Source organism: Flexivirga meconopsidis, assembly GCF_026162425.1.
GTDB lineage: Bacteria > Actinomycetota > Actinomycetes > Actinomycetales > Dermatophilaceae > Flexivirga > Flexivirga meconopsidis.
This window is the reverse complement of record NZ_JAOBQJ010000003.1, coordinates 340,136-396,287: the sequence shown is the minus strand read 5'-3', so window position 1 is coordinate 396,287 and position 56,152 is coordinate 340,136. Positions and strand designations below refer to the sequence as shown.

Sequence of the window (56,152 nt, the reverse complement as noted above, 5' to 3'; positions counted from 1 at the left end):
ACTCGTATCAGGAGATCGGCGCCGTCATAGATCACACCGAGGCAAGCTGCCGGCAGCTCTTCCGGCGAGCCACCGCGCGTCTTGGCGGGGACGCGCGGTTCGACACCGATGCCGAGACCCACCGACGGTTGCTCGACGCTCTGGTCGCCGCCTCCAGGGACGGAGCGCTGGCCGACCTGGAGGCGGTGCTCGCCGACGACGCGGTGCTCTGGGCCGACGGCGGCGGCCGGGTGTCCTCGGCACTCAATCCGGTGCTCGGCGCCGACAAGATCGCCCGTTTCATGATCGGGATCTGCAGGGGCGGCGCCCGCTCGACACCTATGCAGGTCAACGGTTTTCCGGCACTGGAGTTCTACGGCGACGCCGACCGGCGGGTGATCACGCTGCGGGTGCAGGACGGTCGCATCGCCGAGATCATGTTCGTCGGCAACCCCGACAAGCTCACCCTCGTATGACGGCGCCGGTATGACGGTGCGTCAACTCTCGATAGGCCCCGCGAGCCGGGCCGAATAGATCGAGTAGCCGTCGATCCACCGGCTGACCGCGGTCGCGATCATCGTCGCGGCGATGATCGGCACCAGCACCGCCACCCCGGTGTGGGTCAGCTCCAGCATCAGCGCCACCCCGGCGAGCGGCGCCTGCATCCCGGCACCCATCATCGCCGCGGCGGTGACCAGCACATAGGCGGTGATCGCCGTGCCGCCCCACGCGTCGTTCCACAGCGTGCCGACGACGGCCCCCAGCGCGGCACCGGTGGCCAGCACCGGGGTGAAGAGCCCACCGGACGCGCCGCTGCCGAGACACATCACCGTCACCAACGGCTTCAGGATCGTCAGGGCCACGAAGAGCGAGACCGATCCGCCGCCGAGAAGTGCCAAATGCGCTGAGTCCGAACCGTTTCCGTAGAGCAGCGGATACTTCAGGCCGAGCAGGGCGAGCACCGAGAAGGCGAGCAACGGGGTGACCAGCAGCCACCGGCCACGCACCGCGTGGTGCGACACGATGCCGATCAGCCGCACGTAGGCAGCGGCGACCCCGCCGACGATCGGGCCGATCACCAACGCGAAGACGACCAGCCCGACGGTCGTGGTCACCTGCGGCACCCCGACATAGACGGCCTGATTGGGCAGGATCAACCAAGCCGTCGCGGTCGACACCGCGCAGCAGGCCAGCGCGGGCAGCACGACCGGCAGGTTGACCGCACCGACCAGCACCTCGGCGGTGAAGAGCGCCGCGCCGAGCGGCACGTTGTAGACACAGGCAAAGCCGGCGCCGGCCCCGCAGGCGACCATCAACCGCACCTGTGCGGGGGTGAAGTGCAGCCGCTCGGCGAGCAGATTGCCGGCGACCGCGCCCATCAGCTTCGGCGCCGCCTCCCGGCCGAGCGAGGCACCGAGCCCGACGACGATCTCGGACAATACCGACGTACCGGTGCTCCGGGTCAGCGAGAGCCGCCCGTGGCCGGTCCACAGGATGTCGTCGACGTCCGTCCTGCGACCGGGTGTGTAGCGCCGCAACACATACCACCCGACGCCGCCGATGACGCCCGCGAGGAGCAGCGGCCAGACCCGGCCCCAGGGTGAGGCATCCTGCACGGCGCGGGCGAAGTCGGGCAGGTCGCTCGCGCCATACGCCAGCCACGAGACGGCCCGCAACAGCAACATCAACAGGCCGCCCAGCAAGCCGGCGGCGACGCCGGTGACCACGATCGCCGCCCAGAACTGCCAGGTGAGCGCCGCCTCCCCGTCGCCGGTCACATTGGGCTGGCTCATCGCCGCGCGCCCGGACGGGAGCCGACGTTTGAGCAGTGGTGGTGGCACTCGCTCGCGTTCGCACTGCACCGGCGTACGGCGGTGACGATGTCCCACGGGTGGGCGGCTCCTTCCCCTGAAGCGGTGCGTCGACACCATGATGACGGGTCCGCCATCCGGCCCTTGTGAGTACACCTGTAGTGCCGCCGCGTAGATTGGGAAGGGAGAGCCGAGCAGGAGAGCCTACGTGAGCACCCTGAAGAACATCGACAGCGTCGTCATCCGATTCGCCGGCGACTCCGGCGACGGAATGCAGCTGACCGGAGACCGTTTCACCAGCGACAGCGCCGTGCTGGGCAACGATCTGTCCACCTTGCCCAACTTCCCCGCCGAGATCCGCGCACCGCAGGGCACCCTGCCGGGTGTCTCGAGCTTCCAGGTGCACTTCGCCGACCACAGCGTGCTGACACCGGGCGACGCCCCCGACGTGCTGGTCGCGATGAACCCGGCGGCGCTCAAGGCCAACCTGGGCGACCTGCCGCGCGGCGCGACGATCATCGTCAACACCGACGAGTTCACCAAGCGGAACCTGTCGAAGGTCGGGTATGCCGAAAGTCCCCTCGACGACGGCTCGCTCGAGTCGTGGCAGGTGCACCCGGTCCCGCTGACCTCGATCACCGTCGAGGCACTGGCCGACTTCGACCTCGGCCGCAAGGACAAGGAGCGCGCGAAGAACATGTTCGCGCTCGGGCTGTTGTCGTGGATGTACACCCGGCCGCTCGACGGCACCCGCGCGTTCCTCGCGACCAAGTTCGCCAAGCTGCCGGACATCCTCGAAGCCAACCTCGCGGCGCTGCGCGCCGGCCATGCGTATGGCGAGACGACCGAGGCGTTCTCCGTGCAGTACGCCGTGGCGCCCGCGCCGATGGACTCCGGCACCTACCGCAACATCACCGGCAACGTCGCGACCGCCTACGGGCTGACCACCGCGGCGCACCGCGCCGGGCTGCCGCTGGTGCTCGGCAGCTACCCGATCACCCCCGCCTCGGACCTGCTGCACAACCTGTCCAAGCTCAAGCACTTCGGCGTCACCACGATCCAGGCGGAGGACGAGATCGCCGCGATCGGGTCGGCGCTCGGTGCGTCCTTCGGCGGCGCGATCGGCGTCACCACGACAAGTGGCCCCGGCCTGGCCCTGAAGTCGGAGACCATCGGCCTCGCGGTGTCGCTGGAGCTGCCGCTGGTCGTCATCGACGTGCAGCGCGGCGGCCCGTCGACCGGGCTGCCGACCAAGACCGAGCAGGCCGACCTGTTGCAGGCGATGTTCGGCCGCAACGGCGAGTCGCCGGTCGCGGTCATCGCGGCGTCCTCGCCGTCCGACTGCTTCGACGCGGCGATCGAGGCGGTGCGCATCGCGACCACCTACCGCACGCCGGTGATCCTGCTCACCGACGGCTACCTCGCCAACGGCTCGCAACCGTGGCGGCTGCCGTCGCTGGACGAACTCCCTTCGGTCGACGTGGAATTCGCCACCGAGCCCAACGCGACCGACGCCAAGGGCAAGCCGGTCTTCCACCCCTACGTGCGTGACGAGCAGACGCTGGCACGAGCCTGGGCGGTGCCGGGCACACCTGGGCTGGAGCACCGGGTCGGCGGCATCGAGAAGGCCGACGGCAGCGGCGAGATCAGCTACGACCCGGCCAACCACGACACGATGGTGCGGCTGCGGCAGGCGAAGATCGACGGCATCGAGGTGCCCGACCTGGAGGTCGACGACCCGGGCGGCGACGCGAAACTCCTTGTCCTCGGCTGGGGTTCGACCTACGGCCCGATCGCCGCGGCCACCCGGCTGGCGCGGGCGACCGGAGCCAAGGTGGCCCGGGCGCACCTGCGCAACCTGGCACCGATGCCGGCCAACCTCGGGGAGGTGCTGCGCTCCTACGACCGCGTGGTGCTGCCGGAGATGAACCTCGGCCAGCTCGCGCTACTGCTGCGTGCCGAATACCTCGTCGACATACAAAGTCACACCGCGGTGCGTGGGTTGCCTTTCACCGCAGTCGAACTCGCTGCGGTGATCAACGAACACCTGGAAGTTCTCCATGAAGGGAGCCGGGCATGAGCATCGATCTCGGTATGCCGGCCAGCGGCGTCGCAGGAGTGCCACGACTGCCCGACGGCGACAAGCAGACCAAGCGCGATTTCACCTCCGACCAGGAGGTGCGCTGGTGCCCTGGCTGCGGCGACTACATCATTCTCAACGCGGTGCAGAGCTTCCTGCCCGACCTGGGGCTGCGCCGCGAGAACATCGTCTTCGTCTCGGGCATCGGCTGCTCCAGCCGGTTCCCCTACTACCTCGACACCTACGGCATGCACTCGATCCACGGCCGGGCGCCGGCGATCGCGACCGGGCTGGCGACCAGCCGGCCCGATCTGTCGGTGTGGGTGGTCACCGGTGACGGTGACGCGTTGTCGATCGGCGGCAATCACCTGATCCACGCGCTGCGCCGCAACGTCAATCTGACGATCCTGCTGTTCAACAACAAGATCTACGGCCTGACCAAGGGGCAGTACTCCCCCACCTCCGAGATCGGCGCAGTCACCAAGTCGACCCCGGCCGGTTCGGTCGACCAGCCGTTCAACCCGGTGTCGCTGGCACTCGGCGCGGAGGCGAGTTTCGTTGCGCGCACGATGGATTCGGATCGCACGCACCTGACCGAGGTGCTGCGTGCCGCCGCCGAGCACCGCGGCAGTTCGCTGGTGGAGATCTACCAGAACTGCCCGATCTTCAACGACGGCGCGTTCGACGTGCTCAAGGACTCCGAGGACGGGCAGGCGCGCATCCTGCACCTGACCGACGGCGAGCCGATCCGGGCCGGCGAGGGCGACACAGCCCGCGTCGTGGTCCGCGGCGCCGACGGCAACCTCTCCGTCGTCCCTGAAAAGGGCGCCGATCCGGCCACGGTCGTCACCCACGACGTGGCCGCTGCCGATCCGTCGCTGGCGTTTGCGATCTCCCGCCTGGACGACCCGTCGATGGCGCACGTGCCGATGGGCATCTTCCGCAATGTCGACCGGCCGACCTACGACGACGGCGTGCGCGCCCAGGTCGCCGCGGCGTCCCCCGACGGGCCAGCGACCGACGCCGAGCTGATGGAGTTGCTGCACGGCAAGGACACCTGGACCGTCGAGGGCTCGATGGAGCCGCGCGCCTGAGCCGCGACGACCCGGAGCCCGGACCTGCGTCTGAGCTCTGCGAGCCGGTGACCACCGACACGGGCTAACGCGCGCGGAGACTGTCGATGATGCGGTTCGTCGCGGCCTGCTGACGCTTGGCATCGGGTCGTAGACCCAGGGTCGCGTCGACGGGGTCGATGGAAGCAAGCATCACCATGAGCTCTTCAGCGGTGAGCGTGCTATCGATCGCGCCGCGGTCATGCAGCCGCTCGGTCATTGCGTTGAACGCCTCACGAGTGCGAGCCATGGCCGCACCGACCGCACCGTCGAACTCGTCTTCGAGCGTGTGGTTGATACGACAGGTGATCTGGCGGATCTGCAAGTAGTCCAGCACGAACGCCCGGAAACCCTCCCACGCGTCGGCCGAGCCGTCCGCCACGGTCGCGGCGCTTGCGCTCACCCCATCGAGCAGATCGACCACGACCGCAGCCAAGAGCGTCTCCTTGCGCGGCGCGCGTCGGTAGAGCGTCCCGACCCCGACACCGGCGCGCGCGGCGATCTGTGCGGCCGACGGGTCCAGATTTCCGGCCACGACGAACTCTCGCGTCGCCGCCAGCAGCGCATCGACGTTGCGCTCGGCGTCCGCGCGTGGCGGCTGCTCACCCAAGAGCAGCGTTCGCGCGGCGGAACCCGTTCTCATGACGGCAACCCTAGCAAACTGGACGATCTCCGTCCGCTTACGCTACGGTCCCAACCGGAATTGTGTCGTCCGTTTAGGAGGGACTGTGGGCGCTTCATCTCGCCAGTCGTCCGCACTCGTGCTGGCTGCGCTGGCTTCCGGATTCGTGATGGCGTCGGTCGACGCCACGGTGGTCAACGTCGCCGCTGTCGACATCGGCAAGAGCTTGCAGAGCTCGCTCAGTGAGATCACGTGGGTGGTCGACGTGTATGTGTTGACCTTCGCATCCCTACTTCTACTGGGCGGTGCGCTCGCAACGGCATACGGGAGCAGGCGTCTCTACCTGGTTGGCATGGTCGTGTTTCTAGTGGCTTCGGTTGGCTGCGCGCTCGCCCCGGACGAAGCGAGCTTGATTGCGGCACGGGCGGTCGAGGGCGCCGGCGCAGCGCTGTTTATGCCGAGCTCACTGGCACTGCTCGTCGGGATGTTCACCGAACCGGCGCAACGAGCCCGCATGCTAGGACTGTGGTCAGCCATGGTCGCCACGTCCGCGGCGGTCGGCCCGTCCATCGGCGGCATCTTGGTCGGTGCATTCGGGTGGCGCAGCATCTTCTTGATCAACATCCCCGTCGTGATCATCGGAATCCTCCTGACAACGCGTGTCATCCCTTCGACCACTGGCACGGGACGGCGAGTCTCACCGGTCGGCAATCTGCTGTTCTTTCTTGCCGTCGCCGCTGGCTCATTCGTGTTGATCCAGGGGCACACCAGTGGGTTCGACGCACCCCCGATTCGCATCGCCGTCGTGCTCCTGGTGAGCTCAGCTGTCGTGCTGGCCATCCACCAGAGGCAGGCGACGGATCCGGTCATGCCCTGGCGCCTGTTCGGACGCCGCTCGTTCAGCGGCGTCAACGTCGTTGGATTTCTTTACAGCGCAGCGCTTTACGGGTGTCTCTACCTGATGGGTCTGTTCTTTCAGAATGCCCGCCACGTCAGCGCCGTGGAGGCCGGGTTGCAACTGCTACCGATGACCGTCTGCTTCCCCCTGGGGAACCTGGTGTATACCAAGATCCACCACCGGTGGAGCAACTCCGCGATCATGGCGGTCTGCCTCGGACTCGCAGGGATCGCAACCGCGCTCCTGCTGCCGGTTGATCCGAGCACCCCCTACTGGTACCTCGCGATCGCGCTCGGCCTGGCCAATAGCGGCGCCGGGCTGGTCACCGCATCGATGACCGCCGCCATCGTGCAGGCCGCGGGCGACGAACACGCCAACCACGCGGGAGCTGTGCTGAACACCAATCGACAGCTGGGCACCCTCGTCGGTGTCGCCGTCATCGGCCTGGTCCTGCAGAGCACCGAAGACTGGTATCGAGGTCTGCACGTCGCACTCGGCCTCGTGGCGGCCGTATATCTGCTGGCGAGCCTGACGGCCGCCGCGACACACCCCCGCCGGATGGGCTCGCCGGTGGGGGCGGTCGCCGCGCAGGCACCGGCCAAGTGCCCGGACTGAGTGGGTCCGGTCCGGGGATGGACCTGCTGCGACTGCGAAGACTCAGCTCAGTTTCGCCAGCCAGTCGGTCGCGTTGAGGGCGAGCTCGGCATCGGTGCCAGCCGGGTCGTTCCAGCCGTCATACAGCGTGTTGCCGCTCTGCCCGGTGCCGTCGTCGACCGGTGACGAGTCGCCCCAGGTGACGATCCGGCCGGAGCCGAAGGTGGACGCCGCCACGAAGCAGCCGGTGGTGCCGATGTTGCTGACCGCGTTGCGGTAGAGCAGGCAGGTCGCCGAGGAGTTGGCGGCCTTGTCGATGGTGAACGTCGTGCCGCCGCGCAGGATCGACCCGGTGACCGTGCCCCACGGACCGTTGATGACCGGGTGCGACTTGGCCGCAGCCGGGATGTTGGTCTCGTCCTCGGAGCTGTAGTTCTTCACGTCGGCGGTGATGCCGAACGGGTTGGTGTTGTCGACCCCGTTGGCGCTGAACAGCTGGTTTGCGACGCCGACGCTGTCGATGCCGTCGTTGTTCCGGTCGCTGTTCGCGTGGTCGATGATCAGGAAGAGCCCGCCGCCGTTCTGCACGAACTTCATCAGCGCGGTGCGCTCGGCCGCGGTGAACGACGTGTTCGGCTCGGGGACGACCACCTCGGTGAAGTTCGCCAGGTCCTGCGGGTTGGAGCTGTCGCCATACGTCAGCGCGCGGGTGGTGGTGGCCAGTGAGGTGTATGTCGAGCGGTACTGCGCCAACGAGACACCCCACGACGACAGCGCACCGGTCCAGTCGGTCTCGCGGGTCGGGGCGGAGTCCTGGCTGAACGGGTTGGGCTGCGAGGTGGAGATGATCCAGTCGGCGTTGCCGGCGGTCTCGGCGTGGCCGTTGTCGAAGAGCACCTTGGCGGTGGTGGCTGCTTTGGCGGTCGGGGCGGTCGCGACCCCGGTGGCGGCGAGCGGCAGGGTCGCGAGAGCAGCAAGCAGTGCGTGACGAGTGCGCATGTTTCCTCACTGTGGTGTGGACGGGATTGGTGACGGGTGGTGCGTGCCCGCGGCAGCCTGCTGTGTCCCGCTGGGAGTCCGGTGGCGAGCGGGTAAGAGCCTCGTCAATTCCGCGCCAAGAGTTGGTCAACCCCACCGGGCGGCACGCCTTCGCGTCGAACCGGTCTCGCACTGTGTAGCGCGACTGCACGGTGCTGCAGTAATTGTCGCTGGTGCTTCACGGTCGGATCCGCCACAGTGGGAGGATGGCCACCGTGCAGTCCACCCCGCCGCAGACCTCGACGGCCAAGACGACCTCGAAGACCGGCAACGGTGCGCTCTACGGATTCCTGGCCTACCTGATCTGGGGTGTCTTCCCGCTCTACTTCGACGCGCTCAAGCCGGCTGGTGCGTGGGAGGTGCTGTCGCACCGGATCATCTGGACGCTGGCGGTCTGCCTGATCGCACTCGCCACCACCGGGCAGCTCGGCTTCCTCGTGCGGCTCGCCCGAAACCCGCGTCAGCTGGGCGCGACGACGATCGCCGGCCTGTTGATCGCGGTCAACTGGACGGTCTACATCCAGGCGGTGGTGAGCGGCCACACCGTCGAGGCGGCCCTCGGCTACTTCCTCAACCCGCTGGTGACGGTGGCGCTCGGCGTCGTCGTACTCGGGGAGAAGCTGCGCCTGCTGCAGTGGGTCGCCGTAGCGGTGGGCGCCATCGCCTGCGTCTACCTGGCGATCGACTACGGCCGGCCGCCATGGATCTCGATCGTGCTCGCACTGTCCTTCGCTAGCTACGGCCTGATGAAGAAGCGGATCGGCGGATCGCTGTCGGCGATCCAGAGCCTGACCGCGGAGAGCGCGGTGCTCACCCCGATCGCGGCCGTCGTGCTGCTCATCCTGGCCGCCCGCGGCGACACCACCTTCGCGTCGCACGGCGGGGTGCACACCGTGCTGCTGCTCTGCTCGGGCATCGTCACCGCAGTGCCGCTGCTGCTCTTCGCCGCTGCCGCGAGCCGGGTGCCGTTGGTGACGATCGGGCTGCTGCAGTTCATCACCCCGGTGCTCCAGCTGCTCTGCGGTGTGGTGCTGCTCGGCGAGCACATGCCGGCCGCGCGTTGGATCGGCTTCGGTATCGTCTGGATCGCGTTGCTCCTGTTGACGATCGACTCACTCGGCGCAGCCACTCGTGCCCGTCGGCTCGCCCGCGCGGCGGAGAACTGCGCGATCTGAACCATCGGTGGTCAGGCAGCGGTCTCTGCCCGGGTCAACCCCCTCGTCGACAGGCTCACTTATCGGCGAGCGGCCCACTTATTCCGGCGCTCCTGGGTCTGAATATGTGAGCCCCTGGGCGATAAGTGAGCCTCTCGGCGGGAGGGGCCGGTCGCGATCCGCTCAGCCGAGCACCCGGTCCAGATAGCCGTTGGTGAAGACCCGCCCCGGGTCGAGGCGGTCGCGCAACGCGACAAAATCGTCGAACTTCGGGTAACGAGAACGCAATTCGGCGGCGCCCAGATCGTGCATCTTGCCCCAGTGCGGCCGCGCGTCGAGTCCGGCGAGCATCGACCAGAACGCTTCGAAATATCGGCTGTGGTCGCGCCCGGCATACTGATGTATGGCGATGTAGCCCGACTCACGACCGTGCGCCGTCGACAGCCACAGGTCGTCCGCCGCCGCGAAGCGCACCTCGACGGGGAAGGCGATCACCTCGACCTTGCGGGACAGCCACGACCGCAGCTCCCGCAGCACGTCCGGCACCGCGGCGCGAGGGACGGCGAACTCCGTCTCGCGAAAGATGACGTCCCGCTCGGAGGCGAAGACCCGGTAGGACCAGTCGGTGAACTCCCGCCGGGACAGCGCCCGGGCGGATACCTGATTGATTGCTGGTATGACGCGCGGCGCTCGCGTGGTCGCCTTGTTCAGGGCACCGAACAACTTGTTCGACAACAGGTCGTCGTCGATGCGCGAGCGCCACGCCGGCAGCGGGTCGCGCTTCGACTCGTCGGTGAGCCGGGTGTTGGACTTGGTGAGCACCCGGTCGGTGTGCGGGAACCAGTAGAACTCGAAATGGTCTGTGCCGTCGACGCGTTCGTCGATCCCGTCGAGCACCTCGTCGAGGGACGCCGGTGCCTCGACGGCGTGCAGCAGGAACTTCGGGACGCACTGGATCTCCAGCGCGGTGACGATGCCGAGCGCACCGAGGCTCAGCATGACCGCGGGAAGCAGCTCGGCGTTCTCCGTCTCGGTCACCCGCAGCAGGGATCCGTCGGCCTGCACCAGCTCGACACCCGTCAATTGCCCTGCGATGCCGGTGAATCCGGCGCCCGTGCCGTGCGTGCCGGTGGACACCGCGCCGGCGATGGTCTGCCGGTCGATGTCCCCGAGGTTGGTCATGGCCAGTCCGCGCCGCTGCAACTCCGGGCCGAGCACGTGCAACGGCGTCCCCGCGTGCACCCACACCCGCCCGGTCCCCTCGTCGACGGATCGCACACCGGACAGCCGGTCCATCCGGACCAGCACATCGGTCGGTTCGGCGATCCCGGTGAACGAATGCCCGGCACCGACAGCCTTGACCCGGCGACCTTCGCGCGCCGACTCCTCACACAACAGCTGCAGGTGCGGCACGTCGTGCACCATCACCACCTCGCGCGGCCGACTCACGACCGTGCCGGACCAGTTGCGCCACTCAGCCAAAGTTCTGTCCTTCCCCTCGGTAGGTCGGCAACCGGTCGACGATCGATCCGTCTCGCACCAGGAGGATCTCGTTGAAGCGCTCGCACATCTCGCCCGCCTTGGCGTGCCGGAACCACACCGGGTCGCCGATCTCCAGGTCACGCGCGGCGGCACCGCGAAGCGGGGTCTGCACCTCACCGGCGCCCTCCTGGCCGAAGTAGCGCAAGCCCTCCGGATGCACCGGGCGCGGCACCCGCGACGGACCGCTCGCACCCGACGCGGAGTAACCGCCGCTGAAGGTGACCGCCACGTCCGGTCGTGGCTTGCGGACCACCGGTGACACGAAGTAAGCCGCCGGCTGCAGATCTGCCCCGTCATACCGGTCGAAGAGCGTGGGTACGAAAAGCCCTGAGCCCGCTGCAAATTCAGTCACCGGAGCACCGCCGACGAGGTGCAAACTGCCGGTGCCGCCGGCGTTCACCACCTCAATCGAGCTGTATGACGAGACGGCGCGAAACACCCGCTCCCGCCGAGTCGCCAGCTCCGCCACCGACCGGCGCTTGAGCAGCCGAACAGCGGGATTGGTGTCCTGCACCCCGGCGACCTGCGCGTCGTAGAACATCAGGCCAACGAGCCGCACACCGTCCAATCGCGCTGTCGCCCGGGCAAATTCGGCGGCCTCAGAGGCGCTGTGCACGCTCGAGCGATGTGCACCGAGCACCGTCTTGCCGACCTGCAGGGACGCGTCCACGTCGAGGCAGACCCGCAGCGGCGTGCCGGACGCCGCACTGTCCAGCAGCCGCACGTGCTCCGGCAGGTCGGCCATGAAGGTGACCCGAGCGGCCAGTGCCGGCTCTGCGGCCACCTGCTTGATCGTCTCCACGTCGACGGTCGGATAGGCGATCAGCACATCGTCGACACCCGACCGGGCAAGCCATGCCGCTTCCGCCGCCGAATAGGCGAGCACCCCCGCGTAACCCGGCTCGCGCAGCATGCGCTCGATGAGGCCGCGCACCCGAATCGACTTGGATGCCACCCGGATCGGCGTTCCCGACGCACGGCGTCGCATCTCGGCGACATTGTGCTCGGCGGCATCGACGTCGAGCACCGCCGCCGGCGCGCCGATCGCCTCGATCGAGCTCCACAACTGCTCAGTCATGCCGGCGGCTCAGTCGTTTCGGTCCGGCCTGCCTGATCCGGTGCCTCGATCTTCGGCATCAGGAAGTCGACGGTGCCGCCGATCATGAGGGCCACCACTTCGAGGATCCGGTTGGCCGACTCGTCGTCATCGTCGACGATCCAGGACAGACTGACCCCGTCGGTGAGCGCGACGATGCCGCGCGCGAGCAGCATCGCGTCGTCGGGCATGGCCCGGCCGTTGGCGGCCGCGTAGGTTTCGAGCGCGCCGAGCACCGCGCCATAGGCGCGCTGCATCAACTGCTGCGCGATCGGCCGAGCCTCGCTGCCGCCGCGGGACAGGTGCGCGACGAGTTCGTAGATGAGCAACTGGCGCCGTCGATCGGAGCCGACCTGGCGCCAGTACTCACGGAAGGCCGCCAGGATCGCCTGATCCGCCGGCAACCGGCCAAGATCCTCAGCACCCAGGTCGGGCTGCTCGATCGACTCCGCCACCGCCGCGATGAGGGCCGCCTTGGACCCGAAGCAGTAATGCACGGTGCCCAGCGGAACGCCCGCTTCCTTGGCGATTCGGCGTACAGTGGCAGCTTCGAGGCCTTCGGCCACCGCGATCTTGATCGTGGCGTCGATCAGCTCGGTGCGACGTTGCTCGGCTGCTACCCGGCCCATAAACCGATGCTAATCCCGTTCATGGACGAGCGTCCATGAATCGCCCGGAATGCCGATCAGGCGCTACGACCGGCGACCTGACCGGGCAACGCCCGCAACACCCGCAACGCGTCGCTGTCACCCAATGGCGCGAGCAACGAAACCGCTTGCGCTGCAACGGATTCGGTATGCCGGCGGGCCTGCTCCAACGCCGGATGCGCACGCAGCAGGGCCAGCGCCTCAGCGTGCTCGGCGTCGTCGGTCAGCGGATGCGACAACAGCTCCTGCAGCCGTGCGTCGGCCGGATCGGTCGACGCACGCGCATAGAGCGTCGGCAGCGTCGCCACGCCTTCGCGCAGATCGGTGCCGGGCGTCTTGCCCGACTCCCCCTCGGAGGCGATGTCGAGGACGTCGTCGGACAGCTGAAAGACGATCCCGACGAGTTCGCCGTACTGCCGCATGATCTCGACCGTCTGCTCGTCACAGCCGCCGAACATCGCGCCGTAGCGCGCGGCGGTCGCGATCAGTGAGCCGGTCTTGTCGGCCAGCACACCGAGGTAGTGCTCGAGCGGATCGGCGTCGGACGGCGCCTGCCGGTCGTCGCGGATCTGCCCGGCGCACAGCCGGACGAAGGTCTGCGCCTGGATGCGTGCGGCCTCGCTGCCGAGGCCGGCGACGATCTCCGAGGCCCGGCCGAACAGCAGGTCGCCGACGATGATCGCGGTGATGTTGTCGTAGGTGGCGTTGACACTGGCCTTGCCGTGCCGCCGCTCCGCGGCATCCATCACATCGTCGTGGTAGAGCGAGGCGATGTGGGTCAGCTCGACCCCGACGGCCGCGTCGACAACCTGCGCGTTGCGGCCGGTGCCGAGCTCGCTGCTCAGCAGCGTCAGCAGCGGCCGGAAGCGCTTGCCGCCGGCGAGCAGATGCTGCGACGCCCCGGCGATGAATTCGTCCTCGTGCTCGACGACCGCGGTCAGCCGCTCGTTGACCGCGGCCAGCCCGACCGCCAGGCGTTCGGCGAGTTCGGGACTGGCCTCGGGGATCATGCTGGTGGCCGGCGCGGGTGCCGGCAGTGGGTTGCTCATCGGAGGGCGATCATCGCATGAAGAGGGCGGAGTGCTGCGCCAGGTTGAGCAACGGCGCGGGTGCCACCCCGAGCACGAGCGTCATCAACGCACCCGCGGTGACCGCGATGCCGGTCAGCGGAGACGGCATCACCACCTGGGTGTCGCCGGTCGGCTCGGAGAAGTACATCAGCACGATGATCCGCACGTAGACGAACGCGGTGACCGCACTCATCAGCACCGCGACCACGACCAGCCAGGTCGCGCCGTGACCGACCGCCGAGGAGAACAGCGCGAACTTCGCGGTGAAGCCCGAGGTCAGCGGGATCCCGGCGAAACCGAGCATCAGGAAGGAGAAGGTCGCGGCCAGCACCGGGCTGGTCCTGCCGAGTCCGGCCCACTGCGACAGGTGCGTCGCCTCCGAGCCGGACGAGCGCACCAGCGCCACGATGCCGAAGGCGGCGATCGTGGTGAAGCCGTAGGCGACCAGGTAGAACATCGTGCCGGACAGGCCGGTCTTGTTGAGCGCGACGACGCCGATCAGCAGGAAGCCCGCGTGCGAGATCGAGCTGTAGGCGAGCAGCCGCTTGATGTCGGTCTGGGTGACCGCGAAGACCGACCCGACGATCATCGTCAGCACCGCGATCACCGCGAGCACCGGCTGCCAGTTCCACTGCAGCCCGTCGAGGGCGACGTAGAACAGCCGCAGCATCGCACCGAACGCGGCCACCTTGACGGTGGTCGCCATGAAACCGGTGACCGGGGTGGGAGCGCCCTGGTAGACGTCCGGGGTCCAGGACTGGAACGGCACCGCGCCGACCTTGAACAGCAGACCCACCGCGATCAGGAAGACGCCCGGGATCAGGATGTCGTCTCGGCCGTTGGTGGACGCGACGGCGTCGGCCAGGGCGCCGAACTGGATGGTCTTGGTCGCGCCGTAGACGAGCGCCGAACCGAACAGGAAGAACGCCGAGGAGAACGCGCCGAGCAGGAAGTACTTCAGCGAGGCCTCCTGCGACAGCAGGCGACGACGACGGGCCAGGCCGGTGAGGATGTAGAGCGGCAGCGACAGCACCTCGAGCGCGATGAACATGATCAGCAGATCGCCCGACGCGACGAAGAGCATCATGCCGCCGACCGAGAAGAGCGTCAGCGGGAAGACCTCGGTGGTCGTCGCGCCCAGCCGGACCGCGTTGGTCTCGGTCGGCGAGCCCGGCACCGACGCGCCGGACTGGGTGAAGGCGTCGGGGTACTTGGTGTCGAATCGCTCGGCCATCAGCAGCACCGCGAAGAACGACAGCACCAGCACGGTGCCCTGCAGCATCAGCGCGGGGGCGTCGATGACAACGGCACTGGCTGCGGTGACCCCGCGGTTGTTGCGGGCGATCAGCACCAGCGTGAGGAAACTGGCGACGAGGCCGATCAGCGTCACGCCGAGCTGCACCAGGTAACGCTGGGCGCGCGGCAGGAACGCCTCGACGAGGACACCCACCAGCGCCGCGCCGAAGATGACGAGCATCGGCACGACAGCGGCATACGAGATGTGTGCCTGCGTGAACGTGGCGGGCGAGGTCACTTGCTGCTCCCCTCAGGGTTGGCGTCGGCGTGCGGCGACGGGTCTTGGACGCCCACGTGTTGCAGGGTCTGCGACACCGCGGGGCGCAGCAGGTCGAGGGCCGGCTTCGGGAAGAACCCGAGCACGACGAGTATGGCGACGAGCACCCCCGCGACGGTCTTCTCCCGCAGGTCGAGGTCGCGGATCGACGACCCGCGCACCTTTGCCTCGGCAGGGATGTCCTCGATCTTGGTGTCCGGCTCGTCGAAGAGCGTGTCGGTCACGCCGGTGTGCGGGCGCGTGCCGTCGTCGCCCAGCGCGAGCGTGCCGTCCGGGCCGGCGGCCAGTTGCGGCTTCGGGCCGGTCAGCACGTTCTTGATCATCAGCAGCACGTAGAGCGCGGCCAGCACCACACCGACGACGGCGATGCCGCCGGCGACCTGGTAGCGCTGGAAGGTGCCGATCATCACCAGGAACTCCGACACGAACGAGTTCAGGCCGGGCAGCGCAAGGCCGGACAGGCCCGCGATCAGGAAGACGCCGCCGAGCACCGGGGTGATCCGCTGCCAGCCGCCGTAGTCGGTGATGTTCTTGCTCTTGCCGCGCACGATCAGGAAGCCGGCGAACAAGAAGAGCGCCGCGGTGGTGAAACCGTGGTTGATCATGTAGAGCTGCGAACCGATCATCGAGGTCTGGGTGACCGCGAAGATGCCCAGCACGATGAAACCGAAGTGGCTCACCGAGGTGTAGGCGATCAGGCGCATCATGTCGTTCTGGCCGATGGCCGCGATCGCGGCGTAGACGATCGAGATCAGCGCCAGGATGATGACCACGGGCGTGGCCCACTTGCTGGCCTCGGGGAACAACTGGAGGCAGAAGCGGATCATCCCGAAGGTGCCGACCTTGTCGAGCACGCCGACCAGGAGTACGGCGACCGCCGGCTTCGACTCGGAGGCGGCGTCCGGCAGCCAGGTGTGCACCGGCCACATCGGGGCCTTGATCGCAAAGGCGATGAAGAAGCCAACGAACAGCAACCGCTCGGTCGATGCGGACATGTTGAGCCCGGTCAGCGTGCTGACCAGGAAGCCCTGGTCGCCGCCGGGGCCCTGCTGGTAGAGCGCGATCACCGCAACCAGCATGATCAGCCCACCGAACAGCGAGAACAGCAGGAACTTCACCGCGGCGTACTGCCGGCGGGGTCCGCCATACAGCCCGATCAGGAAGTAGACCGGGATCAGCATCGCCTCGAAGAAGACGTAGAAGAGGAACACGTCGGTCGCGGCGAACACCCCGACCATGAACGTCTCCAGCACGAGCAGCAGCGCGAAGTAGGTCTGCTCGCGCCGGCCGCCCTCGGGCACGTCGTTCCACGCCGCGAGCAGCGAGATCGGCACGAGCACCAGGCTCATCAGGATGAGCGCCAGCGCCATACCGTCCACACCGAGCGCGTAGGAAACCCCGAATTGCGGGATCCACGAGTGGGTTTCGGTCAGCTGGAACTGCGGCTGGCCGCCACCGGTCTTGAACTGGGTGGCCGCGACGATGCCGACGACCAGGGTGATGAGGGAGAAGACGAGCGCGACCGGGCGGGCCAGCCGGGCCGACCCCTTGGGCAGCAGCGACACGACGGCGGCACCGACGAGCGGTATGACGCCGAGGGTCGTCAGGAAGGGAAAGTCCGACATCACTGCACCACCCACCAGGCGCCGAGGATCGCTACGACACCGAGCAGCATCGTCAGGGAGTAACTACGCACGTATCCGTTCTGCATCTTCTTCAGGCGGGCGGAGCTGCCGCCGATGCCGGCGGCCATGCCATTGCCACCGCCGTCGACGACCTTGTTGTCAAAGAACACCAACGACCGGGTCAGGTGCAGACCGGGACGGGCGAAGACGGCCTCGTTGAGATCGTCCTGGCCGAGGTCGCGCCGGGCGGCCTGGGTGAGCGGCGAGCCCACCGGTGGTGTGATCGGCACGTCGTCGCGCCAATACATCTTCCACGCGATCGCGACGCCGATGATCATCAGCACGACGGTGATCGCCATCAGCGGGTACTGGCCGATGACCGGGTGACCCTCCTCGTGCGCACCGACGACCGGCTCCAGCCAGTCGGTGATGATGTTCGTCGGGCCGAGGATGAGACCGAGGAAGGCCGAACCGACGGCGAGGATCATCATCGGGATCGTCATCGTGAGGGGCGACTCGTGCGGGTGCACGTCCTCGGTCCAGCGGCGCTTGCCCATGAACGTCATGAAGAACAGCCGCGACATGTAGAACGCGGTGACGCCGGCGGCGAGGAGCGCGGTCAGGCCGAACACCCAGGGTTTCCAGCCCTCCCCGATGAACGCCGACTCGATGATCTTGTCCTTGGACCAGAATCCGGAAAGACCCGGGAAACCGATGATCGCCAGGAAGCCGAGCCCGAAGGTGACCCAGGTGATCTTCATGACCGTGGACAGCCCACCGAAGCGGCGCATGTCGACCTGATCGTTCATCCCGTGCATCACCGAACCGGCACCGAGGAACATGCCGGCCTTGAAGAAGCCGTGCGTGACCAGGTGGAAGATCGCGAACGCGTAGCCCACCGGGCCGAGCCCGGCGGCCAGCACCATGTAGCCGATCTGCGACATCGTCGAGGCGGCCAGCGCCTTCTTCATGTCGTCCTTGGCACAGCCGATGATCGCTCCGGCGGCCAGCGTGATCGCGCCGACGATGCAGACCGCGAGGCGGGCGTTCTCGCTGGCGGTGAAGATCACGTTGCTGCGCACGATCAGGTAGACGCCCGCGGTCACCATCGTCGCGGCGTGGATCAGTGCGGACACCGGCGTCGGGCCGGCCATCGCGTCGCCCAGCCAGGACTGCAGCGGGAACTGCGCCGACTTACCGCAGGCGGCGACCAGCAGGCAGAGCCCGATCGCGAGCAGCGTGCCCTTGCCGGTGCCGGCAACCGCGGCGTTCACACCGGCGAAGTCGAGCTTGCCCCACGCCCAGAACATGATGAACATCGCAAGCAACATGCCCATGTCGCCGACGCGGTTGAGGAAGAACGCCTTGTTCGCGGCGGTCGCGTAGGCCGGGTTCCAGTTCCAGAAGCCGATCAGCAGGTATGACGCCAGGCCCACGCCCTCCCAGCCGACGAACAGCAGCACGTAGGAGTCGGCCAGCACCAGCAGCAGCATCGACGCCACGAACAGGTTGAGGTAGGCGAAGAAGCGGCGCTTGTCGGGGTCGTGCTCCATGTAGCCCAGCGAGTAGACCATGATCAGCGACCCGACGAACGTGATCAGCAGCACGAACGTGGTCGACAACTGGTCGATCAGCAAACCGGCGTCCAGGTTGAGCGAACCGGCCGGGATCCACGAGTAGAGGTGCAGGTGCATCGCCCGCTCCTCGGCGCCGCGGCCGCGCAACTGCAGCACGATCAGCAGGCCGATCACGAACGCGGCCCAGGACAGGAGGACCGCCAGGTAGGGGCCGGCCTTGTCCAGCGCCTTACCGCCGAGCAGCAGCACGGCAGCGCCGAGCAGCGGCAGGGCGATCATCAGCCAGCCGACCGAGGCCACACCGGTGGCGTCATGCATGGTCACGTAAACCTCTCTGCCTTTAGAGCTTCAGCAGGTTGGCGTCGTCCACCGACACCGACCTGCGCGCCCGGAAGATTGCCATGATGATCGCCAGGCCGACCACGACCTCTGCGGCGGCCACCACCATCACGAACAGTGCGATGACCTGGCCGTCGAGCTTGCCCTGCATGCGGGCGAAGGTGACGAACGCCAGGTTGGCGGCGTTGAGCATCAGCTCCACGCCCATGAAGACGATGATCGCGTTGCGGCGCAACAGCACGACGGCGGCGCCGATCGAGAAGAGGATCACCGACAGATAGATGTATGACGTGAGCGTCACCGCTGGTCACCCACTTCCTTCTTGGACATGTCCCCCGACTCGCTCTCGATCTCGGCGGCCACCTCGGCATACGTGGTCGGCTTCTCGACCTGACCGCGGGCCTTGAGCACCCGCGACACCGACAGCTCGCTGGTGCTGCCGTCGGGCAGGAGCGCCGGGGTGTCGACCGCGTTGTGCCGGGCGAAGACACCCGGTGCCGGCAGACCGGCGACGTTGACACCCTCGCGGATCCGCGAACGCGACCACTCGGCCTGCGATGCCTTCGGCAGCAGCCGCTCGCGGTGGGCGAGCAGCATCGCACCGAGCGCGGCCGTGATCAGCAGCGCCGAGGTGACCTCGAACGCCCACACGTACGGGCCGAAGATCAGGTTGGCGATGCCGGACACGTTGCCCGGGTTGGAGTTGGGACCGGCCAGGCCGACGGCCGCGCCGAAGCCGACCTTCGCAACGCTGACCAGCAGGCTGACCATGACCGCGAGGGACAGCAGCAGGCCGGCGACCCGCTGGCCCTTGATCGTCTCCACGAGCGAGTCGGACGAGTCGACGCCGACCAGCATGATCACGAAGAGGAAGAGCATCATCACCGCGCCGGAGTAGACGAAGATCTGGATGATGCCCAGGAACTCCGCCTGCTCGGCGATGTAGAACACGCCCAGCAGGACCATCGTCAGCGCCATACCCATGGCCGCGTGGACCGCCTTGCGGGCGAACAGCAGGGTGAGGGCGCCGATCACCGCGAGCGGTGCGGCGAAGAAGAAGAGTGTGGCCTCGGCTCCACCGAGCTTCATGCCGTCCGTCCTTCCGCTGCACCGGCCTGCGCGGCCTGGTCCGACGCCTCGGTGTCGTCACCGCGGTGCTCGTCGACCCATTCCCGCTGCGCGTCGGTCGCGCCGGTGACCTTGCCCTGGTAGTAGTCGCGCTCCTCCATGCCGGCGACCATCGGGTGCGGCGCGGGCAGCATGCCGGACTGCAGCGGGGCGAGCAGCTGGTCCTTGGTGAAGATCAGGCCGGCGCGGTTGTCGTCGGCCAGTTCGTACTCGTTGGTCATCGTGAGCGCGCGCGTCGGGCACGCCTCGATGCAGAGGCCGCAGAAGATGCACCGCAGGTAGTTGATCTGGTAGACGCGGCCGTAGCGCTCCCCGGGGGAGAACCGCTGGCCGGTGGCGTCATCGTTGCCGGCGCCCTCGACCAGGATCGCGTCGGCCGGGCAGGCCCAGGCGCACAGCTCGCAGCCGACGCACTTCTCCAGGCCGTCCGGGTGCCGGTTGAGCTGATGGCGGCCGTGGAAGCGCAACTGGGTGGGTCGCTTCTGCTCGGGATACTCCTCGGTCTCCACCTTGCGGAACATGGTGCCGAAGGTGACGCCGAAGCCCGCGACGGGCGCGAACAGGTCGGCGAGGAAGCCCTTCTGTTCGGACTCGGGCGCTTCGTGCTTGCCCGGGCGTGATTTGTCAGCCACGACTGTCCTCCTTGTCGGATGTCGCGTCGGGGTGCGGGGCGGCCGGGGTCAGCGCCGGCGCAGGCTCGCGCAGCGTCTGTCCCGGCAGCGGCGGCACCGGGTGGCCGCCGGCGAACGGGTCGACCTCGGTGGGCGGCGACCGGTCGATCTTCTCCTTGGCCGCGGCCTTGTAGTCGTAGATCCAGGCGGCGGCCAGCACCAGCAGGACGATGACCACGATCACGAACAGCGTCGACCGGTGCATCCGGCCGCCGAAGATCATCGTGTCCCCGAGGAAGCCGTTGTTGGCAGCGCGCAGGAACGCGACGGCGACCACCCAGAGCAGGGTGCTCGGGATGAGCACCTTCCAGCCGAGGCGCATGAACTGGTCGTAGCGCACACGCGGCAGCGAGCCGCGCAGCCAGACGAAGAAGAACATGAACGCCCACAGCTTGATGACGAACCAGAGCAGGCCCCACCAGCCGCCGTTGAACATGCCGCCGCCGATGGCCGCGATGCCGGGAGGCGCCTGCCAGCCGCCGAGGAACAGCGTGGTGGCCAGCGCGGAGACGGTGAACATGTTGACGTACTCGCCGAGGAAGAACATCGCGAACTTCAGCGAGGAGTATTCGGTGTGGAAACCACCGGTGAGCTCGCCCTCACCCTCGGCGAGGTCGAACGGCAGACGGTTGGTCTCGCCGACCATCGTGATGATGTAGACACCGAACGAGAAGAACGCCGGGATGCAGTACCAGAGGCTCTTCTGGGCCAGCACGATCTGGCTGGTCGACATCGACCCGGCATACAGAAACACCGCGACGAGGGCCAGGCCCATCGCGATCTCGTAGGAGATCACCTGCGCGCTGGAGCGCAGGCCACCGAGCAGCGGGTAGGTCGAGCCGGACGCCCATCCGGCCAGCACGATGCCGTAGACGCCGACACCGGCGACCGCGAGCACGAGCAGCGTGGCGACCGGGGTGTCAGTCAGCTGCAGCGGCGTGTAGTGGCCGAACATCCAGACGTTGCCGGACAGCGGGATGATCGCGAACGACACGAACGCCATCGCGCCGGCGATGATCGGCGCCAGGATGAACATCAGCCGGTCGGCGCGACGCGGGATCAGGTCTTCCTTGAGCGCCAGCTTCACACCGTCGGCCAGCGTCTGCAGCAGACCGAAGGGACCGGTCCGGTTGGGGCCGGGCCGCTGCTGCATCCGGCCGATCACGCGCCGCTCGAACCAGATCACGATGAGCGTGTTGAGCAGCAGGAAGACGAAGAGGAACAACGCCTTGATCAGCGACAGCCACCACGGGGTGTCGCTGAAGTCGGCGGCCGGGTTGTCGGTGGCGGCGGCGAGCGCCGGCCCGGCGGCTGCGACGACGTTCACTGCACACCCTCCTGAATGTCGTTGTCCTGCTGTATGGCGGCAGCCTGCTGCGGGTTCGTGACCTCACCCGGAGCCTTGGCGATGGCGACAACCGTGCCGGCGTCGGCTCCGAGGGTGGCACGCACCGCGCTGCCCGTCGAATTGGTCGGCACCCACACCACGTGGTCCGGCATCTCGGTGACGACCACCGGCAGGGTGAGCGTGCCGGCTTTGGTCGACACCTGCAGCAGGTCGTCGTCGGCGACGCCCGCGGCCTGCGCGGTCGCGGCCGAGACCCGGGCCACCGACGGGTGGGCGGTGCCGGCGAGGAACGGCTCGCCGTCCTGCAGCACACCCTTGTCGAGCAGGTGGCTCCAGGTCGCGAGGACGGCCTCGCCGATCAGCGGGCGCGGCACGCCGGTCGGCTTCACCCGCGGCCGGGCCGGACGCGCACCGGTCCAGGGACCGAGTTCGCCCATCTGGCCGCGGATCTCGTCGACGGTGCGGGTGCCGAGGAACTCCCCCATCTCGCCGGCGAGCAGGTCGAGCGCCCGGAAGTCGGAGATGTCGGTGCTCTCGATCGCCCGCTCGAAGGGCCGCACGCGTCCCTCGAAGTTGACGTAGGACCCGGACTTCTCCTGCTGCGCCGCGACCGGCAGCACCACATCGGCGTATGCCGGGACGGTGCCCTTGCGCTGCTCGAGCGAGACCACGAAGGTCTGCTCCAGCGCCTTGATCGCCGCGGGCTGGTCGAGCAGGTCGTGGATGTCCACGCCGCCGACCAGCAGACCGTCGAGCTCCCCGGCCGCGGCGGCGGCCAGGATCGCGTCGGTGCCGCGACCCGGCTGCGCAGGCAGGTCGGCCTCGCCCCAGACGGTGCCGACCTGGGCCCGGGCGGTGGCGTCGGTGACCGGGCGGCCACCGGGCAGCAGGTTGCCGATCGCGCCGGTCTCGAGCGCGCCGCGCTCACCGGCGCGCCGCGGCACCCACACCACGCGGGCACCCTTGGCCTGGGCCAGGGCGAGCACCGACGACAGCGCGCCGGGGACGGTCGCCATCCGCTCGCCGACCACGATGATGCTGTCCGAGCCGAGCGCCTGCCCGGCCTCGGCCAGATCGCCGCTGCCGAGAGCGATCGCGTCGAGCACCTCGGCCTCGGTGCCGGGGGCCGCCGCGAGCAGAGTGCCGCCGACCTTGGCCAGCCCGCGGGTCACGAACGGTGCGACCGCAAGCACCTTGGTCTTGTTCTTGCGGAAGCCCTTGCGCAGCCGCAGGAAGATGATCGGCGACTCCTCCTCGGGCTCGATGCCGACGAGCAGCACCGACGGTGCCTTCTCCAGGTCACCGAAGGTCACCGCGTCCGTCTCGCCGTTGCCGTCGCCGGGGCCGGTCGCGACCACGTGGTGCGCCAGGAAGTCGGCCTCCTCGGCCGACTGCGGCCGGGCCCGGAAGTCGATGTCGTTGGTGCCGAGCACCAGACGGGTGAATTTGCTGTAGGCGTAGGCGTCTTCGACGCTGATCCGGCCACCGGTGAGCACCCCGACACCGCCGCGCGCCTTGGCGGCGGCGAGGCCGGCGGCGGCCGCGGCGAGTGCCTCGGGCCAGCCGGCGACCTGCAGGGTGCCGTCCGCACCGCGCACCAGCGGCGTCTCGAGCCGGTCGACGGTGGCGTACTTGAACGCCCAGCGACCCTTGTCGCAGTTCCACTCCTCGTTGACCTCGGGGGTGTCCAGCGCCATCCGGCGCAGCACCTGACCGCGGCGGTGGTCGGTGCGCAGCGAGCAGCCGCTGGCGCAGTGCTCGCACACCGACGGCGTCGACACCAGGTCGAACGGCCGGGACCGGAAGCGGTATGCCGCGCCGGTCAGCGCACCCACCGGGCAGATCTGCACGGTGTTGCCGGAGAAGTAGGACTTGAAGGGTTGCTCCTCGTAGATGCCGACCTGCTGCAGCGCACCGCGCTCGATCAGCGCGATGAACGGGTCGCCGGCGATCTGCTCGGAGAAGCGGGTGCAGCGGGCGCACAGGACGCAGCGTTCGCGGTCCAGCAGCACCTGGCTGGAGATGTTGATCGGCTTGGGGTAGGTCCGCTTGACGTCGTCGAAGCGGGTCATCGGGCGGCCGTTGCTCATCGCCTGGTTCTGCAGCGGGCACTCACCGCCCTTGTCGCACACCGGGCAGTCCAGCGGGTGGTTGATCAGCAGCAGCTCCATGACGCCCTGCTGCGCCTTGTCGGCGACCTTCGAGGTGGCCTGGGTCTGCACCTGCATGCCCTCGGTGGCCTCGATGGTGCACGACGCCTGCGGCTTGGGCATCGGTCGCATCGAACCGTCCGGGCCGGGCGTGGCGATGTCGACCAGGCACTGGCGGCAGGCGCCGATCGGGTCGAGCAGCGGGTGGTCACAGAACCGCGGGATCTGCACGCCGACTTCTTCGGCAGCGCGGATCACCAGGGTGCCCTTGGGCACGCTCACCTGCACGCCGTCGACGGTCAGGCTGACCTGCTCGGGCGGGGGCGGCGGGGTGTCGCCGCCGGCTGAAGCCTGAGTGACTGTCGTCATACGGACGCGGTCTCCTTAGCGGTCGAAGCATCGAAGAGCACCGAACGCTCCGGCGGGAACGCCTCCCACCACGGGGTGTGCATGCCGGTCTCGAACTCTTCGCGGAAGTACTGCACGGCGGAGGTCACCGGGCTGGTCGCGCCGTCACCGAGCGCGCAGAAGCTGCGGCCCAGGATGTTGTCGCAGATGTCGACCAGCTTGTCGATGTCTTCCTGGGTGCCCTTGCCGTGCTCCAGGCGCACCATGATCTGCTTCAGCCAGAAAGTGCCCTCACGGCACGGGGTGCACTTGCCGCACGACTCGTGGGCGTAAAACTCGATCCAGCGGCTGACCGCCCGGACGACCGAGACGGTCTCGTCGAAGATCTGCAGCGCGCGCGTGCCGAGCATCGACCCGGCCGCCGCGACCGACTCGAAGTCGAGCGGCACGTCGAGGTGCTGGTCGGTGAAGATCGGCGTCGACGAGCCGCCGGGGGTCCAGAACTTCAACCGGTGACCGCCCCGGATGCCGCCCGCCATGTCGAGCAGCTCGCGCAGCGTGATGCCGAGCGGCGCTTCGTACTGGCCGGGGCGGGTGACGTGCCCGGACAGGCTGAAGATGCCGAAGCCCTTGGACTTCTCGGTGCCCATGTCGCCGAACCACTCCTGCCCGTGCAGCACGATCGGCGGCACAGAGGCGATCGACTCGACGTTGTTGACCACGGTGGGTCGGGCGTAGAGGCCCGCGACCGCCGGGAACGGCGGCTTCAGGCGCGGCTGACCGCGGCGGCCCTCAAGGCTGTCGAGCAGCGCGGTCTCCTCGCCGCAGATGTACGCGCCGGCGCCGGCGTGCACGGTGACCTCGAGGTCGAAGCCGCTGCCGTGGATGTTCTTGCCGAGATGGCCCGCGGCATACGCCTCCTCGACCGCGCGCAGCAGCCGGCGGTAGACGTGCACGGTCTCGCCGCGCAGGTAGATGAACGCGTGGTGGCAGCCGATGGCGTATGACGTGATCGCGACGCCCTCGATGAGGAAGTGCGGCGCCGCCATCATCAGCGGGATGTCCTTGCAGGTGCCCGGCTCGGACTCGTCGGCGTTGACCACCAGGTAGCGGGGGCCGCCGTCCGGCGGGGGCAGGAACGACCACTTCATGCCGGTCGGGAAGCCGGCGCCGCCACGGCCGCGCAGTCCGGAGTCCTTGGTCATCGCGACCAGGTCCTCGGGCTTCATCGCGAGCGCCTTGTCAAGCGCCTGGTAGCCCTCGTTGTCGACGTAGGTATCGATCGTCCAGGACTGCGGCGCGTCCCAGAACTTGGTGAGGATCGGGGTGAGAGTCGTTGCCATGTCGGGTTACTCGGCTTCCTTCGCGGGCGGCACGGAGCCGTCGCTGTCAGCGCTGGAAAACTCTTCTCCCGGCTGCGGATTCGCGCCCGCGCCGGATGCTTGCGCCTGGTCCTGCTCGCTGACCTCGCCGGCCGAACCGGGGGCGTGCCAGCCCTTCTCCTTGGCCAGCTTCAGCCCTTCCAGGCTCGGGCCGCCCGCACCGACGCCCTCGTCGGCAAGCCCGTCGGGGAAACCGGCAAGCGTGCGGGACACCTGCTTGAAGGTGCAGACCCGGTTCGGGCCACGGGTCGGCTTGACCTCCTTGCCGGCGCGCAGGTCGTCGACCAGCCGGATCGCCGACTCCGGCGTCTGGTTGTCGACGAACTCCCAGTTGGCCATGACCACCGGGGCGTAGTCGCAGGCGGCGTTGCACTCGACGCGCTCGAGGGTGACCTTGCCGTCCTCGGTGGTCTCGTCGTGCCCGATGCCCAGGTGCTCCGAGACCGCGTCGAAGATCAGGTCGCCGCCCATGATCGCGCAGAGCGTGTTGGTGCAGACACCGACGGTGTATTCGCCGTTGGGGTGACGCTTGTACTGGGTGTAGAAGGTCGCCACCCCGGCCACGTCGGCGTCGGTGAGGTCGAGCTTCTCGGCGCAGAAGGTGACGCCGCGGCCGGTGACGTAGCCGTCGATGCTCTGCACCAGGTGCAGCATCGGCAGCAGCGCCGAGCGCTTCACCGGGTAGCGGGCGATGATCGCGTCGGAGTCGGCGTTGAGCTGCGCGAGCTGCTGCTCGGTGTAGGGCTCGCTGCTCGGCTGCAGCGGGGTCAGCTCGTGGAACGCCGGGTCGAGGTCGCGCTCGACGTGGTCCTCCGGGCCGGTCGGCTCCATCGCGCCGCGCACGTCGGCGTCGGTGAGCGCGTCGGTGCGGTGATAATTGGTGTCCGTCATCTGTCGACGCCTCCCATCACGGGGTCGATGCTGGCCACGGCGACGATCACGTCGGCGACCGAGCCGCCCTCGGCGGTCGCGGCCACGGCCTGCAGGTTGTTGAAGGACGGGTCGCGGAAGTGCACCCGGTAGGGGCGGGTGCCGCCGTCGGAGACGACGTGGCAGCCCATCTCGCCCTTGGGGCTTTCCACCGCGGCGTAGGCCTGGCCCGGCGGGACCCGGAAGCCCTCGGTGACCAGCTTGAAGTGGTGGATGAGCGACTCCATCGACTCGCCCATGATCTCGCGGATGTGGTCGAGGCTGTTGCCCTGACCATCGGAGCCGACGGCCAGCTGCGCCGGCCAGGCGATCTTCTTGTCCGCGACCATCACCGGGCCCGGGCCCGCGTCCAGCCGGTCGACCGCCTGCTCGACGATCTTCAGCGACTCGTGCATCTCGTCGATGCGCACCCGCAGTCGGCCGTAGGCGTCGCAGGTGTCGCGGGTCGGGATGTCGAAGTCGTAGGTCTCGTAGCCGCAGTAGGGCTCGGCCTTGCGCAGGTCGTGCGGGAGCCCGGCCGCGCGCAGCATCGGTCCGGTGATGCCCAGCGCCATACAGCCGGAAAGGTCGAGGTAGCCGACGTCGACGGTGCGGCCCTTGAGGATGGGGTTCTCGTTGAGCAGCGCTTCGAGCTCGTGAATCCCCTTGCGCACCAACGGAATTGTCTCGCGGATCTTGTCGATGGTGCCGGCCGGGATGTCGGTCGCCACGCCGCCGGGGCGGATGTAGGCGTTGTTCATCCGCAGGCCGGTGATCATCTCGAAAATCGACAGGATGCGCTCGCGCTCGCGGAAGCCGATGGTCATGACCGTGGTCGCGCCCATCTCCATGCCGCCGGTCGCGAGGGCCACCAGGTGGGAGGTGATCCGGTTGAACTCCATCATCAGCACCCGGATGGTCTGCGCCCGCTCCGGGATCTGGTCGGTAATGCCGAGCGCCTTCTCGACCGCGAGGCAGTAGGACGCCTCGTTGAAGATCGGCATGACGTAGTCCATGCGGGTGCAGAAGGTCACGCCCTGGGTCCAGGTGCGGAACTCCATGTTCTTCTCGATGCCGGTGTGCAGGTAGCCGATGCCCGCGCGGGCCTCGGTGACCGTCTCACCGTCGAGTTCGAGGATCAGCCGGAGCACGCCGTGGGTCGACGGGTGCTGCGGGCCCATGTTGACCACGATCCGCTCCTCGTGGAGCGCGGTCGCCTCGTCGACGAGTTCGTCCCAGTCGCCGCCGACGGCGTTGAGCACCGGGGTGTCCTCGTCGACGTCGTGGGTGGTTGCGCCATACGGGTCGGACTGGGCCTGGGTGGTGTCGGTCACTTGTAAGACCTCCGGTCGTCCGCGGGGGGCACGGTGGCGCCCTTGTACTCCACCGGGATGCCGCCGAGCGGGTAGTCCTTGCGCTGCGGGTGGCCGGGCCAGTCGTCCGGCATGAGGATGCGGGTCAACGACGGGTGGCCGTCGAACTCGATCCCGAACATGTCCCACGTCTCCCGCTCGTGCCAGTCGGCACCGGGGTATGTCGGGACGATCGTCGGAATGTGCGCGTCGTTTTCGGGCACGGCGACCTCGACGCGAATTCGCCTGCTGCCGTTGGTGATCGAGTGGAAGTGGTAGACCGCGTGAAGCTCGCGGCCGGTCTCCTCCGGGTAGTGCACGCCGGAGACGCCCATGCAGGTCTCGAAGCGCAGCGACGGCTCGTCGCGCAACGCCTGGGCGACCGCCGGCAGGTGCTCGCGGGCGACGAAGAAGGTCAGCTCACCGCGATCGACCGTGACGTACTGCACGGCCTTGGCGTAGTCGCCTCCGCGGGTCTGCAGCGCGCTCTCGAGCGAGTCGGCGACCTGGTCGAAGTAGCCGCCGTAGGGACGAGCGGCCGCACCCGGGAAGTAGACGGTGCGGTCGAGCCCGCCATACCCGCTGGTGTCGTTGCCGAGCGAGGAGCCGAACATGCCGCGGCGCTCGGCGACGCGCACCGGTGCGCCCGGCTCGGCCTGGCGGGCGAGTTCGCCGGCGCCGACGGCGTCGGTGGTGGTCGCCTCCGCTGTGGGCTGGTCGGGCTGGTTGCTGTCGTCGCTCATCAGGCCAACAACCCCTTCATCTGGTGCGTCGGAGTTGCGGCCATCGCGGCCTCTTCGGCCGCGCGGGCCGCCTCGACCCGGTTGACGCCGAGCTTGCCGCCCTGGATCTGCTTGTGCAGCTCGAGGATCGCGTTGAGCAGCATCTCCGGGCGGGGCGGACAGCCGGGCAGGTAGATGTCGACCGGTATGACGTGGTCGACGCCCTGCACGATCGCGTAGTTGTTGAACATGCCGCCGGAGCTGGCGCAGACACCCATCGAGATGACCCACTTGGGCTCGGGCATCTGGTCGTAGACCTGACGGACGACGGGGGCCATCTTCTGGCTGACCCGGCCGGCGACGATCATCAGGTCGGCCTGGCGCGGGGTGGCGCTGAAGCGCTCCATGCCGAAGCGCGCGATGTCGTAGTCGGGGGTGCCGACGGCCATCATCTCGATGGCGCAGCAGGCCAGACCGAAGGTCGCGGGCCAGACCGAGCTCTTGCGCATGTAGCCGGCGACCTGCTCGACGGTGGTCAGCAGGAAGCCTGCGGGGAGTTTCTCCTCGATACCCATTTACCGGTTACCTCAATCCCACTCGAGGCCGCCGCGGCGCCATACGAATGCGTAGGCGACGAAGACGGTCAGCACGAAGATCACCATCTCGATCAGCGCGAACAGGCCGAGACGGTCGAAGGACACCGCGAACGGGTAGAGGAACACCGACTCGATGTCGAAGATGATGAACAGCATCGCCGTCAGGTAGTACTTGATCGGCACGCGGCCGCCGCCCTCGGGCTGCGGGCTGGGCTGGATGCCGCACTCGTAGGCGTCGACCTTGGCCCGGTTGTAGCGCTTGGGTCCCGCGAGGGATCCGGCGCCCACCACCGAGAAGATGGCGAACGCCGCGCCGATGCCTGCGAAGAACAGCAGCGGTGCGTAGGAATAGTCCATCGCCTATGACTCCTTCCGAGCGTCTTTGCTCACGGTGTTGCTCATGCCGCCGGCACGATCCGGCTCAGCACGGACATCACCCGGTCGTCGAGTTTGCCGCCGTGCTCGTCGCCGAGGTTGGCCATCACCTTCAGCAGCATCCGCATCATCGTCTTACGCGGCAACCCGTAGCGCACCGCGAACTTCATGACTTCAGGGTGACCGATCAGCTGCGCGAACAACCGGCCGACGGTGAAGTAGCCGCCCAGGGCGTCCTTCATCACCGTCGGGTAGGACTGCAGCACCCGCTCGCGACCGGCGTCGTCGGTGCGGCCGAACGCCTGCGCGATGACCTCGGCGGCCAGGCGGCCGGACTCCATCGCGTAGGCGATGCCTTCGCCGTTGAACGGGTTGACCATGCCGCCGGCGTCACCGACGAGCAGCAGGCCGTCGGCGTAGTGCGGCTGGCGGTTGAAGCCCATCGGCAGCGCCGCACCGCGGATCGGGCCGGTGATGGTCTCGTCGTTGAAGGTCCACTCCTCCGGCATGGTCGCGACCCACTGACGCATGACGTCCTTGTAGTCGGTCTTGCCGAAAGCACTGGAAGTGTTGAGGATTCCCAGGCCCAGGTTGCTGGTGCCGTCACCGACGCCGAAGATCCAGCCGTAGCCGGGCAGCAGCACCTTCTTGCCCTGCTTGTCCTTGCTCCACAACTCCAGCCACGACTCGAGGTAGTCGTCGTCGGTGCGCGGGCTTGTGTAGTAGGCACGGACCGCGACACCCATCGGGCGGTCGTCGCGCTTGTCCCGGCCCATCGCCAGCGACAGGCGCGAGGAGTTGCCGTCGGCGGCGACCACCAGCGGCGCACGGAAGGTCAGCTTGCGGCCGGTCGGGCGGTCGTTCTGCCCCATCTCCTTGGCCTCGACACCGACGATCGCGCCGGTCTTGTCGTCGCGGATCGCACCGCCCACGTTGACGCCCTCGCGCAGCCGCGCGCCGTGCTTGACCGCGTGCTTGGCGAGGATGTCGTCGAAGTCCTGCCGGGTGCGCACCAGGCCGTATGGCGGGAAGCTCGCCACGTCGGGCCAGTCCAGCTGCAGCCGCATGCCGCCGCCGATGATGCGCAGGCCCTTGTTCTTGATCCAGCCGTCGTCCTCCGGCGTCGGGATGCCGAGGGTGATCAGCTCGCGCACCGCGCGCGGGGTGAGGCCGTCGCCGCACACCTTCTCGCGGGGGAAGTGCGTCTTCTCCAGCAACAGCACGTCGAGGCCGGCCATCGCGAGGTAGGCGGCGGTTGCGGATCCACCGGGGCCGGCGCCGACGACGATGACGTCGGCGCTCTCGTCCGGGGCAGGGGTAACGCCGGGGAGGCTCACGGGGTGAATCTTTCTACCTTGTGAAGACGTTCACTAACCCATGCACTGTATTCCCAGCCGCCGATCCGGACCTACTTAGGCGAGCCTAACTGCGCGTCTGGGCGGGGTGTGCCGCGCGCACAAGGCGCAACCGTTTCGACTTATGCGCGCCCCCTGGACCGCCAACGCGCACAAGGCGCAACCGTTTCGAGTTATGCACGCCCCCTGGACCGCCAACGCGCACAAGGCGCAACCGTTTCGAGTTATGCACGCCCCCAGCGTCGCCAGCGCGCACAAGGCGCAACCGTTTCGAGTTATGCACGCCCCCAGCCACCGTCAGCGCGCACAACCCGCAACCGTTTCGAGTTATGCACGCCCCCAGGACCGCCAGCGCGCACAAGGCGCAACCGTTTCGACTCACGCACGCCCCCAGCCCCGCCCAGCGCTCAGCCGAAATGGCGCCGCCAGCCGTCGCTGATGCGCAAACGTACGCCGGACGCGAGCTGGACGGCATCGACGATGCGCTTCAGGACGGCGAGCGGCTCGGCATACATCGCGGTGGAGGTGATGATGATGAAGCGCCAGCCGATGGCCTCGACCTCCTCGCGCCGGAGGATGTCGGCTTCCCACTGCCGCTCGCGCTCGATGTGGTGGCGGCCGTCGAACTCGAACGCGAGCATCAGCTTCGGATAACTCATGTCGAGCTTGCGGCGCCGACCGCCGATGCGGACGACGTGATTGACCACCGGCTCCGGAAGGCCGGCACTCACCATCAGCAACCGGAGACGAGACTCGTTGGCCGAATCGACCGTGCAGCGCACCAGTGCCGCGACCTCGCGAGCCTTGCCCGCACCCGCAGTGTGCTTGTCGGCCAAGAACTCGGCGAGCTCGGCCGGCACCATCCGCGCGCGGCGCACGAGGGAGTCGCCAAGGACCAGCAGGTCCACGAGCTCAAGGTGAGCGGCAAGATCAAGGAACGTCTGTCGGGGGCTGGTCAGCGCAATTCCGTTGACAGTCAACACTTCCGGAGGATGGGTGAAAAAGTGCAACCGCACCCCGCGGTGCGGCGACTGCCTGCGCTTTCGAGTGCCGAGGTGAATGTCGGACGTCATTGGCGCTACTGCACCCCACAGGGTGGCGGCGGTGTGGTGTGACGCGAAACGCGCGGCGGGCAACGCACCGAGCAAGTAGCGCACCTGCTGCACGAGCGACGGAGCCGAACCGACCTTCCAATAGCTGCCGCGGATGAGTTGACGGTAGCCGGCTCCGGCCAACTGGCGACGACTGATGCCGGCCCGCAGCGCTTGCGCGGTCGTGAAGATCACACCGAGCTTGCGCACCGCCGGCGATGGGATTGCGGACATTCCGCAACCGTCGCAGGGTTGTGCCGAACGCCGCTTTCGTTATCCACAGGCGCAGAGCGCGTGCACCGCAACCGCAGCCTTCGCGCCGCGCACAACCTGAAACCGTTTCGAGTTATGCACGCCCCAACGCCGCACGACGCGCGTATGCCGCAACCGTTTCGAGTTATGCACGCCCCAACGCCGCGGGACGCGCACAACCCGCAACCGTTTCGAGTTATGCACGCCCAACGCAGCAGCAGTCAGCCGAGCGTGCGCGGCTTGGTCGCCCGGTGCAGCGCGACGATCCCGCCGGTGAGGTTGCGCCACTCGACCTTGCCCCAGCCGGCGTCCTGCAGCCGCGTCGCCATACCGGCCTGATCCGGCCAGGCCTGGATCGACTCGGCGAGGTAGACGTAGGACTCGGCATTGGACCCGACTCGGCGGGCGATCTTGGGCAGGGCGGACATCAGATACTCGCTGTAGACCTTGCGGAACGCGGCGTTGGTCGGCGTCGAGAACTCGCAGATGACCAGCGTGCCGCCCGGCTTGGTGACCCGGCGGAACTCCCGCAGCGCCTCGTCGGTGGCCTGCACGTTGCGCAGCCCGAAGGACATCGTCACGGTGTCGAAAACGCCGTCGTCGAAAGGCAATTGAGTCGCGTCGGCCGCAGTGAACGCCAGGTCGGGGCGACGCCGCTTGCCCTTGCGGAGCATCCCGAGCGAGAAGTCGGCCGGCACCACGTGCGCACCCATCGCGTCGAACGGCTCGCTGCTGGTGCCGGTGCCGGCGGCGATGTCGAGGATCAGGTCACCCGGTTTCGGCGCGATGGCCTCGACCACCTGCTTGCGCCAACGCCGGTCCTGACCCATCGACAGCACGTCGTTGGTGACGTCGTATCGCTCGGCGACGTCGTCGAACATCCGGGCGACATCGGCGGGCTGCTTGTCGAGGCTGGCACGGTTCATGCGCTTCATCTTGTCGTATGACGATGCGCGCGTGCACGGGACGGCGCTCACCGTGTTCGCGATGACACCGGCGTAAGGTGACCGCTCGTGACCATGCCCCTGCCTACCTCGCACCCGGCCCTGGTGGTGCGCTCGACCCGCATCGCCGACCCGGGTGACCTGGTGTCGGTCATTCCCGCGGACGCAGACTCCCCCGTCAGCTGGCTGCGCGACGGTGACGGCTTCGTCGGTTGGGGTGTCGCGGCGGGCATCCACACCGGGGGCACCGCCCGCTTCGCCGAGGCCGAGCAGTGGTGGAGCGACGTCGTCGGGTCGGCCGTCGTCCGATCCGAGGTCGACCTGCCCGGCTCCGGTCTGGTCGCCGTGGGTTCGTTCGCCTTCTCGGCGGCCTCCGACGCAGGGGGCGTGCTGCACGTGCCGGCGACGGTGGTCGGCCGACGCAACGGCGTCGCCTGGGTGACCAGCATCAGCGCGGCACCCGAGCTGAGCGGTGCTCCCGTCATACGGTCAGCCGAAAAGCCTTTGCCGCCAGTGATTTCCGGCTCTCGCGACGGGGCGCTCACCGGCGATGAGTGGGCGCGTGCCGTTGGAGCAGCGGTGCGACGCATCCAGTCCGGCGCGCTCGACAAGGTGGTGATGGCGCGCGACGTCGTCGTCACCGCGGACGGCCCGATCGACCCGCGCCACCTGCTCGCGCGACTCACGTCGGCATACGCCAACACCTGGACCTACAGCGTCGACGGCCTGATCGGCGCGACCCCGGAGATGTTGCTGCGCCGCGAGAAGGGCCTGGTCACCTCACGCATCCTGGCCGGCACCATCCGTCGCACCGGGGACGACGAACGTGACCTGACGCTGGCCGCTTCGCTCGCCCGGTCGAGCAAAGACCTCGAGGAGCACGAGTACGCGGTGCGGTCCGTAGCCGACGCGCTCTCCCCACATTGCTCGTCGATGAACGTGCCGGAGTCGCCGTTCGTGTTGCACCTGCCCAACGTGATGCACCTGGCCACCGACGTGGCCGGCGTGTTGCGAGAAGACGTTTCGTCGCTCACCCTCGCGGCCTCGCTGCACCCGTCGGCTGCCGTGTGCGGCACGCCGACCCTCGCCGCGCGAGACCTGATCGCCGAGCTCGAGCAGATGGACCGAGGCCGCTATGCCGGACCGGTCGGCTGGCTGGATGCGTCCGGCGACGGCGAGTGGGGCATCGCGCTGCGCTGCGGACACCTCGAAAAGCCTTCACAGATCAGACTTTTCGCTGGCTGCGGCATCGTCGCCGGCTCTCAGCCCGACGCCGAACTCACCGAGTCGGAAGCAAAGCTCGTGCCCATGCGACAGGCACTCGCCGACGACTGAGACCTGGCGGCCACCGCCGCTCAGACGCTCGGCTGCGGTCCGTCGTAACCCTCGATGACGATGATGTCGGCGTCCGCTGCCTTCACTCGGTATTCTCGCGCCGCCTGGTATGCCGCAGAGTTGTAGCAGTCGAGCGCCGCCTGGTAGGACGGGAATTCGATCACGATGTTGCGCGCGCGTGAGTCGCCCTCCACCGCCTCGAACGGCCCGCCACGCACCAGCAGCTTGCCGCCATACGCGGCATATGCCGGGGTCGCCCCGGCGACGTACTGCGCGTAGGCATCCTCGTCGTTCACCTGCACGCGCGCGATCCAGTAACCCCGTGCCGCCATCAGTACCAGTCCTTTTCGTCCGGTGTGGTCTCGATACGGGCTCGCCCCTGGGGGCTCGCCCTACTCGACCGTCATGTTGAGCTCGCCCTACTCGACCATCATGTTGGGCTCGCCCTACTCGACCATCATTACAACAGCACGCTGAGCGCGCCGGGCAGTACTTCGACGGTGGCGGGCAGCTGCTGGATCGGCTCGCCGTCGCCGTACGCCTCGACGTCGTCGGCCTCGATCCGGACGACCTTGCCGCGCGCGACGGTGACCTCGGGGTTCTTCAGGTGGGTGCCGCGGTAGAGCTGCGGCATCGCGGTGACGAACTTCAACCGGTTGCCGGCGCCGACCATGATCACGTCGAGCAGTCCGTCGTGCACGTCGGCGTCGGGGGCGATGTGCATGCCCTTGCCGTAGTAGCCCGAATTGGCAGCAATCGCAGTGAAACCCCGGTATGCGAACACCTCGTCGTCGACCGTCACCCGGTAGTGCCGTGGCGGGAACTTGAAGAGTCCACGCAGCGACGAGACCTGATACTGCAGCGTCGCGGGCAGTCTCCGCGGGGCGGTGTTGACCAGGTGCGAGACCAACGAGTCGATGCCGGCGTAGACGCTGCCGACCACGACCCGATCACCGAGCCGGATCGCATCCACGCGCGTTGGGGAGCCCGCGATCGCCAATCGCGTTGCGTCGTGGGTGTTTACCGGTATGCCGAGCTGCCGGGCGAAGTCGTTGCCCCGTCCGCTGGGAACGATCCCGAAGGTGACGTCGTGCTCGATCAGCGACGCGGCGAGCGAGCCGAGGAAACCGTCACCACCCACGGTCACGCAGACCTCGCCGGCCGCCTTGGTGTCCCGCACCAGGCTGTCGGCGGCCTCGATGCCAGGCGAGAAGGTGATGCGGACAGTCGCGCCCGCATCACCGAGGTCGGCCGCGACCTGGCGCGCGAGGTGAACCGCCTTGCCGCCGCCGGACAGCGGATTGGCAAGCACATGAAAGGCATTCATGGGATCAGGACTCCTGGGTTGAGGATGCCCTCAGGATCCAGCGTTTCCTTCACCGCGCGCAGCACCGCCACGCCGGTCTCACCGATCTCGTCGGTCAGCCAGGGCTTGTGATCCCGGCCGACCGCATGGTGGTGGGTGATGGTGCCGCCGTGCCGCGAGATCGCATCGCCGGCGGCCCGCTTGACCGGTGCCCACTGCGCGACCGGGTCGTCGGTCTCGCGCACCGCGACGGTGAAGTAGAGGGACGCGCCGGAGGGGTAAACATGCGAAATGTGGCACAGCACAATGGGATCGGCGCCCTGCTCCTTCGCGGCCGCGTCGATGGCGGACTTCACCGCGTCATACAGCCGCGGCAGGTTGGTCCAGGTGGTCGCGGTCTCCAGGGTCTCGACCATGACGCCCTCGTCCAGCAGAGCGTCCCGCAGGTACGGCGCGTCGAAGCGTCCGTCCGCCCATGCGTCGCCACCTTCCTGCCCGACGAGCGTGCCGCCGAGCCCGGAAAGCACCTCGCCGACCTCGCCGCGCATCCGGGCAACCCGCTGCTCGGTGCCTTCGAAGCCGCACACCATCTGACAGCCGCCATCGGCGTTCAGCCCGATCGCACTGGGGTCACTGAGGTTGATCGCGGTCTCGGTCTCGTCGGACAGCCGGAGCACCGTCGGGTTGATCCGGTCCTGCACCAGCGTGCGCATTGCAGTGGCACCGCTCGCGAACGACTCGAAGCGCCAAGTCTCGTACGCCTTCGCCTGCGGCCTCGGCCGCACGACGACGGTGACGTCGGTGATCACTCCGAAGGCACCCTCGGACCCCAGCACCAGCTGACGCAGGTCCGGACCGGCCGCACTCGCCGGTGCCCGACCGAGGCGCCAGGTGCCGGCCGGGGTGGCAACCGTGAGGGCAACCACCATCGCGTCGAATCGGCCGTATCCCGAGGACGATTGGCCGCTCGACCGGGTCGCCGCGAAGCCGCCGACGCTGGCATATTCGAAGGACTGCGGGAAGTGGCCGAGGGTGTAACCCTTCGCGCCCAGCGTCTCCTCGACCTGTGGGCCGAGCATGCCGGCCTGGAGGGTTGCGGTCAAAGAGGTCTCGTCCAGCTCGACCAGCTGGTCCAGCCTCCGCAGGTCGAGTGCCACCACTGCGTCGTATGCCGAACCATCCGGGGCAAGCCCGCCCACGACGGAGGTTCCGCCGCCGAACGGCACGACGGCGATGCGCTCCCGGGCGCTGATCCGCAGCACCTCGACGACCTCGTCGTGGCTCGCCGGTCGCAGCACCGCGTCGGGAGCCGCGGAGAAGTCGCCGGACCGTGCGGCGAGCAGGTCCGGGGTGGACTTGCCGCGGGTGTGTTCGATGCGGGCGGTGTCGTCGATCGCGACCTGCGCGGGCGTGACCGCTGCGGCATACGCCTGCCGCTGCTCGGGTGTAAGGCGCGACTCGGGCAGCCGCACGTCGGCGAGTTCGACGGCCGGATCCGGCGTGACGTCACCGAAGGCGAAGGCGATGAGCTCGCCGGCGTTGTCGGGCAGCGTGGCGGTGCGATTCGGGTCTCCCCAGCGGGACCAGTGCATGTGCGTTCCTCAGTCGATCGACGAAACCTTCGGCTTCCAAGGTGTTACAGTGTGACATATGACGGTGATCCGTAACAGCCCTATCGAGGAGGACGACCTCCTCGATGCGGCGCGTGCGTGCCTGCTGGCCGTCGGTTGGCGCCGGACGACGATGACCGACGTGGCTCGCCGCGCCGGTGTCTCCCGGATGAGCGTCTATCGGCGGTGGCCGGACATGTCCGCGCTCACCGCCGACCTGATGGTGCGCGAATGGTCCACGATCGGTTATCAACTGGCCGCCCGGGACGGGATGCGGCTGGATGCCTCCGGCATCGCCCGCACGGTCGCCAACGCAGCACGCGAGGTGCACGAGGGTGAGCTGTTCCGCAAGATCGTCGAGGTCGACCCTGAGCTTCTCCTGCCCTACCTGCTGGTCCGCCGTGGCCGCACCCAGACCACGCTCCTGGAGTCGTTGGCGGCCGGCATCGCAGCCGCGCAAGAAGCTGGGTCGGTCCGCTCCGGCAAAACCGAACTCTTCGCCCGCACAGTGCTTTTGATGGCCTACGGGTTCGTCTTCTCGGTGCCGACGATGTCGGACGACGACATCGAGGCGGCCGACCTGTTCGCTCAGCTCGCGATCGCCGTCGAAAACTACCTGCGATGAGCACCGCCCTCAACGCGCGCCGTCGCCAGCGCGAACTCGCCGAGGTCACCGGCGGGCGCACCGTCGATCTGCTGGTGATCGGGTTGGGTGTCACCGGCGCCGGCGTCGCGCTGGATGCCGCAAGCCGCGGGCTCGACGTGGTGGCGGTCGACGCCCACGACCTGGCATTCGGCACGTCACGCTGGAGCTCGAAACTCGCGCACGGCGGTCTGCGCTATCTCGCCTCCGGTCAGGTGGGCATCGCGCACGAGAGCGCGGTCGAGCGCGGCATCCTGATGACCCGCACCGCGCCACATCTGATCCGGGCCATGCCATGGGTGGTGCCGCATTTCGCCGGCGGCTCACGGCGCGACCAGGCGATCACCTTCGCCGGCTTCGTCGCCGGTGACGCCCTGCGCGCGGCCGCCCGCACACCCCGGGCGACGCTGCCCCGACCGCGACGGCTCGGCCGCGCCGAGACACTCGCCCTCGCACCCGGCGTGCAAAGCCGCGCACTGCGCGGCGCGGCCCTCGGCTGGGACGGACAACTGGTCGACGACGCCCGGCTCGTCGTCGCGATCGCCCGCACCGCCGCCGGGTATGGCGCGCGCGTGCTCACCCGCGTGCGAGCGGTCGCCGCGACAGGTGACGGCGCGCAGGTGCGGGACGAGCTGACCGGCACGTTCCACGACATCAAGGCCCGCGCGGTCGTCAACGCGACCGGTGTCTGGGCCGACTCACTCGCGCCCGACATCCGGCTGCGCCCGTCCCGCGGCACCCACCTGGTGGTGCGCTCGTCGGCCCTCGGGTCGATGAATTGCATTGTCAACGCACCGGTTCCGGGCCACTTCGGCAGGTTCGTCTTCACCTTGCCGCAGCTGGACGGCACCACCTACATCGGCCTCACCGACGAACCGACCGAGCCGCCGGTGCCCGATGTGCCGCAGTCGTCCGACCAGGAGATCGACTTCCTGCTCGACACGATCAACCCGACCTTGCAGCGTCCGCTCACCCGCGACGACGTCGTCGGGACCTACGCCGGGCTGCGCCCCTTGCTGTCGGCGGAGGGCTCGACCGCGGACCTGTCGCGTAAGCACGCGGTGCTCACCGCACCGAACGGCATGATCACGGTCGTCGGCGGCAAGCTCACCACCTACCGCCGTATGGCGCAGGACGCGGTCGACGCCGCGGTCCGCGAGCGCGGCGTGTCCGCCGGGCCGTGCGTGACCGCGCAAACGCCCCTCGTGGGCGCCGACCCGGCCGGCCCGGCTGGCCCCGCCGGCAACGACATCCCCGGCCGCCTGGTCCGGCGTTACGGCTCCGAGGCGGCCGCCGTGCTGTCGGAGGACCCGGCCCGCAACCTGCCGATCAGCGACACCGTGCCGACCACGCCGGCTGAGTTCGACTTCGCACTCAGCCATGAGGGCGCGCTCGACGCGGACGACCTGCTCGACCGGCGCACCCGCGTCGGACTCGTGCCGTCAGATCGAGCGGTCACCGAACCCGTTGCGGCAGAAGCTGTTTCGGCCGCCGCGCGCTGAGCCGGGCGCGGCTCCCGTCATACAGTGAGGAACTGGGCCCAGCCGCCGGTCGGCTTGCTGCCGTAGGGCAGCGTGCGCAGCTTGGCCAGCACTGCCGGGTCCTGGGCCTCGACCCAGTCGATCAGCTGCCGGAACGACACGATCCGAGCGTCCGGGTAGGTGACGATCTTGCGCATCACCTGCTCGACGGCTCGCATGTAGATGCCGCCGTTCCAGCCCTCGAAGTGGTTGCCGATGATCAGCGGCGCCCGGTTGAAGTCGTAGGCGCGCAGGAAGCCCGCCATATAGGTGTCGACCGCCTCCCGCTGCCACTTCGGGCGCATCGACGGCTTGCCCCGGGTGCCGACGGACTGGTTGTACATGATGTTGTAGTCCATCGAGATCACCTGGCCGGAGTGCCCGGCGAACGGGATCGACTGCATCGACACGTCCCACAGGTTGCGCACCTTGCCGGGCCACATCTGAGTCCCGGTGGAGCTGGTGTCGTAGCGCCAGCCCAACTGCGAGGCCGCGATCCGCAGATTGTCCGAGCCCTCCAGGCACGGGGTCCGGCCGCCGATCAACTCCTTGTCGTAGTCGAACGGCAGCGGCGGCAGGTCGGTGAAGCCGGTGTTGGTGCGCCAGTTCTTCACGAACGACTTGGCCTGCTCGATCTCGCTGCGCCAGTCGGCCGGCGACCACTGGCTGACACCGGTGCTGCCGCAGAAGTGGCCGTTGAAGTGGGTGCCGATCTCGTGACCCTCCAGCCACGCCTTGCCGATGTTGTCGATCGTGGCGTGGATGTCCCCGTCGTCGAGGTAGCCGATGTCGGACGCACCGACCTGGTGCCGCGGCGGCTTGTAGAGGTCCTTCTTGTCCCCGGGCAGCAGGAACAGCCCGGAGAGGAAGAGCGTCATCGACGCCTTGGTCTCCTTGGCGACCTCCCGGAAGTGCGACAGCAGGTTGAGGCCGTCGACCTCGCCCGCGCCGTCCCACGAGATCACCACGAACTGTGGCGGAGTCTCGCCCGGCTGCAACTTCTCCGGCTTCGGCTGGTGCGGCTGCGGACCGGTGTCCGACGTGGACCCGTCCCCGATCAGCCGAGCGCTCGCCGTCGGCGCCGGCGATTTCTTCACGACCGGTTTCGCGCTCTCCTTGGGCGATGCCTTCTTGTCGTTCCCACTGCCACACGCCGCCAGCGCCGCCGAGGCGCCGACGGCCGCCCCTGCCGAGATCGCCGTGCGCCTGTCAATCTGTGCCATGTCTCCCCGAAACTTCGAACTGCACGGCCTCCCCGCTGTGCGACCGCTGTCATCCACCATGACAAACGCACCGCCGCACACCAACTCTCACGCCAGGCGTTTCCCGGATCGTTCGCCCGCCGTTACCTTCGCGCAGGTATGACGAGACGACCGGTTTGACGGCGACCGTAGAATGACGGCAGCACAGGGTCTCGCGCGGCTGGAGGAGGGAAGTCGCGCAGCAACGTTGCGCTACCCCTCGAAAGGCGTCCGGCCCGTGTCACCCGCTGCGTCATACCGCCACCTGTTCGGCCTCACCGGCCCGATCTACATCGTGGTGGCGTTCCTCGCCCGCCTGCCGCTCGCGATGAGCCAGATGGGTGTGCTGCTGCTCGTGGCCCACACCACCGGCAGCTTCGGCGCCGGGGGCGCCTGCGCCGGAGCGCTGGCGGTCGCGAACGCGATCGGCGCACCCGTGCTCGGGGCGGCGTCCGATCGGTTCGGGCAACGCCCCGTCGTACTCCTCCAATCGTGGGCCAGCGCGCTCGGCCTGGCCCTGGTCGTGGTCGCCGCCGAGAGCGGCGTCGCCTGGGTGTGGGCGGCGATGGCGTCGGCGTTCGCCGGGCTCCTCATGCCGCAGGCCGGGCCGTTGGCCCGGGTGCGGTGGCGGCCGATCATCGGCGCACGCAGCCGCGGCATCCAGTCCGGCCGGCTGATCGACACCGCCTTCTCCTACGAGGGGTCGGCGGACGAGGCGTCGTTCGTGCTCGGTCCGGCGATCGTCGGGTCCATCGCGGCCCTGCTCGAACCCGGCGTCGGGATCGGCACTGCCGCCGTGCTGCTGGTCGTCTTCGGCACCTGGTTCGCGGTGCACCCGACCGCGCGGCTGCGCACCGCGAACGCCGGGCCCAGCGGGTCCGGCCGACTGCTCACCCCCGCACTGGCCGTGCTCGGACTCGCGCAGTTCGTGATCGGCAACATCTTCGGCTCGGTGCAGACCGGCACCACCGTCATCGCCACCGCGGCCGGGCACGAGGGGCTGGCCGGTCTGGTGCAGGCGCTGCTCGGCGTCGGCAGCGTCGTCGCCGGCATCAGTATGGCGGCGCTCCCCGCCCGCATCGGCTACGTCACCCGATGGCGGGTCACCGCGATCGGCCTCTTCGTGCTGGCCACGCCGCTGCTGCTGATTCATTCGCTGGCGACCCTCGCCCCAGCACTGGTGCTGCTCGGGTGCTGCGTTGCGCCATACATGATCACCACGTTCACCCTCGGGGAGCAGTTGACGCCGCCGTCCCGCACCGGCGCCGCAATGACCCTTCTGGCGGCGGCCACCGGCCTTGGTTACGCCTCCGGCGCCGCCGTCGCAGGACGGCTTGCGGACCTTGGCGGGGAGACTCCGGCATTCGCGGTGACCGTCACGGCCGGGGCCCTCGCCGCGGTGCTGGCGGCGGTCGCCGGCCGGCTGCTGCGCGACGCGCACGCGGCGACCGTCACCCCGGCCGCGTCCCTGCCCGCCGGGGAACACGCATAAGGTTTGCCGCATGGCGACCTCGAAATCCGCTCCCGCCCTCAACCTCGCATCCGCTGCCCTCGCCGGCGCCGTGACGCTGGTGCGACCGGCCCGCTTCCCCCGCTGGGCCCGTCGCAGTCTCGGCTGGGCGAACACCGCCGGCACCGCCGGGTCGGTCTTTCTGACCGTCCGCAACCGCGACGACCTGCCACCGGAGCACCCGCTGCACCGCGCCGTGGCGGGCAGCGACGTGCTCGCGGCCGCGACCGGCGGACTGATGCTGATCACCTCCGGCATCGGGCTGAAGGCCGACGACAAGGTCGAGCAGTTCCTCCTCAAGCGGGGCGTGAAGCACCCGCGCATCTGGATGGCCGTCGGCGTCGTGGGCGTCGTCTTCGTCGCCAAGACGCTGCAGGACGCCGGCAGCAAGAAGGCCGAGGCGATGCGCGAGCAGTTCAAGGCCGCCGATCAGGACGAGAAGCGCGCCATCACCGACACCGACGCGAAGATCAACCGGGGCATCGCCGACGACACCGCGCGGTGAACGCGATCGATTTCGCCGATGTGCAGGCGGCGGCCGCGCGCATCGCGGGGGTCGCCCACCGCACGCCGGTCATCACCTCCGGTCGCCTGGACGCCGAGCTCGGCGTCCAGTTGCACTTCAAGTGCGAAAACCTGCAGCGCATGGGCGCATTCAAGTTCCGCGGCGCCTACAACCGTCTTACTCAGCTCTCCCCCGACGAACGTCGTGCCGGTGTCGTCGCCTTCTCCTCCGGCAACCACGCCCAGGCGGTCGCACTGGCTGCGCGGCTGCTCGACATACCCGCCACGATCGTGATGCCGACGGACGCCCCGCAGATCAAACTGGCGGCGACGAAGGGGTATGGCGCCACGGTCGTCCCCTATGACCGGCGCACGCAGGACCGGGCGGCGATCGCCGCCGACCTGGCCGAGCGCGAGGGCCGCACCGTGGTGGCGCCGTTCGACGACCCGGCGATCATGGCCGGGCAGGGCACCGCGGCACTCGAGCTGATGCAGGAAGTGGCCGACCTCGATGCGGTGGTCGCCCCGCTCGGCGGTGGCGGTCTGCTCTCCGGCACGGCAGTCGCGGCACACGGAATGCGCCCGGAGACAAAGGTTTTCGGCGCCGAGCCGGCCGCGGGCAACGACGGCAAGCGGTCCTTCGACAGCGGTGAGATCGTCACGATCGACGTGCCGGAGACGCTCGCCGACGGCGCTCAGACAACGGCCCTTGGCGAGCTGACCTTTCCGATCATCCGGGAGCGGGTCGAGGACATCGTGCTCGTCGACGACGACGCCCTCGCGGCCGGCATGCGCAGCCTGGCGCACACCTGCAAACTGGTGGTCGAGCCGACCGGTGCGCTGCCCTACGCGGCCGCCCGCACCCTCGCGCCGACGATGCCGGGCGCGCGGGTCGGCGTCATACTCTCCGGCGGCAATGTCGACCTGGCCCGGTTCGCCGCCCTGATCTCCGGCTGAAGCCGGCGCGGCCCGCGTCGGGTCGGCTCAGCTCTGGGTCGCCTTGCGCAACTGGTCGGCCAGTTCTGGCCCCCACGTGGTGGAGAACGTCTTCGACAGATGGCCGACATTGCGGAAGACCGGGACCCCGCCGATGACCGACGGGCAGCCCCCGTCCTTGCAGAAGGTCTGCGCAACCGGGACGAACGTGACGCCCTTCATCCCCTTCGCGGCTTCCCGCAGCGCCTGCCAGGACGGGAACGCCTCGTCCTGCGGCACGACACACTTGGTGGTGGCGTCGATGCCGTTCTGCGACACACAGTCCAGCACGGACTGGTCGGCGCGCGGGACGTCCTGCACCACGATCACCTGTTTCCCGGAGTCGACGATCCGGCGCCAGGCGTCCTGCAGGCCCTTCACCGTCGCCGCCTTGTCGTCGCCGCGGACCAGGTTGACGTCATACCGGGTGACCAGCACGGTGTCGATGGTCTCGTCGGCGACGATCTGGTCGAGCAGGTCCGCCCGCCACGTCTTGCACGACGCGCGCCGCACCGGGTCGTCGATCGGCATCTCGCCCTCGGCCAGATAACAGCCCTCGTGCGCGGCCGACTCGATCCGCCAGTCGAGCTCCTTGCCGGCCGTGGTCAGCGCCGGATGCAGCGCCCCCAGGTGCGAGTCGCCGACGGCATACACCCGCTTCTTGGGCTTGTCGGGTGCCGCGAGCGTGCACCGGCGTATGACGGTTTCGGCTCGCTCCGACCAGCACTTGTCGTTGGTGCCGTCGTCGCTGCGCAACAACGCAAGTGACGGCGTCAGCTTGCTGGGCTGCTCACAGGTCGACCGGTTCAACGCGGGTGCGCCGACGCACGGGTCGGTCGTGGTGCGGGCCTTGGTGACCGCTTGCTTGGCCGCCGCCTCGCGCTGACCGAGGAGGTTGAGCCCGGCGTTGCCCACCAGGAGCACCGCAACCGCGCCGGCGACGACGGCCAGCCCGCTGCGGGTGAACCATCGCGCGTTGCCGTGCGCGCGCAGCGGCCGCTCGACGAACTGCATCGAGAGGTGCCCGAGGAACAGCGAGATCACCAGGATGACCAGCCGGCCGACGAACCCGAGACTGTGTCCGAGCGCGATCGGAGCGAGCACCACAATCGGCCAATGCCACAGGTAGATCGAGTACGACGCGTTGCCGATCAGCTGCACCACGTGGTTGTCGGCGATGATGTTGAAGACCCGGTCGTGCCGGATCGTCGCGATCATCAGGGCGCCGCCGACCGTCGGCAGCAGCGCGGCGTAACCGGGGAACGGCGTGCCGCCGGTGAAGCGGAAGGCGGCGATCAGCAGCATGGCCCCGCCCACCCAGGCGACCGCAGGCGGCACCTTGGCAAACCGTTGCGTCCCGGCGAAGGCCAACAGCGCGCCGATCCCGAACTCCCAGGCCCGCGTGGTGGTCACGAAGTAGGCGGCCGCCGGGTCGGCAACGGTGAGGTACACCGACCAGACGAAGGACGCCAGCGTGACGGTGGCGACGACGAGCAGGAACCAGCGGCGCCAGATGCGGCGACGGCGCGTGCCGAGCAGGGTGGCCACCAGCAGCAGCGGCAGCACGATGTAGAACTGCTCCTCGACCGACAGCGACCAGAAGTGCTGGTATGCCGTGGGCGGGTCGGTCGCGCTGAGGTAGTCGGTGGCGCTGGCGGCCAGCTTCCAGTTCTGCACGTAGAACCCGGACGCGATCGCCTGCTGGAAGTAGGTGCGCCACTGGTCCTCGCCGACCCAGACGAAGGTGGCGAGCGCGGTGAGCACGATGACCAGCAGCGAAGCCGGCAGCAGCCGGAATGCGCGCCGGGTCCAGAACTGCGCGAGCGAGATGCGGCCGTTCTTGCCGGCCTCGCGCAGCAGATGGTCGGTGATCAGGAAGCCCGAGATGACGAAGAAGACGTCGACCCCGATGAATCCACCACTGATGGCGCCCGGCCAGAGGTGATAGCCGACGACCAGGAGGACCGAGAGCGCCCGCAGAGCCTGAATATCGGTGCGGGTGCGGTTCTTCTTCGCTCTCGACCTTGCCGCCTGCCAATCCCGTCGCGTCGGCAGCGGCGCCGGAGCCACGGGCGCGGACATTGCCGCCCAGGATACTGACCGACCCTGCGCTGTCGGCGGCGGCCACGCCGAGGAGGCGACGCGAAGTTGCGCCCAGCTCAGCGCAGATGGTGCCAGACCAGCACGGTCACCGAGCAGAGAAAGATGACCGACCCGAGCAGGGCGAACGGCTTGCCGACCCGCGCGATACGCCTCGCGACCTCCGGTGGCGCGCCGAGCTCGACCAGGCGCCGTTCCGGTGTGCGCCGCAGGTTCTTGACGTTGAACGACGGCTGCGCGAGCGCGGTCGCGAACGGCACGTACAGCCCGATCACGGCGAGCGCCAACGGGATCCGCACCCAGAAGAGCCGGTGGGCATCCTCGGCCCAGAAACCGAAGGCGAGTGCCGCCAGAGCGGCCAGTGCGGCGATCGACTGGCTCGTCACCGTCGCTGCGACGCCGCGCCGGGCGTTGCCGCGAGCGGTCGTCACCAGGCGTCGCAGGTGGCGTTCCTGGGTGCGGCGGCGCGCCCACCAGACCCAGCACGCGCCGGCCACGACCAGCGCAATCAGAATCGTCGCCCGCACGATTCCGCACCCTACGCGACCGGCGCGCACTCGCTACTCGCTGTTGGATACTCACTGCTGGACAATCGCGGTATGACGACTCACGCCTCGATCGAACCGGTGGACGCCTTGCGCCGGATCGCGTTCCTGCTGGAGCGATCCCGGGCCGGCACCTACCGGGTCAAGGCGTTCCGCCAGGCCGCGGACACCGTGCTGCGCACCCCGGCCGACGAGCTGCGCCGCCTCGCCGACACGGGCACCCTCGACCAGCTGCCGGGCATCGGGAAGTCGACCGAGGCGGTGGTCGAGGAGTCACTCGCCGGGAAGCGCCCGGCATACCTGGTCAGCCTGGAGGAAAAGTCACCGGAGCGCCTGGTCGAGGGCGGGGAGAAATACCGCGCGGCGCTCAAGGGCGACCTGCACTGCCACTCCGACTGGAGCGACGGCGGGTCACCGATCCCCGAGATGGTCGCCACCGCGATGGAGCTCGGCCACGACTACCTCGCGCTCACCGATCACTCCCCCAGCCTGCGGGTCGCGAATGGACTGTCCGCCGAACGCCTGGGCAAACAGCTGCGGCTCATCGACAAGATGAACGAGCAGCTCACGGATTTCCGGCTGCTCAAGGGCATCGAGGTCGACATCCTCGACGAGGGCGAGCTCGATCAGGACCCGAAGCTGCTGGACCGGCTCGACATCCGGGTCGCGTCGGTGCACTCCAAGCTGAAGATGGCCTCGGCGCCGATGACCCGGCGGATGGTCGCCGCGATCGGCGATCCGCGCACCAACATCCTCGGACACTGCACCGGCCGGATGGTCGACGGCGAGCGCCGTGGCAAGAAGCTGCGCCGGGAGCAGTCCACCTTCGACGCCGCCGCGGTGTTCGCGGCGTGCGCGGAGCACGACGTCGCGGTCGAGATCAACTCCCGGCCCGAGCGCTGCGACCCGCCGGACGAGCTGATCGAGCAGGCGATGGCCGCCGGCTGCGTGTTCTCGATCGACAGCGACGCGCACGCGCCGGGGCAGCTGGACTTCGTCGAATACGGCTGCGAGCGCGCGCAGCGGCTCGGCGTCCCGCTGGAGCGGATCGTCGACACCTGGCCGCTCGACCGCCTGCTGGAGTGGGCGAAGAAGGGGTGAGGCCGCCGCCGTTTTGGTGGTTCGCGCTTCCCTCCCCTATAGTCGTCTAGTCCTCGTCACCAGCCGAGGCGGCTTGATGCTGAGGACTGGGTCGCAGGACAAGGTCCCCATCGTCTAGCGGCCTAGGACCCCGCCCTTTCACGGCGGTAGCACGGGTTCGAATCCCGTTGGGGATACGCATCGTTCGCGATGATGCAGTATGGCCGCAAGGCCCCGTAGCGCAGTTGGTTAGCGCGCCGCCCTGTCACGGCGGAGGTCGCGGGTTCGAGTCCCGTCGGGGTCGCCATCCCTTTCCTGGGAATCAAGTCCATAGGGCTCAAGGCCAGATAGCTCAGTTGGTAGAGCGAGCGACTGAAAATCGCTAGGTCGGCGGTTCGACCCCGTCTCTGGCCACCACCGGTCGCTTCGGCCGCGCACGAAACGGACTCGCCTTCGGGCGGGTCCGTTTTCGCAAGGTATGACGGTGCTCACACCAGGCCGGCGCGCGAGGCAACCACCGCGACCTGCACCCGGTTGCCTACGCCAAGCTTCTGCTGGGCCGCGGTGAGGTGCGTCTTGACGGTGGCCTCCCCGACATACAGCTGTGCCGCAATCTGGCCGTTGCTCAGCCCCTCGCCGACCAGCCGGACGACGGCGAGTTCGCGATCGGTCAGCGTGGCCACCGCGTCGCGTGCCGCCCGCCTGCCGGTGTCCCCGCCCGCCTGGACCTGCTGGAAGACCTGCCGCACGCTCTGCGGCGAGAGCGCGCCGTTGCCGCCCGCCACGTTGCGGATCGCGTCGATGATCTCGGTCGCCGCGGCGGTCTTGAGCAGGAAGCCGGACGCGCCCGCCCCGATGGCCCGCATGACGACGTCGTCGGCGTCGAACGTGGTGAGCACGATGACCTTCGGCGGGTTGGCGAGGGCCCGCAGCGCACCGGTCGCGGCGATGCCGTCGAGCCGCTGCATCCGCACGTCGAGCAGCACCACGTCCGGGAAGTGCTGCTGCACGGCAGGCACCGCCCGGTCGCCGTCGTCGACCGAGCCGACCACCTCGATGTCCGGCGCGCTCGACAGGATCAGCTCCAGTCCCTGACAGACCAGCGCGTCATCATCGACGAGCAGCACCCGGATCGGGCGTCCTTCGGCCGGTTCACTCATCGGCGGCTCCCTTCCACTCCCACGGCAGCCGCACCAGTGTGCGGAAGGCGCCCTCGTCGTCGATCCACACCCAGGAGTCTCCGCCGGCCTGCTGCACCCGCTCGTGCACGCCGGTCAGGCCGTTGCCTGGGCGCACCCGGCGGTCGCCCGGGTCCGCGGCCCGGTTGGCGGTGCTGATCTCGACGCCGCGCTCCGGCCCGGCGTCGATCTGCAGCCGCACGGGCACGCCGGGCGCGTGCCGGCGGGCGTTGGTGAGCAGCTCCTGGGTGATCCGGTAGGCGCTGCGCCCGACCCGCTCGTCGAGGGTGGCCGACTGGTCGATGAAGACGGCAGCGGCGACCGGGCTGCCGGCCGCGAGAGACTCGTCGATCAGCGACGGCAGCTCCCGCAGGGTCGGGACGGTCTCGCTGACGTCCGGGTCCTCCGGTCGCCGCAGCACCGCGAGCAGCGAACGCAGGTCGTTCATCGACTCCTGCGCTCCCTCACGGACCAGCGCCGCGCTCTTGGCCAGCTTCGGATCGTCGGCCGCGAGCTCGAGCCCGGCGGCGTGCAGAGACAGCAGCGACAGCCGGTGGCCGAGCACGTCGTGCACCTCGCGCGCAATGCGCTCGCGCTCGGTCTGTCGCGCGAGCTCCTCACCAAGCGCGTGCAGCTTGGTCTCGCTACGGGTCTCTTGGGCCCGGCTGACGGTCAGGTCGCGTCGGCTGCGGACCAGCCACGCCAGTCCTACGGTGACGGCGACCAGCAGCAGCGCCACCAATCCGACCAGCCACCAGGGGAATTCGGCGCCGTCGCGGATCGAGGCGAGGCCGCGCATCCAGGAAGACACCTTCGTGCCGCGGCTGTCCCTCCAGGTCGCGACCAGTTCGGCGGCAACCGTCGCCGCGATGCAACCCCACAGCCAGGGACCGGTCACGACGAGCGCCACGGCATACAGAGCGAAGAGCGGGGTGAGGCCGTCGAGCGGCAGCACCACGGTCAGTGCGCAGATCCCCAGGCTGATCCAGACCGGCCAGCGGTGTCGCCAGATGAGCAGCAACGCCAGACCGAAGCCGATCAGCGACGCCGCCAGGTAGATCCCGTCCAACTGGGTGTCGTTGGCGAGTTGCTGGTCGGTGATGCCTTCGTGGCGGTACTGCGCGAACGCCGCCGACATGATCTGCGCGCCGAATGAGACGAAGACGATCAGCACCGTGCTGAGCACGCCGAGTAGGCGCCGGGAACGCCACCAAGGTGCGATCGATGCGGTCGTCATGGCGGCACTCTAGAGCCGCGCGCCGACGCCGTGGCTCCCCCGATCGGTGGCGGGCGCATCCACCATTCGGCGGAGGTATGACGAGCCGTCCGCGGGAAGTGGCCGGCCCGCTGCCGGCGGCCTACTTGGGGCACGACAACGAACCCCGAACAAGGAGCACCGTCATGAGTCAGCACAACAACCCGCAGGAGCCGAATCCGTCGCAGCACTGGGGCGGCCAGCCGCCGCAGGGCGGGCCGTATCCGCCGGTGCCTCCCGGTCCGGCACCGGCCAAGCGCAACTGGTTTGCCCGGCACAAGATCCTCACCGGGTTGCTCGCACTGGTCGCGCTGATTGCTGTGATCAGCGTCGCCACCCAGGGCGGACAGAAGTCCGGCGACACCGCCGCATCCGACACCGCCACGGCTCAGGGGGCCGCGGCGCAGCCGAACGCGACGGGCGAACCGACGCCGAAGCAGGACAACACGACTACCCAGGCGAAGAAGGACACCAGCAAGGGCAAACCCGGCATCGGCGCCGCGGTGAAGTCTGGTGACCTGGAGTTCACCGTCACCAAGGTGGTGCGCGATCAGGCCAGCGTCGGCAAGGACTTCCTCGCTCAGAAGGCGCAGGGGAGCTACACGCTGGTCTACATCACGGTCCGCAACGTCGGTGACAAGGCCGAGACGCTGATCGACTCCGACCAGAAGATCAAGGACGGCGACAACAAGACCTATTCGCCGGATTCGACCGCGCAGCTCGCGCTCGACACCAACAACAACCTGATCTTCGAGCAGATCAACCCTGGCAACGCCGTCGACGGCGTGCTCGTCTACGACATGCCGACGGGCGTGCGGGCGACTGCGATCGACTTCAGCGGCGGCCTGTTCGACGACGCCAAGACGGTCCAGCTGGGCTGAGTCTCCCCGACCTGGTCGCCGTCTCCCACTGTGCCGGGAGGCGGCGATCAGCCGTCGACATACTCGGAAATGATTGCCGCACTTGCCTTTTCACTGACCAGGTAGACCGCTGAGGCGATGAAGAATCCGGGTATGTCGGGGAACACCGACGCGTCGACCACGCGCAAACCCTGCACTCCGCGCACCCGGAAATCACCGTCCAGCACGGCGCCCGGGTCGTCGTCGCGGCCGATCCGCGCGGTGCCGCAGGCGTGGTGACCCCACGCGTTGCCACGAACGAAGTCGCGCAGCTGGGCGCGGCTGGAAACCTTTGCGCCGGGCAGCAATTCACGCTTCACCGGCACGCCTTCGGGCAGGTGCGCCGCGATGTCACGGGCGATCTCGACGCCGTCGACCACGCCGTCGAGGTCCTGCTCGAAGCCGGGGCTGCCCTCCTCGAAGTAGCGGAACGCGATCTCCGGCACGTCGGTCGGGTCGGCGGACCGGAGACGCACCGTGCCGGCCCGGTTGTTGGTGTGCCCCTTGAGCACCAGCACCGAGAGCCGGTTGTGGTGTGCCACAGCGTCTTTCGCGTAGCCGGGGTAGTAGCCGCGGAATTCAATCGGCAGCGCGAAGATGATCAGGTCGGAGTCCTGGCCCGCCTGCCGGGACTGCGAACGAGCGATGATCGCGGCCAGTGACCCGTTCGTCGCATACGGGCCGTCGGCGCTGTCCCGCCACTCGGCGTAGAGCGAGTCCCCTTGCGCGGATCCATGAGGCACGTCGAGGTCCTCGCCGTCGAAGATCGGGTAGTTCTTCGCCAGCTCCGAAACCACCGAAACCTCATAGCGGTCATGCAGATTGGCGCCCACACCTGGCAGGTCGACGCGCACCGCGATGCCGTGCTCGTCCAGGTGCTCGCGCGGGCCGATGCCGGAGAGCATCAACAGCTGCGGGGTGTTGAACGCGCCACCGGCGAGGATCACCTCACGTCGGGCGACCACGAGCTGCAGCTGCGGATCGGGGGTGGCCGCCTCGGGGCTTGCGCCATACAAGTGCGAGCCGGCGAGATACTCCACGCCCACCGCACGGTCGTCCTCGACGACCACCCTGGTTGCGAGCGCACCCAGCCGGATCTCCAGCTTCCCCGGCACCTGCGCCTGCACCGACTGCAACCGCTCCCGGCTTCCGTTGCGGTGCCCGTCGCGCACCGCAACCGGGATGAACGTCATCCCCTCGAAGTCCGCAGGGGTGTCCGCAGCGTTCGGGTCGCGCGGCAACGACACTTCCTGCGGTATGCCGAAGCGCTCGCGCGCGGTCGCCTCCAGCGCACCGATCACGTCCAAGAACATCGGCTCACGGCCGGCCAGTTTCGGGTTCGCGCGGGTGGTACCCAGCCACCCGTCGGTGCCGTGCAGCGCCTTGGCGTCCCGCGCGGCTGCGTCGTCTCCCGGCAGCGGCTCCGCATCCGCACCGCGCCAGGCCTCCAGGCGCTGGAAGTGCTCGCGCATCGCGGCGGCCGCGAAACCGTCGTCACCGGTCAACTCGGCGAGCCGGTCCCAGTCGTCCGGGTGCGGATAGATGGTGACCAGCGCGCTGATCGCAGTGCTGCCGCCCAGAGTGCTGCCGCGCGGATAGAGCACCCCGTCGTACTCCGGCACGAACTTGTCATCCTGGCGCTGCTCGGCATCTTCGGTCCAGTGCCGCACGAAGAAGTCCCACCGCATCGCCGCGTCCTCGCTGGCGTAGGCCTGCATGATCGGCACCGAGTAGTAGGGGCACGAGTGGTCATCGCCGGCTTCGAGCACCAGGACGGAGTGTCCGGCCAGCGCGAGATTGGCCGCGAGCGGACCACCACCCGCCCCGGAGCCCACGATCACGAAGTCGTATTCGCCTGCGGTTGCTGCGTTTTCGGCCATGCCACGCTCCCCTGCGGCTTGTTTGGGTTCGACGCTATCGCACCCTCTCCTGCCCGTGTTGGCCCGCGCGAAACCCGATGGGTGCATGCTTGGACGATGAATGACCGCAGCATTCACGACCACATCAACGAGCTCGTCGAGACCGAGAAGAGCCTGCGCCAGCAACTTGCCGCCGGCGAGATCACGGCGCAGGAGGAGCACGAGCGGCTGCGTTCGGTGGAGACCGAGCTCGACCGTCTCTGGGATCTGCTGCGACAGCGGGACGCCCGGCGCGAGTTCCCCGACGCTGCGCCGCAGCCGGAGGAGCGGTCCGCGTCGACAGTGGAGAACTACCTGGACTGACCGGCGCGTAGCCGGCTCGGCGTACTTCTCGTCATACTCATGGGCATGCGACGTCGCCTCCTTGTGCTCCTCCTCGTCCCTGTCCTCGCCCTGTTGTGGTTCGCCGGCGCCGGTAAGGCGCTTGCGCATGACGAGTTGGTGAGCACCACCCCGCCGAAGGGCGCCACGCTCACGGCGGCTCCGCAGCAGGTGACGTTCACCTTCAGCGACACCGTGCGATCCACCGGCACCGCGGTGGTGGTGAAGGGCAGCGACGGCGCCGAGGTGCAACAGGGCGCCCCGAAGGTCGACGGCTCCAGCGTCACGCAGAGCCTCAAGTCGGGTCTGCCGGCCGGCACGTTCGATGTCGTATGGCGGGTCAGCTCCTCCGACGGCCACCCGATCTCGGGCAACTTCTCCTTCTCGGTCAGCGGCGGCGCGTCCTCCACCAGCGCCAGCAGCGCGGCGGCCAGCAACTCGGTGGTGCCCCCGGCGAGCAGCAGCGCCACGACGGACGGCGGCAACACCGTCACGAGCAGCGCCACGACCAGCTATCTCAGCCCGGCGCCGACCAGCCAGACCCCGACCGACAGCACCAACAACCAGCCCTGGCTCATCGCGGGCGGTGTGGTCGTCGCGCTCCTGGTGATCGGCGGCATCGTGGCGGCGATCCGGACCCGTGCGCGGGACGACAACGCCGACCTCTGAGCCTTGCCCGGCAGCCGGTGTCCGAGTCGTCGGCCGGTCGGTGCCCGGAATGAATCGGGGCTGAGGTACCGTTTACCCCACGACATAGACCGAGGATCCCGGGGTCCTGGGACGATGTGACATGCGACATGGCATGCCCGCGTCACCAGCGTCCCGGCAACACACACGAGGGGGTCTCGCCATGGGGCGCGGCCGGGCCAAAGCAAAGCAGACCAAGGTTGCCCGGGAGCTGAAGTACTTCTCTCCCGACACCGACTTGAACGCGTTGGAGCGCGAACTCCGCTCCAACGCCCGCGAGCCGGACGACGCAACCGCGGACGACTCTCGCGACGACGACGACTACGGCGACTACGCCGACTGGGCGTCACACAACCGCTGACCGCGCGCCGCTCAGCTCGGGTGCGACCCGATCAGCTGAGCGCCGCCGGCGTCGACACCCTTCGCGCCGGTCACGATCTCGGCCACAGCGGCATCCACCTGGTCGGTCCGCTTGATTTCGCCGAGCACCCAGGCCGGTAGGTCGCAGTCGGACAGCACCTCGAGCGCACCGTCGACGTGATCGGCCGGCAGCACGACCGCGAACCCGACCCCGAGATTGAGGGTGCGTTCCAGGTCGGGCTGCGGCACGTTGCCGAGTTCGCCGATCACCGAAAACACTGCCGGCGGCGTCCAGCTCGCACGGTCCAACACCGCGGTGCTGCCGGTCGGCAACACCCGCGCCAGGTTGGCCGCGAGCCCGCCACCGGTGACGTGGGACAACGCATGCACCGGCACGGTGCGCACCAGCCGCAGCAGAACGGCGGCATACACCCGGGTCGGGGTGAGCAGTTCCTCGCCGAGCGTGCGTCCGAACTCCGGGACGTCGCGGTCCAGCCGCCAGCCGGCGTCGGCGATCACCCGGCGCACCAGCGAGAAGCCATTGGCGTGCAGCCCGCTGGAGGCGACACCGAGCACGACGTCGCCCGGCTCGACGAGGTCGGGAGTGAGCAGTTCGGCCCGCTCCGCGACGCCGGTGGCGGCGCCGGCCACGTCATACTCGGCCGGCTCGAGCAGGCCCGGATGCTCGGCGGTTTCGCCGCCGACCAGCGCGACGCCGGCCTGTTCGCAGGCGCGCGCGATGCCGCCGACGATCGCGGCGATGCGCTCGGGCACGACCTTGCCGGTCGCGATGTAGTCGGTCATGAAGAGCGGCTCCGCGCCGCACACCACGATGTCGTCGACGACCATGCCGACCAGGTCGAAGCCGATCGTGTCGTGCACGTCCATCGCCTGCGCGATCGCGACCTTGGTGCCCACTCCGTCGGTCGAGGTGGCGAGGACCGGGTGCGCCATACGGCCCAGAACGGAGGCGTCAAACAGTCCCGCGAACCCGCCGAGCCCGCCGAGCACCTCGGGCCGGGTCGCGCGCCGCACAGACGCCTTCATCAGCTCGACCGCCTTGTCACCCGCCTCGACGTCGACGCCGGCGTCGGCATAGGTGGTCTGCGGGGTGTCCGGCATCTGTTCTTCTCTCATGTATGACGGGAGTTACGGCCGCAGCAGGGCGTTCTCAGCCCCGCCTGCGACGCCGAGCGAGACGCCTTCGGCGTCGTGCCGCTGGTCCTCCGGCGCGACATCGACCGAGCTGTCGTGGCCGGTGCGCACCTGGATCGGCAGCGTCTCCAGCACGTGCTTGCCGATGCGGCCGTCCTCGGGCAGCGCGATCGGGTATTCGCCGGTGAAACACGCCGAGCACAGCTGGGTCGGCGGCTGATCGGTGGCGGCGATCATGCCGTCCTCGGAGATGTAGCCGAGCGAGTCGGCGCCGATCGAGGCACGGATCTCCTCGACACCGAGGCCGGTGGCGATGAGTTCGGCGCGGGTGGCGAAGTCGATGCCGTAGAAGCACGGCCACTTCACCGGCGGGGACGAGATGCGCACGTGCACCTCGGCGGCGCCCGCCTCACGCAGCATCCGGACCTGGGCGCGCTGGGTGTTGCCGCGCACGATCGAGTCGTCGACGACAACCAGACGCTTGCCCTTGACCGCGTGCTCCAGCGCGTTGAGTTTCAGCCGGATGCCGAGTTGGCGCAGCGTCTGGCTGGGCTGGATGAAGGTGCGCCCGACATACGCGTTCTTGACGAAGCCCTGGCCGAAGGGGATGCCGGACTCCTGCGCGTAAC

51 protein-coding genes and 3 tRNA genes (2 of these 54 cut by a window edge) are annotated in these 56,152 nt (G+C 68.8%); 19 read left to right on the top strand and 35 right to left on the bottom strand.

What is annotated here, in order from left to right; translation table 11 throughout:
* Nucleotides 1–455, top strand: the 3' portion of a protein-coding gene (locus N2M23_RS11625; protein WP_265445677.1) for a sigma-70 family RNA polymerase sigma factor. 436 nt of this gene lie to the left of the window's left edge; 455 of the gene's 891 nt are visible here — the last part of the coding sequence; its start codon lies off the left edge, out of view; its stop codon occupies nt 453–455.
* 21 nt (nt 456–476) lie between these two features.
* Here the strand turns inward: N2M23_RS11625 and N2M23_RS11620 are convergent, their stop codons facing one another.
* Nucleotides 477–1,772 (bottom strand): chloride channel protein, encoded by a 1,296-nt coding sequence (locus tag N2M23_RS11620; protein WP_265445676.1) that lies wholly within the window; start codon nt 1,770–1,772, stop codon nt 477–479.
* Nucleotides 1,773–1,998: 226 nt separating this feature from the next.
* On the opposite strand from N2M23_RS11620, the gene N2M23_RS11615 reads away from it, so the two are divergent.
* Nucleotides 1,999–3,870: a 2-oxoacid:acceptor oxidoreductase subunit alpha gene (locus N2M23_RS11615; protein WP_265445675.1), complete on the top strand. Its 1,872-nt coding sequence runs from the start codon at nt 1,999–2,001 to the stop codon at nt 3,868–3,870.
* A complete protein-coding gene (locus tag N2M23_RS11610) occupies nt 3,867–4,964 on the top strand; it encodes a 2-oxoacid:ferredoxin oxidoreductase subunit beta (RefSeq protein WP_265445674.1) in 1,098 nt (365 codons plus the stop codon). Before N2M23_RS11615 ends, N2M23_RS11610 begins: the two co-directional genes overlap by 4 nt.
* A gap of 64 nt (nt 4,965–5,028) precedes the next feature.
* On the opposite strand, the gene N2M23_RS11605 is transcribed toward N2M23_RS11610, so the two are convergent.
* Nucleotides 5,029–5,625, bottom strand: coding sequence for a TetR/AcrR family transcriptional regulator (locus N2M23_RS11605; RefSeq protein ID WP_265445673.1), 597 nt, complete (start codon nt 5,623–5,625; stop codon nt 5,029–5,031).
* 85 nt (nt 5,626–5,710) lie between these two features.
* Between N2M23_RS11605 and N2M23_RS11600 the strand changes: the two genes are divergently transcribed.
* On the top strand, nt 5,711–7,117 hold the full coding sequence (locus tag N2M23_RS11600; protein WP_265445671.1) for an MFS transporter: 1,407 nt from the start codon (nt 5,711–5,713) through the stop codon (nt 7,115–7,117).
* A 42-nt stretch (nt 7,118–7,159) separates the two neighbouring features.
* On the opposite strand, the gene N2M23_RS11595 is transcribed toward N2M23_RS11600, so the two are convergent.
* Nucleotides 7,160–8,095: a hypothetical protein gene (locus N2M23_RS11595; RefSeq protein ID WP_265445669.1), complete on the bottom strand. Its 936-nt coding sequence runs from the start codon at nt 8,093–8,095 to the stop codon at nt 7,160–7,162.
* A gap of 245 nt (nt 8,096–8,340) precedes the next feature.
* Between N2M23_RS11595 and rarD the strand changes: the two genes are divergently transcribed.
* Entirely contained in the window at nt 8,341–9,309 is a 969-nt protein-coding gene (gene rarD, locus N2M23_RS11590) for an EamA family transporter RarD (RefSeq protein WP_265445668.1), read from the top strand.
* Between the two features lie 162 nt (nt 9,310–9,471).
* Here rarD and N2M23_RS11585 read toward each other — a convergent pair whose 3' ends face one another.
* From N2M23_RS11585 to N2M23_RS11485, 21 genes are all read right to left on the bottom strand, one after another.
* Nucleotides 9,472–10,770, bottom strand: a complete 1,299-nt coding sequence (locus tag N2M23_RS11585) for a D-arabinono-1,4-lactone oxidase (protein ID WP_265445666.1) — start codon at nt 10,768–10,770, stop codon at nt 9,472–9,474.
* Nucleotides 10,763–11,908 (bottom strand): alanine racemase, encoded by a 1,146-nt coding sequence (locus N2M23_RS11580; RefSeq protein WP_265445664.1) that lies wholly within the window; start codon nt 11,906–11,908, stop codon nt 10,763–10,765. The genes N2M23_RS11585 and N2M23_RS11580 overlap by 8 nt, the downstream gene beginning before the upstream one ends.
* Entirely contained in the window at nt 11,905–12,555 is a 651-nt protein-coding gene (locus tag N2M23_RS11575; protein ID WP_265445663.1) for a TetR/AcrR family transcriptional regulator, read from the bottom strand. The genes N2M23_RS11580 and N2M23_RS11575 overlap by 4 nt, the downstream gene beginning before the upstream one ends.
* A 56-nt stretch (nt 12,556–12,611) precedes the next feature.
* Nucleotides 12,612–13,622, bottom strand: coding sequence for a polyprenyl synthetase family protein (locus tag N2M23_RS11570; protein ID WP_265445662.1), 1,011 nt, complete (start codon nt 13,620–13,622; stop codon nt 12,612–12,614).
* A gap of 10 nt (nt 13,623–13,632) precedes the next feature.
* Nucleotides 13,633–15,177, bottom strand: coding sequence for an NADH-quinone oxidoreductase subunit NuoN (gene nuoN, locus N2M23_RS11565; RefSeq protein WP_265445661.1), 1,545 nt, complete (start codon nt 15,175–15,177; stop codon nt 13,633–13,635).
* Nucleotides 15,174–16,841 (bottom strand): NADH-quinone oxidoreductase subunit M, encoded by a 1,668-nt coding sequence (locus tag N2M23_RS11560; protein WP_265445659.1) that lies wholly within the window; start codon nt 16,839–16,841, stop codon nt 15,174–15,176. Before N2M23_RS11560 ends, nuoN begins: the two co-directional genes overlap by 4 nt.
* Complete coding sequence (gene nuoL / locus N2M23_RS11555; RefSeq protein WP_265446169.1) at nt 16,841–18,736, bottom strand: NADH-quinone oxidoreductase subunit L; 1,896 nt, start codon at nt 18,734–18,736, stop codon at nt 16,841–16,843. The genes N2M23_RS11560 and nuoL overlap by 1 nt, the downstream gene beginning before the upstream one ends.
* A gap of 22 nt (nt 18,737–18,758) precedes the next feature.
* On the bottom strand, nt 18,759–19,058 hold the full coding sequence (gene nuoK, locus N2M23_RS11550) for an NADH-quinone oxidoreductase subunit NuoK (protein WP_265445657.1): 300 nt from the start codon (nt 19,056–19,058) through the stop codon (nt 18,759–18,761).
* Entirely contained in the window at nt 19,055–19,846 is a 792-nt protein-coding gene (locus tag N2M23_RS11545) for an NADH-quinone oxidoreductase subunit J (RefSeq protein WP_265445655.1), read from the bottom strand. Before N2M23_RS11545 ends, nuoK begins: the two co-directional genes overlap by 4 nt.
* Nucleotides 19,843–20,517: an NADH-quinone oxidoreductase subunit NuoI gene (nuoI, locus tag N2M23_RS11540; RefSeq protein ID WP_265445654.1), complete on the bottom strand. Its 675-nt coding sequence runs from the start codon at nt 20,515–20,517 to the stop codon at nt 19,843–19,845. Before nuoI ends, N2M23_RS11545 begins: the two co-directional genes overlap by 4 nt.
* Nucleotides 20,510–21,883 (bottom strand): NADH-quinone oxidoreductase subunit NuoH, encoded by a 1,374-nt coding sequence (gene nuoH / locus N2M23_RS11535; RefSeq protein WP_265445653.1) that lies wholly within the window; start codon nt 21,881–21,883, stop codon nt 20,510–20,512. Before nuoH ends, nuoI begins: the two co-directional genes overlap by 8 nt.
* A complete protein-coding gene (locus N2M23_RS11530; protein WP_265445651.1) occupies nt 21,880–24,423 on the bottom strand; it encodes an NADH-quinone oxidoreductase subunit G in 2,544 nt (847 codons plus the stop codon). The genes nuoH and N2M23_RS11530 overlap by 4 nt, the downstream gene beginning before the upstream one ends.
* A complete protein-coding gene (gene nuoF, locus N2M23_RS11525; RefSeq protein WP_265445650.1) occupies nt 24,420–25,745 on the bottom strand; it encodes an NADH-quinone oxidoreductase subunit NuoF in 1,326 nt (441 codons plus the stop codon). Before nuoF ends, N2M23_RS11530 begins: the two co-directional genes overlap by 4 nt.
* Before the next feature lie 6 nt (nt 25,746–25,751).
* Nucleotides 25,752–26,675 carry an NADH-quinone oxidoreductase subunit NuoE gene (gene nuoE / locus N2M23_RS11520; protein ID WP_265445649.1) on the bottom strand — a complete coding sequence of 308 codons (924 nt, stop codon included), beginning with the start codon at nt 26,673–26,675 and terminating at the stop codon, nt 25,752–25,754.
* A complete protein-coding gene (locus tag N2M23_RS11515) occupies nt 26,672–28,027 on the bottom strand; it encodes an NADH-quinone oxidoreductase subunit D (protein ID WP_425270224.1) in 1,356 nt (451 codons plus the stop codon). Before N2M23_RS11515 ends, nuoE begins: the two co-directional genes overlap by 4 nt.
* Complete coding sequence (locus N2M23_RS11510) at nt 28,024–28,788, bottom strand: NADH-quinone oxidoreductase subunit C (RefSeq protein ID WP_265445648.1); 765 nt, start codon at nt 28,786–28,788, stop codon at nt 28,024–28,026. Before N2M23_RS11510 ends, N2M23_RS11515 begins: the two co-directional genes overlap by 4 nt.
* Nucleotides 28,788–29,342 (bottom strand): NuoB/complex I 20 kDa subunit family protein, encoded by a 555-nt coding sequence (locus N2M23_RS11505; protein ID WP_265445647.1) that lies wholly within the window; start codon nt 29,340–29,342, stop codon nt 28,788–28,790. Before N2M23_RS11505 ends, N2M23_RS11510 begins: the two co-directional genes overlap by 1 nt.
* Before the next feature lie 12 nt (nt 29,343–29,354).
* Nucleotides 29,355–29,720 carry an NADH-quinone oxidoreductase subunit A gene (locus tag N2M23_RS11500; protein WP_265445646.1) on the bottom strand — a complete coding sequence of 122 codons (366 nt, stop codon included), beginning with the start codon at nt 29,718–29,720 and terminating at the stop codon, nt 29,355–29,357.
* A 41-nt stretch (nt 29,721–29,761) separates the two neighbouring features.
* Nucleotides 29,762–31,075, bottom strand: a complete 1,314-nt coding sequence (locus N2M23_RS11495) for a geranylgeranyl reductase family protein (protein WP_265445644.1) — start codon at nt 31,073–31,075, stop codon at nt 29,762–29,764.
* A gap of 425 nt (nt 31,076–31,500) precedes the next feature.
* Nucleotides 31,501–32,418 (bottom strand): hypothetical protein, encoded by a 918-nt coding sequence (locus N2M23_RS11490; RefSeq protein WP_265445642.1) that lies wholly within the window; start codon nt 32,416–32,418, stop codon nt 31,501–31,503.
* 239 nt (nt 32,419–32,657) lie between these two features.
* Complete coding sequence (locus N2M23_RS11485) at nt 32,658–33,362, bottom strand: demethylmenaquinone methyltransferase (RefSeq protein WP_265445640.1); 705 nt, start codon at nt 33,360–33,362, stop codon at nt 32,658–32,660.
* A gap of 93 nt (nt 33,363–33,455) precedes the next feature.
* Between N2M23_RS11485 and N2M23_RS11480 the strand changes: the two genes are divergently transcribed.
* Nucleotides 33,456–34,715, top strand: a complete 1,260-nt coding sequence (locus tag N2M23_RS11480) for an isochorismate synthase (protein WP_265446166.1) — start codon at nt 33,456–33,458, stop codon at nt 34,713–34,715.
* 20 nt (nt 34,716–34,735) lie between these two features.
* Here the strand turns inward: N2M23_RS11480 and N2M23_RS11475 are convergent, their stop codons facing one another.
* From N2M23_RS11475 to N2M23_RS11465, 3 genes are all read right to left on the bottom strand, one after another.
* Complete coding sequence (locus N2M23_RS11475) at nt 34,736–35,047, bottom strand: DUF1330 domain-containing protein (protein WP_265445638.1); 312 nt, start codon at nt 35,045–35,047, stop codon at nt 34,736–34,738.
* Between the two features lie 128 nt (nt 35,048–35,175).
* Nucleotides 35,176–36,042, bottom strand: a complete 867-nt coding sequence (locus tag N2M23_RS11470; RefSeq protein WP_265445636.1) for a diacylglycerol/lipid kinase family protein — start codon at nt 36,040–36,042, stop codon at nt 35,176–35,178.
* Nucleotides 36,039–37,613 carry an FAD-binding oxidoreductase gene (locus tag N2M23_RS11465; protein WP_265445634.1) on the bottom strand — a complete coding sequence of 525 codons (1,575 nt, stop codon included), beginning with the start codon at nt 37,611–37,613 and terminating at the stop codon, nt 36,039–36,041. Before N2M23_RS11465 ends, N2M23_RS11470 begins: the two co-directional genes overlap by 4 nt.
* 58 nt (nt 37,614–37,671) lie before the next feature.
* On the opposite strand from N2M23_RS11465, the gene N2M23_RS11460 reads away from it, so the two are divergent.
* Both N2M23_RS11460 and N2M23_RS11455 read left to right on the top strand, forming a co-directional pair.
* Nucleotides 37,672–38,256 carry a helix-turn-helix domain-containing protein gene (locus N2M23_RS11460; protein WP_265445632.1) on the top strand — a complete coding sequence of 195 codons (585 nt, stop codon included), beginning with the start codon at nt 37,672–37,674 and terminating at the stop codon, nt 38,254–38,256.
* Nucleotides 38,253–39,776 (top strand): glycerol-3-phosphate dehydrogenase/oxidase, encoded by a 1,524-nt coding sequence (locus N2M23_RS11455; protein WP_265445631.1) that lies wholly within the window; start codon nt 38,253–38,255, stop codon nt 39,774–39,776. The genes N2M23_RS11460 and N2M23_RS11455 overlap by 4 nt, the downstream gene beginning before the upstream one ends.
* 17 nt (nt 39,777–39,793) lie before the next feature.
* Here N2M23_RS11455 and N2M23_RS11450 read toward each other — a convergent pair whose 3' ends face one another.
* Nucleotides 39,794–41,017 carry a polysaccharide deacetylase family protein gene (locus N2M23_RS11450; protein WP_265445629.1) on the bottom strand — a complete coding sequence of 408 codons (1,224 nt, stop codon included), beginning with the start codon at nt 41,015–41,017 and terminating at the stop codon, nt 39,794–39,796.
* A gap of 172 nt (nt 41,018–41,189) precedes the next feature.
* Here N2M23_RS11450 and N2M23_RS11445 point away from each other — a divergent pair, with 172 nt between their 5' ends.
* The 3 genes from N2M23_RS11445 to N2M23_RS11435 are packed head-to-tail and all read left to right on the top strand — an operon-like array spanning nt 41,190 to nt 44,006.
* On the top strand, nt 41,190–42,527 hold the full coding sequence (locus N2M23_RS11445) for an MFS transporter (RefSeq protein ID WP_265445628.1): 1,338 nt from the start codon (nt 41,190–41,192) through the stop codon (nt 42,525–42,527).
* A gap of 10 nt (nt 42,528–42,537) precedes the next feature.
* Complete coding sequence (locus N2M23_RS11440) at nt 42,538–43,050, top strand: hypothetical protein (RefSeq protein WP_265445627.1); 513 nt, start codon at nt 42,538–42,540, stop codon at nt 43,048–43,050.
* The gene (locus N2M23_RS11435; RefSeq protein ID WP_265445626.1) at nt 43,047–44,006 is read left to right on the top strand and encodes a threo-3-hydroxy-L-aspartate ammonia-lyase; all 960 of its coding nucleotides are present in this window, start codon (nt 43,047–43,049) and stop codon (nt 44,004–44,006) included. The genes N2M23_RS11440 and N2M23_RS11435 overlap by 4 nt, the downstream gene beginning before the upstream one ends.
* Before the next feature lie 27 nt (nt 44,007–44,033).
* Here N2M23_RS11435 and N2M23_RS11430 read toward each other — a convergent pair whose 3' ends face one another.
* Nucleotides 44,034–46,106, bottom strand: a complete 2,073-nt coding sequence (locus N2M23_RS11430) for an acyltransferase family protein (RefSeq protein ID WP_265445625.1) — start codon at nt 46,104–46,106, stop codon at nt 44,034–44,036.
* Between the two features lie 77 nt (nt 46,107–46,183).
* Nucleotides 46,184–46,651 carry a hypothetical protein gene (locus N2M23_RS11425; protein WP_265445623.1) on the bottom strand — a complete coding sequence of 156 codons (468 nt, stop codon included), beginning with the start codon at nt 46,649–46,651 and terminating at the stop codon, nt 46,184–46,186.
* Between the two features lie 72 nt (nt 46,652–46,723).
* On the opposite strand from N2M23_RS11425, the gene N2M23_RS11420 reads away from it, so the two are divergent.
* The 4 genes from N2M23_RS11420 (at nt 46,724) to N2M23_RS11405 (ending at nt 48,166) form a co-directional block, all read left to right on the top strand.
* Nucleotides 46,724–47,770: a PHP domain-containing protein gene (locus N2M23_RS11420; RefSeq protein ID WP_265445622.1), complete on the top strand. Its 1,047-nt coding sequence runs from the start codon at nt 46,724–46,726 to the stop codon at nt 47,768–47,770.
* 103 nt (nt 47,771–47,873) lie between these two features.
* Nucleotides 47,874–47,946, top strand: a tRNA-Glu gene (locus tag N2M23_RS11415).
* Nucleotides 47,947–47,979: 33 nt separating this feature from the next.
* A tRNA-Asp gene (locus N2M23_RS11410) sits at nt 47,980–48,056 on the top strand.
* A gap of 34 nt (nt 48,057–48,090) precedes the next feature.
* Nucleotides 48,091–48,166 (top strand) — tRNA-Phe (locus N2M23_RS11405).
* 71 nt (nt 48,167–48,237) lie between these two features.
* Here N2M23_RS11405 and N2M23_RS11400 read toward each other — a convergent pair.
* Nucleotides 48,238–48,909 carry a response regulator transcription factor gene (locus tag N2M23_RS11400; protein ID WP_265445621.1) on the bottom strand — a complete coding sequence of 224 codons (672 nt, stop codon included), beginning with the start codon at nt 48,907–48,909 and terminating at the stop codon, nt 48,238–48,240.
* On the bottom strand, nt 48,902–50,164 hold the full coding sequence (locus tag N2M23_RS11395) for a sensor histidine kinase (protein WP_265445618.1): 1,263 nt from the start codon (nt 50,162–50,164) through the stop codon (nt 48,902–48,904). The genes N2M23_RS11400 and N2M23_RS11395 overlap by 8 nt, the downstream gene beginning before the upstream one ends.
* 164 nt (nt 50,165–50,328) lie before the next feature.
* Between N2M23_RS11395 and N2M23_RS11390 the strand changes: the two genes are divergently transcribed.
* Nucleotides 50,329–51,063: a DUF4352 domain-containing protein gene (locus tag N2M23_RS11390; RefSeq protein ID WP_265445617.1), complete on the top strand. Its 735-nt coding sequence runs from the start codon at nt 50,329–50,331 to the stop codon at nt 51,061–51,063.
* A gap of 47 nt (nt 51,064–51,110) precedes the next feature.
* Here N2M23_RS11390 and N2M23_RS11385 read toward each other — a convergent pair whose 3' ends face one another.
* Nucleotides 51,111–52,961, bottom strand: a complete 1,851-nt coding sequence (locus N2M23_RS11385) for a GMC family oxidoreductase (RefSeq protein WP_265445615.1) — start codon at nt 52,959–52,961, stop codon at nt 51,111–51,113.
* Nucleotides 52,962–53,057: 96 nt separating this feature from the next.
* Here N2M23_RS11385 and N2M23_RS11380 point away from each other — a divergent pair, with 96 nt between their 5' ends.
* From N2M23_RS11380 to N2M23_RS11370, 3 genes are all read left to right on the top strand, one after another.
* Entirely contained in the window at nt 53,058–53,303 is a 246-nt protein-coding gene (locus tag N2M23_RS11380) for a DUF2630 family protein (RefSeq protein WP_265445613.1), read from the top strand.
* A 45-nt stretch (nt 53,304–53,348) separates the two neighbouring features.
* Nucleotides 53,349–53,990: a copper resistance CopC family protein gene (locus N2M23_RS11375; protein ID WP_265445612.1), complete on the top strand. Its 642-nt coding sequence runs from the start codon at nt 53,349–53,351 to the stop codon at nt 53,988–53,990.
* Nucleotides 53,991–54,171: 181 nt separating this feature from the next.
* Nucleotides 54,172–54,369, top strand: coding sequence for a DUF3073 domain-containing protein (locus N2M23_RS11370; RefSeq protein WP_265445611.1), 198 nt, complete (start codon nt 54,172–54,174; stop codon nt 54,367–54,369).
* A gap of 11 nt (nt 54,370–54,380) precedes the next feature.
* Here the strand turns inward: N2M23_RS11370 and purM are convergent, their stop codons facing one another.
* Together purM and purF are read right to left on the bottom strand one after the other, a co-directional pair.
* Nucleotides 54,381–55,490 (bottom strand): phosphoribosylformylglycinamidine cyclo-ligase, encoded by a 1,110-nt coding sequence (purM, locus tag N2M23_RS11365; RefSeq protein WP_265445609.1) that lies wholly within the window; start codon nt 55,488–55,490, stop codon nt 54,381–54,383.
* 27 nt (nt 55,491–55,517) lie between these two features.
* On the bottom strand, nt 55,518–56,152 hold the end of the coding sequence (purF, locus tag N2M23_RS11360; protein ID WP_265445607.1) for an amidophosphoribosyltransferase. The gene runs 955 nt beyond the window's last position; 635 of the gene's 1,590 nt are visible here — the last part of the coding sequence; the start codon falls outside the window, past its right edge; its stop codon occupies nt 55,518–55,520.

What these genes read in the sequence shown, in the direction of transcription:
- N2M23_RS11620 (WP_265445676.1), bottom strand. Translation starts at nt 1,772, where the DNA reads ATGAGCCAGCCCAATGTGACCGGCGACGGGGAGGCGGCGCTCACCTGG.
- N2M23_RS11610 (WP_265445674.1), top strand. Translation starts at nt 3,867, where the DNA reads ATGAGCATCGATCTCGGTATGCCGGCCAGCGGCGTCGCAGGAGTGCCA.
- N2M23_RS11605 (WP_265445673.1), bottom strand. Translation starts at nt 5,625, where the DNA reads ATGAGAACGGGTTCCGCCGCGCGAACGCTGCTCTTGGGTGAGCAGCCG.
- N2M23_RS11595 (WP_265445669.1), bottom strand. Translation starts at nt 8,095, where the DNA reads ATGCGCACTCGTCACGCACTGCTTGCTGCTCTCGCGACCCTGCCGCTC.
- rarD (WP_265445668.1), top strand. Translation starts at nt 8,341, where the DNA reads ATGGCCACCGTGCAGTCCACCCCGCCGCAGACCTCGACGGCCAAGACG.
- N2M23_RS11580 (WP_265445664.1), bottom strand. Translation starts at nt 11,908, where the DNA reads ATGACTGAGCAGTTGTGGAGCTCGATCGAGGCGATCGGCGCGCCGGCG.
- N2M23_RS11575 (WP_265445663.1), bottom strand. Translation starts at nt 12,555, where the DNA reads ATGGGCCGGGTAGCAGCCGAGCAACGTCGCACCGAGCTGATCGACGCC.
- N2M23_RS11570 (WP_265445662.1), bottom strand. Translation starts at nt 13,622, where the DNA reads ATGAGCAACCCACTGCCGGCACCCGCGCCGGCCACCAGCATGATCCCC.
- N2M23_RS11560 (WP_265445659.1), bottom strand. Translation starts at nt 16,841, where the DNA reads ATGTCGGACTTTCCCTTCCTGACGACCCTCGGCGTCATACCGCTCGTC.
- nuoL (WP_265446169.1), bottom strand. Translation starts at nt 18,736, where the DNA reads ATGCATGACGCCACCGGTGTGGCCTCGGTCGGCTGGCTGATGATCGCC.
- N2M23_RS11545 (WP_265445655.1), bottom strand. Translation starts at nt 19,846, where the DNA reads ATGAAGCTCGGTGGAGCCGAGGCCACACTCTTCTTCTTCGCCGCACCG.
- N2M23_RS11530 (WP_265445651.1), bottom strand. Translation starts at nt 24,423, where the DNA reads ATGACGACAGTCACTCAGGCTTCAGCCGGCGGCGACACCCCGCCGCCC.
- nuoF (WP_265445650.1), bottom strand. Translation starts at nt 25,745, where the DNA reads ATGGCAACGACTCTCACCCCGATCCTCACCAAGTTCTGGGACGCGCCG.
- nuoE (WP_265445649.1), bottom strand. Translation starts at nt 26,675, where the DNA reads ATGACGGACACCAATTATCACCGCACCGACGCGCTCACCGACGCCGAC.
- N2M23_RS11510 (WP_265445648.1), bottom strand. Translation starts at nt 28,788, where the DNA reads ATGAGCGACGACAGCAACCAGCCCGACCAGCCCACAGCGGAGGCGACC.
- N2M23_RS11505 (WP_265445647.1), bottom strand. Translation starts at nt 29,342, where the DNA reads ATGGGTATCGAGGAGAAACTCCCCGCAGGCTTCCTGCTGACCACCGTC.
- N2M23_RS11500 (WP_265445646.1), bottom strand. Translation starts at nt 29,720, where the DNA reads ATGGACTATTCCTACGCACCGCTGCTGTTCTTCGCAGGCATCGGCGCG.
- N2M23_RS11490 (WP_265445642.1), bottom strand. Translation starts at nt 32,418, where the DNA reads ATGTCCGCAATCCCATCGCCGGCGGTGCGCAAGCTCGGTGTGATCTTC.
- N2M23_RS11485 (WP_265445640.1), bottom strand. Translation starts at nt 33,362, where the DNA reads ATGAACCGTGCCAGCCTCGACAAGCAGCCCGCCGATGTCGCCCGGATG.
- N2M23_RS11480 (WP_265446166.1), top strand. Translation starts at nt 33,456, where the DNA reads ATGCCCCTGCCTACCTCGCACCCGGCCCTGGTGGTGCGCTCGACCCGC.
- N2M23_RS11475 (WP_265445638.1), bottom strand. Translation starts at nt 35,047, where the DNA reads ATGGCGGCACGGGGTTACTGGATCGCGCGCGTGCAGGTGAACGACGAG.
- N2M23_RS11470 (WP_265445636.1), bottom strand. Translation starts at nt 36,042, where the DNA reads ATGAATGCCTTTCATGTGCTTGCCAATCCGCTGTCCGGCGGCGGCAAG.
- N2M23_RS11465 (WP_265445634.1), bottom strand. Translation starts at nt 37,613, where the DNA reads ATGCACTGGTCCCGCTGGGGAGACCCGAATCGCACCGCCACGCTGCCC.
- N2M23_RS11460 (WP_265445632.1), top strand. Translation starts at nt 37,672, where the DNA reads ATGACGGTGATCCGTAACAGCCCTATCGAGGAGGACGACCTCCTCGAT.
- N2M23_RS11455 (WP_265445631.1), top strand. Translation starts at nt 38,253, where the DNA reads ATGAGCACCGCCCTCAACGCGCGCCGTCGCCAGCGCGAACTCGCCGAG.
- N2M23_RS11450 (WP_265445629.1), bottom strand. Translation starts at nt 41,017, where the DNA reads ATGGCACAGATTGACAGGCGCACGGCGATCTCGGCAGGGGCGGCCGTC.
- N2M23_RS11445 (WP_265445628.1), top strand. Translation starts at nt 41,190, where the DNA reads ATGACGGCAGCACAGGGTCTCGCGCGGCTGGAGGAGGGAAGTCGCGCA.
- N2M23_RS11440 (WP_265445627.1), top strand. Translation starts at nt 42,538, where the DNA reads ATGGCGACCTCGAAATCCGCTCCCGCCCTCAACCTCGCATCCGCTGCC.
- N2M23_RS11430 (WP_265445625.1), bottom strand. Translation starts at nt 46,106, where the DNA reads ATGTCCGCGCCCGTGGCTCCGGCGCCGCTGCCGACGCGACGGGATTGG.
- N2M23_RS11420 (WP_265445622.1), top strand. Translation starts at nt 46,724, where the DNA reads ATGACGACTCACGCCTCGATCGAACCGGTGGACGCCTTGCGCCGGATC.
- N2M23_RS11400 (WP_265445621.1), bottom strand. Translation starts at nt 48,909, where the DNA reads ATGAGTGAACCGGCCGAAGGACGCCCGATCCGGGTGCTGCTCGTCGAT.
- N2M23_RS11395 (WP_265445618.1), bottom strand. Translation starts at nt 50,164, where the DNA reads ATGACGACCGCATCGATCGCACCTTGGTGGCGTTCCCGGCGCCTACTC.
- N2M23_RS11390 (WP_265445617.1), top strand. Translation starts at nt 50,329, where the DNA reads ATGAGTCAGCACAACAACCCGCAGGAGCCGAATCCGTCGCAGCACTGG.
- N2M23_RS11385 (WP_265445615.1), bottom strand. Translation starts at nt 52,961, where the DNA reads ATGGCCGAAAACGCAGCAACCGCAGGCGAATACGACTTCGTGATCGTG.
- N2M23_RS11380 (WP_265445613.1), top strand. Translation starts at nt 53,058, where the DNA reads ATGAATGACCGCAGCATTCACGACCACATCAACGAGCTCGTCGAGACC.
- N2M23_RS11375 (WP_265445612.1), top strand. Translation starts at nt 53,349, where the DNA reads ATGCGACGTCGCCTCCTTGTGCTCCTCCTCGTCCCTGTCCTCGCCCTG.
- N2M23_RS11370 (WP_265445611.1), top strand. Translation starts at nt 54,172, where the DNA reads ATGGGGCGCGGCCGGGCCAAAGCAAAGCAGACCAAGGTTGCCCGGGAG.
- purM (WP_265445609.1), bottom strand. Translation starts at nt 55,490, where the DNA reads ATGCCGGACACCCCGCAGACCACCTATGCCGACGCCGGCGTCGACGTC.